We start from the raw sequence: 57,671 nt of genomic DNA on the forward strand, positions 1-57,671 counted from the left end.
GGCGTCGGGTGATGAATTGCCCGCGTTTATGACCTTTTTGTCGTGGACTGAATTGCCGTGGTACTGGGTCGGCACCGAGCATTTTTGGTGGGCCATGTGCCTGGTGGTACTGGCGCCCGGTTTGCTGGCGCTGGTGTTTGGGTTTTTCGCCTTTCGCTCACGGATCAAGGGCGTGTATTTCTCGATCATGACCCAAGCCCTGACCTTCGCCGGGATGCTGCTGTTTTTCCGCAACGAGACCGGCTTTGGTGGCAACAACGGCTTCACTAACTTTCGCAGCATTCTGGGCTTTGGCATCACCGAACCCGGCACTCGCGCCGCGCTGTTTTTCGCCACGGTGCTGTTGTTGGCGGGTAGCCTGTTTGTGGGCTGGCGCCTGGCGCGCAGCAAGTTTGGTCGGGTGCTCACCGCGGTGCGCGATGCTGAAAACCGCCTGATGTTTTGCGGCTACGACCCGCGCGGTTTCAAGCTGTTTGTGTGGGTGTTGAGCGCTGTGCTGTGCGGTTTGGCCGGAGCCTTGTATGTGCCGCAAGTGGGCATTATCAACCCCGGCGAAATGTCCCCCACCAATTCCATCGAAGCGGCGGTATGGGTCGCACTGGGCGGGCGCGGTACGCTGATCGGCCCGTTGCTGGGCGCAGGCGTGGTCAACGGCATGAAGAGCTGGTTCACCGTGGCCTTCCCTGAATACTGGCTGTTCTTTCTGGGCGCACTGTTTATCGTCGTGACCCTGTACCTGCCCAAAGGCATCATCGGCTTGCTGAAAAAGAGGGGCGAATAATGCGCATCACGCCAACGGCAGCATTTATGCTCGAACCCGCATTTGACCCCAACAAAGACGCCGGCAGCAGCCGCGACGCCATCGGCCTCGGCCAAGCGGCAGGCCGAAGGTTGAATACGCGCCACGGCACGATCCTGACCCTGGAAGGCATCAGCGTCAGCTTTGAGGGGTTCAAGGCGCTCAATAACCTCAACCTGTACATCGGCGTCGGCGAACTGCGCTGCATCATCGGGCCCAATGGTGCGGGCAAGACCACGATGATGGACGTCATCACCGGCAAGACGCGCCCCACCGAAGGCCAGGCCTGGTTCGGCGAAACCCTGGATTTACGGCACATGAGCGAAGTGCAGATCGCCCAGTCGGGCATCGGTCGCAAATTTCAGAAACCCACCGTGTTTGAAGCCCTGAGCGTGTTTGAAAACCTTGAGCTGGCGCAAAAAACCGACAAGTCGGTATGGGCCAGCCTGCGCGCCACCCTCACGGGCGAACAAGCCGACCGCATCGGAGAGGTGCTCAACACCATTCGCCTGACGAGTGCGGCGCATCGTCCGGCAGGGTTGCTGTCTCACGGGCAAAAGCAGTTTTTGGAAATCGGCATGTTGCTGGTGCAAGACCCGCAGCTGTTGCTGCTGGACGAACCAGTGGCGGGCATGACTGACGCCGAAACCGAGTTCACCGCCGAGCTGTTCAAACGTCTGGCGGGCAAGCACTCGCTGATGGTGGTGGAGCACGACATGGGGTTTGTCGGTTCGATTGCCGATCACGTCACCGTCCTGCATCAGGGCAGCGTGCTGGCCGAAGGGTCGCTGGCACAGGTGCAAGCGGATGAACGGGTGATTGAGGTGTATCTGGGACGTTGAACAACGGGTCGGCGTCGTTTATCAGGAATCCAAACATGCTTAAAGTCCAAAAGCTGCATCAGTTCTACGGCGGCAGCCACATCCTGCGCGGCGTGTCGTTTGAGGTAAAAGTCGGCGAAGTCACTTGCCTGCTGGGCCGCAACGGCGTGGGCAAAACGACGTTGCTCAAGTGCTTGATGGGCTTATTGCCGATCAAAGAAGGCGGCGTGAGTTGGGAAGGTCATGCCATCTCCACCCTCAAACCCCACCAGCGGGTGCACGCAGGCATTGCGTACGTGCCACAGGGCCGGGAGATTTTCGGCCGCCTCAGCGTGGAAGAAAATCTGCTGATGGGCCTGTCGCGCTTCCCCGGCAGCGAGGCCAAAGAAGTACCCGCATTCATCTACGAGCTATTCCCGGTGCTGCTGCAAATGAAGCATCGGCGCGGCGGCGATCTGTCGGGCGGGCAACAGCAACAACTGGCCATCGGTCGCGCGCTGGCCAGTCGCCCGCGCCTGCTGATCCTCGACGAACCCACCGAAGGCATCCAGCCCTCGGTGATCAAGGAAATCGGCGCCGTGATCAAAATGCTCGCGGCACGCGGGGACATGGCCATATTGCTGGTAGAGCAGTTCTACGACTTTGCCGAGGAACTCGCGGATCAGTACCTGGTGATGTCACGGGGTGAAATCATTGCGCAAGGTCGCGGTGAAAATATGCAAACAGAAGGTGTGCGCGGGCTCGTGACGATTTAATCTGTAACTCTTTGTTACCAGAATGGCCTCTTATGAATTTACCTGCCAATACCGCCTTGTTCACCCCTAGCTGGCAGGCCGAGCTGGAGCTGGGTTATGGGCGTTTTGGCGACAGCACGCGCCCGACCCTGCGCCGTCATCTCGGGCCTTTGCGCGTACAAAAGCACCTGTACGCCGAAGGCCCCCAAGTGTGCCAGCACATCATCGTGCACCCCCCCGGCGGGATTGCCGGCGGCGATCAACTCGACATTCGCGCCAGCGTCGGGCCCGATGCCTGGGCCCAACTCACCAGCCCCGGCGCCGCCAAGTGGTACCGCGCCGCAGGCCCGGCGTATCAAAGCGTTGAGCTTAAGGTGGCCGCAGGCGCGACGCTGGAGTGGCTGCCGCAAGAAACCATCGTATTTAGCGCAGCGCAGGCCGAACTCACTACGCACATCGCGCTTGAGGGGGATGCCCGTTTGTTTTATTGGGACATGGTGGCGTTGGGACGACTGGCCAGTGGTGAGCGTTTCGAGCACGGGTCTTTTCAATCGCAACTGGATATTCGCCGCGACGGCCAGTTGCTCTGGCATGAGCGCCAGCGCATTGTGGGCGGCGACGGATTGCTGGCCTCGCCCATTGGGCTGGATGGCCACCCGGTGTTTGCAACGTTGCTGGTGACGGGAGAAATCAGTGCTGAGCTGCTGCAAACCTGCCGCAGCCTGGCCAACCCGGTGCGGGGTGATCTGACGCAATTACCGGGTTTACTGGTGGCCAGGTGCCTGGCGGGGGAAGCGTTGCAGGCCCGGGGCTGGCTGATTGATTTATGGCGACTGCTGCGCCCGGCATTGTTGGGGCGCGAGGCGTTGGCGCCGAGAATCTGGAGCACCTGAAGAGCCCCTCGCCCCAACCCTTTGAGCTGAACGCAGGTGAGCACACGTCACGCGACACACAAAACAGCCCTCTCTTGCTCCGGGAGAGGGTCAGGGCAAAAGGCCCGATTACTTTTTAACTGCCGAACACGGACCCCTCATGGACCTGACTCCACGCGAAAAAGACAAAATGCTGATCTTCACCGCTGGCCTGCTGGCGGAGCGCCGATTGGCGCGCGGGGTGAAACTCAATTACCCGGAAACCATTGCCTATATCTCAGCCGCCCTGCTCGAAGGCGCCCGCGATGGCAACACCGTGGCCCACCTGATGCATTACGGCACCACCTTGCTCACGCGCGAGCAGGTCATGGAGGGCATCCCGGAAATGATCCCCGACATTCAGGTCGAAGCCACCTTCCCGGACGGCACCAAGCTGGTCACGGTCCACCAACCCATCGCCTGAGGCGCAGCCATGGCTTACGTTATTCGTGATGCAGTCCCGGCCGACCTGCCGGCGATTCTCGATATTTACAACGATGCAGTGCTCAATACCCTCGCCATCTGGAACGAGAACACCGTCGACTTGAGCAACCGCCAGCAATGGTTCGACGCTCGCCAAACCCAGGCTTACCCCATTCTGGTGATCGTGGATCACGCCAACGTGCCATTGGGCTATGCCTCATTTGGTGACTGGCGCCCCTTTGAGGGCTTTCGTCATACCGTCGAGCATTCGGTGTACGTGCACCCCGATCAGCGCGGCAAACGCCTTGGCCCGCAGTTGCTGGCAGCGCTGATTGAACGCGCCAAAGCGTGTGACAAACACGTCATGGTCGCCGCGATTGAAAGTGCCAATGCCGCCTCGATCCATGTGCATAAGCAACTCGGGTTCGTCACCAGCGGGCGCATGCCGCAAGTGGGCATCAAGTTCGGGCGCTGGCTGGACCTGACCTTCATGCAATTGATGCTCAACCCCGGCGCCCTGGCGCCACAGGAGCGCGACCAATGAGCGCTGAACAGGTGCTGCGCGTCACGCCGCAAACGTTCGCTCGCTACCGTGAAGGCTTGATTGCGCTGCTGGTGGACGCCGTTCATCACGGCGCGTCCGTCGGGTTTATGGCCAACCTGGACCCGGCCCAGGCCAGCCAGTATTTCAACGAGGTGCATACCCAACTGGAGCAAGGCAGTGTGCTGCTGTGGGTGTTGGTCGAAGACCAGCGCGTGCTCGCCAGCGTGCAATTGGCCTTATGCCAGAAAGCCAACGGCCTCAACCGGGCCGAAGTGCAAAAGCTGCTGGTGCTCAACGAAGCGCGGCGCCGGGGCTTGGGCCAAGTGCTGATCCACGCGTTGGAACAAGGCGCACGCCAGCAACACCGTGGCCTGTTGCATCTGGACACCGAAGCTGGCTCGCCCGCCGAAAACTTCTACAGCGCGCTGGGGTATACCCGCGTCGGTGAACTGCCCAACTATTGCCGCAGCCCCGACGGTCACTACAGCCCCACCGCCATCTACTTTAAAACCTTGAGTGAACCGCAATGATTCCAGGCGAATACCGCATCGAGTCCGGCGATATCGAGCTGAATGTGGGCAGGCGTACCCACACCCTGAGTGTGTCCAACCGCGGTGACCGACCGATTCAGGTCGGTTCGCACTATCACTTTTTCGAAACCAACGATGCGCTGATGTTTGATCGCGGTGACAGCCGTGGCATGCGCCTCAATATCCCGGCTGGCACCGCCGTACGCTTCGAGCCGGGGCAAACCCGTGAAGTGGAACTGGTCGAACTGGCAGGTTTGCGCCGCGTGTTCGGCTTTGCCGGGCGAGTCATGGGCGATCTGGATTGACATAAGCCACACAAATGCCGCCTTGCGGTTGCTTCGCGACCGGACGCAGTCTTCAGCAGCTGCTACAGGTCACTATTAGGAACGACACACCATGAAAATTTCCCGTCAGGCCTACGCCGATATGTTCGGCCCCACCGTTGGCGACAAAGTTCGCCTGGCCGATACCGAGCTGTGGATCGAGGTCGAGCAGGACTTCACCACTTACGGCGAAGAAGTGAAGTTTGGCGGCGGCAAAGTGATTCGTGACGGCATGGGCCAAAGCCAGTTGCTCGCGGCCGAGGTGGTCGACACTTTGATCACCAACGCGCTGATCGTCGACCACTGGGGCATTGTCAAAGCCGACGTGGGCCTGAAAAACGGGCGCATTCACGCCATCGGCAAAGCCGGCAACCCGGATATCCAGCCCAACGTCAGCATCGCCATCGGCGCCAGCACGGAAGTGATTGCGGGCGAAGGCATGATCCTCACCGCCGGTGGTATCGACACCCATATTCACTTCATCTGCCCGCAACAGATCGACGAAGCACTCAACAGTGGCGTCACCACCATGATCGGCGGCGGCACCGGCCCGGCGACCGGCAGCAACGCCACCACCTGCACCTCTGGCCCGTGGCACATGGCGCGCATGCTGCAAGCGGCAGACGCATTCCCGATGAACATGGGCTTCACCGGCAAGGGTAATGCCAGCCTGCCACAACCCTTGATCGAGCAAGTCGAAGCGGGCGCCATCGGCCTTAAATTGCACGAAGACTGGGGCACCACACCGGCCTCCATCGACAACTGCCTGACGGTGGCCGACCGGTACGACGTGCAAGTGGCGATTCACAGCGACACGCTGAACGAGTCGGGGTTTGTCGAAACCACCCTCGCCGCCTTCAAGGGCCGCACCATTCACACCTATCACACCGAAGGCGCGGGCGGCGGGCATGCGCCTGACATCATCAAAGCCTGCGGCCTGACCAACGTACTGCCCAGCTCGACCAACCCGACCCGCCCGTTTACGCGCAACACCATCGACGAACACCTGGACATGCTGATGGTGTGTCACCACCTGGACCCCAGCATCGCCGAAGACGTGGCCTTCGCTGAAAGCCGCATCCGCCGTGAAACCATCGCCGCCGAAGACATCCTGCACGACCTTGGCGCGTTTTCGATGATCAGCTCCGACAGCCAGGCCATGGGCCGTGTGGGCGAGGTCATTACCCGCACCTGGCAGACCGCCGACAAAATGAAGAAACAACGTGGCCCGCTACCGGAAGACGGCGTGGGCAACGACAACTTTCGGGCCAAACGCTACATCGCCAAATACACCATCAACCCGGCCATCACCCACGGCATCAGCCACGAAGTCGGCTCAATCGAGGTGGGTAAATGGGCCGATCTGGTGCTGTGGCGCCCGGCGTTTTTCGGGGTTAAACCGACATTGATTCTCAAAGGTGGCGCCATCGCATCGAGCCTGATGGGCGACGCCAACGGCTCCATCCCGACCCCGCAGCCGGTTCACTACCGGCCAATGTTCGCCAGCTACGGCGGTTCTCGGCATGCCACCAGCCTGACCTTCATCAGCCAGGCGGCCGCTGAGGCCGGAGTGCCCGAAACCTTGGGCCTGAAGAAGCATATCGGCGTGGTCAAAGGCTGCCGTGATGTGCAAAAAACCGACCTGATTCATAACGGCTATTTGCCCAACATTGAAGTCGACCCGCAAACCTATCAGGTCAAGGCGGACGGTGTATTGCTGTGGTGTGAACCGGCAGACGTGCTGCCAATGGCCCAGCGCTACTTTCTGTTTTGAGGCCAGGCGCAGGTCAGGTTGCGATCTGACCTGCGGTTCACTGGCTCAGATCAAGAGTCACCCCGGCCGGTGATGGGTTCGTCCTCATCCGGCGTCGACACTTCACGTCCCATCGCTTCATCCGTCAGTGCCTCCATCAACCTGCGCCGCTCAACCCCAAAGGCGAGGACTTGCGCATCGTAGACGTCATCGGGCATGACGTACCCCTCAGGGACAGAGCCGGGCAACATGCCCAGGGTGCGAGCCTTTTGCACAATGGTTTCGCGCAGCGCGGCCTTCTGTTCAGCCGACAGGTCGGTACCCGAAACCCACGCTTGCTGCGCGACCTGCAAGTCGGTCAAGGCATCGACTTTGAGCGCCAATGCGTCAAATCTGGAGCGATAGGCACCCTCAATAAAGTTGATCCACATCGGCTGCTCCAGCAATTGATTACGCAACCCCTCTCCTTGCTCCAGCGCCCTCACCCAATCATGTGCGCTGTCCGTCATGGCCTCGGTCACGTCCTCCTCCGGGAACATCAGTTCAGGTGACTGCCACGGCAACCCCAGCCGGTCCGCCAACAGCGTGGTGTAGGTCAGGTACACCTCCACTTCATCAATATCGCGCATCGCGACACCCTGTTCATCGTAGTGAAGGATACGGTCCCCCAACGCGTTGTATTGCGGATGGCGGCGCCCTTGTGCCTCCAGCTCAGTCACGCGTGCACGGGCAACACGCCCTAGTTGATCCAGACGGCACTTGCCTCTGGCCAGGTCTAACACTTCAAGCCTGACCAGCCATTCCATGGGTGCCTTGTAGGCTTCATGCAATAACACCTCGACACCCAGCGCATTGAACAACTGAGCCCCTGCATCCACGCAGGTAAAAGGCGCCTTGGCCATCAAAAACAGTTTGTCGCGCAGTTCATCGCTTTCGTCCATCGCCTCCAGCATGCGCCAGACTTTGCTGCTCATGTCCGCCTGGAACGCAGGCGTGCGATAGCGCATGTTGCTTGCTTGATCACTGAGGATTTCGAAGAACGGCTCCGCGTTACCGGCATATTCGATACGGTTCCACAACGCCTGTTTAGGCGCCACGTCATCGACCGACAAGACGCTGATCCAGTGATGGCTGGCCAACTCCTCGCGCGGGGGGCGCGCACGCTGGGAAGAGATGCCCACCGATTCGCTGTAGAGGTTGTATCTGGCCAACACCTCTTGCGTTAAAGCGTGACGTGTCACGACCGTGCGGGCCAGGGTGCCCGCCATGCTGGAGCCTGGCTCAACGTGGGGGATGTGCGCCAGGGGATTGTTTTCGAGATAGAGCCTGAACGTGCGAGGTCGCGGATGCGCCAGCAACCCGGTTGGCCAGCGATCAAGACCGCAACCGTTGAGGGAGACGCCGACCAAATCCGGCATGCGGCTGATGTCCAGCGACACACCAATGGGGCTTGCATCCAGAGACAAGGCCCGCATTTGGGTCATTCGGCCGATCTGTTGAACATCGCCGGGCGTGAGGACAATTTTATTGGACGCCAAATCCAGCTGTTCAAGCTGGCGCATTTGCGCAAGAGAGGGGGGGAAGCGGGTCAGTTGGTTGCTGTCCAGGTCAAGCGCACGCAATTGAGTGAACTGAGACACAAACCCGTCAATGGCATCGCTCGCGCCAATGCCTGACAAGGACAACTTGCTGACATGGGTAAAATCGGCCGTTAACGGCGGTAGGGTTTCCAGTACTGCGCCTAATGCATCGACATCGAGGATCAGAGCCTGGCCCATGTGCCGCCCGGCATCATTAAAATGGCGCGAACCTGTTCGCTGCCATGCACAAATCAAACGGTCCTGGACCCATAATCTGGCCTTGAGGGTCGGGCGCTGTGTGGCCAGCGGCGAATCAACCTCCACCGGTTGGCCATCGATGGGCAACATCAACCAGTCTTCAAGATCGGTTACAAGCTGCACAAACTCATCTTCCAGAGCGGCTATGTGCGTGCGCACATTGACACCATGCAACTCTAGGAACCCGGTCAATTCGGCTTGCGTAAAGCTGGGGTAGAGCTGAAAAAGGCGCGTCCTGTAGGTATCGGCAAGGCTTGACTGCGCCGTGATTGGCCCCCGACCACTCAACGGATAACCGACCCGGCCGCCTGGCAGGCGTTCGGGCGGCAGGAAAAAGGGTTGGCTTTCACCGCGCATTTTCAGTAATACGCGCAAGTGCTCGCGGGGCAAAGCGTGTTGCTGGATGCGGCCTTTTAACGCCCCACCTTGCCAGACACCCGGCAAACCTATGGCCCGGCGATGAGCGTCGGGCAATGCATGCTGAAGGCTGTTGTACAGGTTATCGACACCGTGCAGCTCATTGCCCAGACCATCGAAAGCCTGATATTTACCGTCCGACACGCGGACCAGTACTTTGCGCTCTGCGACATCGCTGGCCCCGCAACTTGCCCTCACCTCCCCCGAAAACCTGTTGCTGCGTATCTCCAGGCGCACATCGTTGCGCCAGCCCGGTAACTCCAATAGCGTGTTCAACACCAACATTTCAGTGTCTCTGCTGACCAGACCTTCCAGGTACAAGCCCAAGTAAGCAGAGGACAGCCGCGAGTCACGCTGTATTCGCCTGGCAGCGCCCATCAGCCTGGACGGGACCTTGCCTGAGTTTAACGCTGCCAGTTCCAGAGCATTGGCATCGGCCACTAACCTGCGGGCAATTGAGGTCGGTAGCGTGGGGAATATCCGTTGCAATAACTCAATAGAAGGCCGCGCAGGATCGGTGCTCAACAGAGGGTCTTCATACAGGCTGATGAACAAACGCTGCGTATTGAACTCCATTTGCTGGCTCAAGCGGTGCCTGAATGACTCAAGGCGCTCTGAACGCTCAAGCGTGGTGCGCTCGCCCAGCAAACGTTCAAGTTGCGAGGTACTCAGAGCATCCACTACACGCTCGGGCAACTGGCCATTCATCAGGTCCGCACGGCTTATGCGAATCACATCCGCACCGCTGGCGTTCGCATTGCCATAACGGACCACAGCACTCTGCGAAGCCAGCGAGTCATACAGTTCAATGGCTTTACTGGCAGGCCACCCTGGCAATTCAACGGTAAAAGCGGTGGCATAACTGCACAGCTCGTTGGAAATACGCCCGGCCCGGACTTCGCTCATCGCACTCATGGCCTTGGAGTAAGCCCTGAACTGGCGCAGGCTTTCTATTAACAGCAAGGGGGTGGGTTCGTTCTCGGTATAAAGACGTCGCAACTCATCTTCGCGTACGTCACAGACCTTGAGGATGTGCTCAAAATCATTGTCGCTAAACCCCTGCGCCAGGGGCCCGAGACGGCGCTTGAGCTGACTGCGCTCCCACATCACAGGTTGCTCGCCTTCATGCACCCAGACGCCGTGCCCGTTGTGTCGGAATGTGGGTTGATAAGCCTGCGGGCGACGTGGGTGGACTGCGCGGTAGTGCTCAGTCAGAGGGTCTTTACTCAGCACATAGTGCTTGCCTTCATGGGGTAAAACCTGCTGATTATTGAGCCGGTGCAGACCAGCGTCGTTGGGGTTGGAGTGAGGCGGTACGTCAATCGTGTGTGCATAGGGCGTTATATCCCCGCTCCACAAGCGTTGCCTGGCACCTGGCAAGGTAATCACTTTGAGTTTTTCAATCACCGGCGTGACGACTGCATGCATCGCCGCGCCGCCCACGGCCAGGGTCGCCAGGTTCTCCACGACATCACTGATGTGCCCCCACGCGGCATCGGTATCGCCTGCCGACCATTCTTCAATGCCTTCAATGGTTTCGTAGAGCAACTGCGCGACCATCACCACCATCATGACTTCGCCTAATGCAGGCACAGCCATTGCCACCAGGTTTACCGCAAACAGGCCAATGTTCAGGTAATGCGCCCAGCGCGCAGAACGATTATTCGCGTCCGCATCGGCGGTCGGCACGGCCAGGTTGCGGGCATTGCCAAACATGCGCCCGCGCATGTCTTCAAACATCACCCCCCACACGTCGACCTCATCCCTTAGCTGATGCCCGCTCATGGCGCAGAGCACCAGATGAATCTGCGGGTGTTCGGCCTGCTCACGATGTGTGTGCACATCTGGAATGGGTTCCACGCGAATAAGCGCAAACGGCACAGGGGCCAAGGCGTGAAACCAGAACTGGGTCTTTTCGGAACGAAACCACTCGCCACCCCACGGTTGAGCGGGAGCTTCTTTGACCAACTCGGTCAGCCGTTTGTAGTAATAAGGGCGCTCTTTCTGGTCGATATAACGGCTTAAGAACTGCTGATAGGGGGTCAGTGTTGTCAGCCTGGCTTGATCAGGACTGGCCGTGAGTTTGCGCACCCACTCGTCACGCAAGCTGGCATAACTCGCATATTGCTTGAGCGGGTGTTGGGGGTCGCCGGGTATCCAGGCAATCAGCTTCTCAGTGCGCCTATCCTCATAACTGAGCGAAAAAATCACGCAGCCTTTAAGTTCAAGGCCCATCACACAAGGGGTGCGACACCAAAGCTGTCGACCATCCGCCAGTTTGATCCCGCGTTCGCCATTCAGCACTCGCTGAATCAAGGCATGCGAGGCGCTGTCTATATCGCCCTTATGCCACGCAACCTGCGCATCGACTTTAAGCACCGCGTGCTGATGCGTGAGGTAGCGAGAGCGTAAAAGATCAAGCGATACCTTGTTGACCGGGTTCAGGGTGTTGCTGAGCAAGGTTTGATACTGCCCGCCAATATCCAGCCTTCGACACAACTGCGTAAACGCCTCAAGGGTCAGGTCGGTGGCATACGATTTAAAGCGGCCCTGCTCATCGGGCGATGTAATAAAGCCCGAACCTCCCGCAAAATAACGCTCTTGGGTCTCGGGTTCTTCAAAGTTATGCAGCGCGGCTTGAAGCAATGACAGGGTGCGCGTACTAAACCCGCCGGTGGCGACGCCAAAGGCATCAAACGAAGGCGTGTAGAGGCGCACATATACCTGATCGACGGGCACGCTGTAGCCTGCGTTTGTCAGTGCTTGCGTCAACAACGGCCGGGCAAAGTCGTTCAACGCAGGAATAACACCCAGCGCTTTCTCCAGTGTGTTCAGCGACTGACCACGAGCGTCGATCATCACTTTGAGTGCGTCTTTTTCTTTGAGCGTTAACCTGCCAAACCACTCAGGTACTTGGGCCTGGGTTTGCCTTAAGGCTGAGCGCCGTTCAGTGGTCGTTTCAACCAGCCACGGTGGAACCACGTGTTTAAAAAGCCGGTAATGGCGCCTGTGCTCCACAGGAACAGGCGACGCTGACAGGGGTTTATCAAGGGGTTGGGCCATGTCAAAAACCTCATAAATGATGAGGCCCGAGCTTATCGGCGGGGGTCTTTAGACGCGGGGTAACTATCTATAGAGGCGTCCAGCGGCAGTATTGAAAAAGATCGACAAGCGCTAAGATGCGACCTCTTTTTTCCTGTGCTTCATAGCAAGGTCGCGGTTATGCGTTTATCTGAGTTCATCGTGCAAGAGGTTGACCGTATCGTCGATGAATGGGAGAGGTTTGCCGCTACCATCACTCCCGCCGCCAACACGATGGACAGCATCGCGCTGCGCGATCACGCCAAAGTCATTTTGCTGGCCGCCTCACGGGACATGAACACCGCTCAGACAGCCAGCGAGCAGCAGGCAAAAGCTGAAGGTGAGGGCGCTGAAAAAACCCCAAGCCTGGACCAGGCTGCCGCCAGTCACGGAGAGCTGCGCCATACCGTGGGCTTTGATCTGGTGCAGATGACCTCGGAATTTCGTCATTTACGGGCCACGGTCATCCGCTTGTGGGTAGGCAGCCTGCATGTCCCCGAGCAAGCGCATTTCACCGACATGATCCGCTTCAACGAAGCCATTGACGAAGCGCTGGCCGAATCCACCGCGGCGTATGCCGAACAGGTTAACCGTTCGCGGGATATCTTCCTCGCCATCCTGGGCCACGATTTGCGTGCGCCCTTGCAAGCGGTAAGCATGTCCACCGAAATGCTGGTGCGCAAAGCCAGGCTCGATGCCGATGCCCTGAACTATGTGAGCGCGATTAAAAATGGCACTCGCCATATGGGCTCGATGGTCAGCGATTTGTTGGCATTTGTGCGCAGTCGCCTGGGCAGCCAGTTGCCTATCGAACGTGTCACGCTGGATTTGGGCGAAGCCTGCCGCGCCGCCCTGGCCGAAGCGTGTGCCGGGCAACCCGACTGCGAGCCGGTGCTGACCGTTGACGGCCCAGTGCAAGGCGAATGGGACCGTGGGTTGATCAACCAACTGCTGCAAAACCTGATTGGCAATGCGCTGCAACATGGCAGCCACAGCCGCGTGGTGACCGTAACCTTGACCGGCGGCGCCGAACAAGTGCTGCTCTCGGTGCACAACCGGGGTACGCCGATTGACGAAGGTTCGCTGGCTACCCTGTTCGACCCGTTGGTTCGCAGCCCGAGCGAAGACGTCAGCCTGCCGGGCACCTCCACCAGCCTGGGGTTGGGCCTGTTTATCGTCAAAGAAGCGGTCAACGCCCACGACGGCACCATTGAGGTCACCTCGACCGAAGCCGAAGGCACCACGTTTACCGTGACATTGCCGAAAAAAGCTTAACCCGTGCAGGCGCTGGCGCAGACTGCGAGCTGTTGATATTGAGTCACAGATCGCAGCCTGCGGCCGCTCCTACCGGTCGGTCATGCGTTGGTGTTGCCCACAAACCGTCCCAACTGCTGCTTCAATCGACGGTTTTCAGCGCGCAGTTGCTGCACTTCTTCCACCAGCTGCAGCGCCAGAGCAACGCCCTCCCACTCCAGTTCAAGCTCCTGATGCAGCTTGGCTGCACGCTTTGCGATGACCAGTTCATAGTCTTCAAAACGCCACGCATCGGGTGCGCGGCCCTGAGGTTCGATAATTCCGTGTTCGACGATCTCTATCACGTAAGCGGCCGGGATATTGGCCTCTTCGCAGAACCTTTCCATGTCCAGCTGAACGATCAGGGTGCTGCTCATGATCAATTACTCCATTGGGCTCTCGGATCAAAGGCGGCTTTATCAGCCAACGCTTGCCACAGGGCTTTGGTCGCCTCGTCGGTGTGTTTAGGCATGACCACTTTCAATTGGGCATACAAATCGCCGCGCTGACCTTTCTTATCTGCCAGGCCGTGGCCTTTGATGCGCAAACGCTGGCCGCTCTGACTGTCCGCACGAATGGTCAGGTTGAGGGTGCCGGTCAGGGTGGGCACAGCGACCTTGGTCCCCAGTGCCGCTTCCCACGGAGCCAACGGCACCGTGATCACCAGATCGTGACCTTCAACGTCAAACTTCGGATGCGGTGCAAAACGAATGATCAGGTACAGATCACCGTTGGCCCCGCCACCTGCGCCCGGGCCGCCCTGCCCTTTCAGACGGATGCGCTCACCGTCGGTTACGCCGGCCGGGATTTTCACGTTCAGGGTCTTGCTGACGCCACCGATCTGGAAACTGATCGGTTTGGACTCGCCCGACAGGGTTTCTTCAAGGAAAATCGGCAATTCCATTTCTACATCCTGCCCACGACGGCCCGCACTGCGGCCCGATTGCCCACCAAAGCCATTACCGCGCGAACCGAAGATCGAGCTGAAAAAGTCTGAAAAATCGCCTGTATCCTCGAAGCCACCGCTTGAGCGACCCTGCCAGCCAGGGGGTCCCTGAAATGGCTGCCCGTGCTGACCGTACTTACGCATTTCGTCGTACTCAGCACGTTTGTCGGCACTTTTGAGTGCTTCATACGCTTCATTGACGTCCTTGAACTTGTCCTCGGCGTCCTTTTCCTTGCTCACATCCGGGTGATATTTGCGCGCCAGCTTGCGATAGGCGGTCTTGATCGCCTTATCGTCAGCCGTGGGCTCGACACCCAGGATCTTGTAATAGTCTTTGAAGTCCATGTAAGGATCACCATCCGTTATCAAAAGCGCGCCGCTCGGGTTACCCGGCCTGTCGATTGACCGATCTCAACCTTGTGACTGAACAGCGCTGCAAAAGTTTATCGGCAGCCTGCGGGCTTCACGCAATCGCCTGCCAACTACCAAGCCAATGTCTGGAAGTTTGGGGGTGAAGGATAGTCTTTCAAGGGGATTAAAACCTGCGAATTAACGAATAGTCGCGCTTCGATTCTGTGAGCGACTGACATACACTGCGCGGCCGTTTTTTAACCGGAACACGACAGACATGAAAAGCGCCTCTCCAGCACGTGCCTGCGGCATCGACTTCGGCACGTCCAACTCCACCGTCGGCTGGCTGCGCCCAGGCGTGGACACCCTCATTGCGCTGGAGGACGACAAGATCACCCTGCCCTCAGTGGTGTTCTTCAATATAGAAGAACGCCGCCCGGTGTATGGCCGTCTGGCGCTGCATGAATACCTGGAAGGTTACGAAGGCCGCCTGATGCGCTCGCTCAAGAGCTTGCTGGGCTCCAAGCTGATCAAGCACGACACCAGCGTGTTGGGCACTGCCATGCCATTCAAGGACTTGCTGGGGCTGTTCATCGCGCAGCTGAAAAAGCGCGCCGAGGCCACCGCAGGTCGTGAATTCGAAGAAGTGGTACTGGGCCGCCCGGTGTTTTTCGTCGATGACGACCCGCTGGCCGACCAGGAAGCCGAGAACACCCTGACCGACGTGGCACGCGCCATCGGTTTTAAAGAAGTCTCCTTCCAGTACGAACCCATCGCCGCTGCCTTCGACTACGAGTCGACCATCGAGCGCGAAGAACTGGTACTGATTGTCGACATCGGCGGCGGTACGTCCGACTTCTCGCTGGTGCGCCTGTCGCCCGAGCGTCGCGGCATGGACAACCGCCAGGACGACATTCTGGCCACCGGCGGCGTGCACGTAGGCGGTACTGACTTCGATAAACAGCTGAGCCTGCAAGGCGTGATGCCGCTGTTTGGCTACGGCAGCCGGATGAAAAGCGGCGCCTACATGCCCACCAGCCACCACATGAACCTGGCGACCTGGCACACCATCAACTCGGTGTACGCGCAGAAATCACAATTGGCGCTGGGCAGCATGCGCTACGACATCGAAGACACCGGTGGTATCGACCGTCTGTTCAAATTGATCGAACAGCGCGCCGGTCACTGGCTGGCGATGGAAATCGAAGAAACCAAAATCCAGCTGACCCACAACGAAAGCCGTCATTTGCCGCTGGACCGGGTAGAACCCGGGCTGGCCGTTGATTTGAGCCGCGTCATGTTTGAAGCGGCGATCGACAACCAGCTTGAGCGCATCCGCAACAGCGTGACGCAATTGTTGGGCAGTGCAGGCGTGGCTGTCGAGCAAGTGGATACGGTGTTCTTCACCGGGGGTTCGAGCGGCATTCCGGCGTTGCGCCAGAGTGTTTCGGCCATGCTGCCCAATGCACGCCATGTAGAAGGCAACATCTTCGGCAGCATCGGTAGCGGTTTGGCAATTGAAGCCAAGAAGCGCTACGGCTAAAAGCCCCTCACCCCAGCCCTCTTTCAACGGGAGAGGGCTGGCGGCTAAACCAACCCCACCTGCTTCAACTCACTCTTCAAATACGCGTAGTAAATCGGCCCAGCCACCACACCCGGCAGGCCGAACGCCGCTTCAAACACCAGCATCGCCAACAACAGTTCCCACGACTTGGCGCTGATCTGCCCGCCCACAATCTTGGCGTTCAAAAAGTATTCCAGCTTGTGGATAACAATCAGGTAGGCCAACGCCCCCACGGCCACCCAAATCGACAGCGACAAACCCACGATGGTGATCAGCGTGTTGGAAATCAAGTTGCCAATCACGGGTAACAAACCCAGCAGAAAGGTCAGCACGATCAGGGTTTTGGTCAGTGGCAAGTGCACACCGAACAACGGCAGCACCACTGCCAGGAAGATCCCGGTAAACGCGGTGTTGAGCAGTGCAATCTTGATTTGCGCAAAAACGATGTTGCGAAACGCCTGCACCAACAGGTGCAAACGCTCAAACAGGGCCGCAGACAACGGCTTGCGCCGGCTCACATCAGGAATGCGCTGCAAGGCGATGATCGCGCCCAGCACCATGCCGATCAACAAGGTCACGAACATGTGCGCCGCATCCTTGCCCACCAGTTGCAAGTCACTGAGGTGCTTGTTCATCCACGCGCCAATGGCCACACGGAACTCGGCAGCACTGGCGGGTAAATAACTGTCTACAAACGGCGGCAGCTGCCCGCGCGCTTTGTCGACCACGGCCATGAACTTGTTCAGCGAGGCGCCGGGATTTTCGGCTTCATGCAGTAGAAAGCTGATGGCACCGGCAAATATCAGCGCCAGTACGCTGACCACCAACGTGCCCAGCAACATCACGGCCAGCCATCGCGCACGACGCCCGGCGATCAGGCGTTGCAGTTGCGGTGTGAGCATGTTGACCAACTCGTACACCAACAGACCCGCCAGCAAACTGGGTAACAGACGCAAAGGAAAAACCAGCAGCAAGCCGCCCGCAATAATGATGTAGCTGGCCAGCAGAATGTGACGCTGAGAAAACGATGGCATACAGCCTCAAAACAAGCAGCGCGAAAGGATGGGCAGTCTGCCAGCCTTCGACGGGGATCACTACAACTTGTGACTGGCGCAGGCGTGTGCACGCCTCATATCGGGTCGATAGGCAAGCGGCGAAGGGTTAGAGGCGCGTCTGAATGAACGCGCTACTGCGCAACTCTTCGCAGTCTGCGGCAGCGACTACGCCGGTTCAGTGCATTATTTGCTCTTCAAGCACGTGCTCATGAAGGCTTTGCGGGCGTCGCCTTTAAGCGCTTGGGTGCCAGCGGTGGCGTTGCAGGTTTTCATTTTTTCCTGCTGCGTGGCAGCACCGGCCGGTTTGGCTTTGAGGCAGGCGCTCATGAATGCTTTACGCTCATCGCCCTTGAGGGTTTTGGCGCTGGCATCTGCGTTACAACGGGTCATTTTGTTTTGTTGGGCCGTGGCCGCAAACCCCTGGGAGCACAGCAACACACCCAGCAGCAGCAAAGGAACACGCAGCATTTTCATGGAGTTTTCTCCTTACGCCGTGCCGGATGGCCACGGACTTCATCGCAGTGTAGACAAACTCTGTTACAGCTTCCTCTGTGCGATCAAACATGCCGCGCCTGACGCCGGTACTGCTCAGGCGTGCAACCGGCCTGGCGTTGGAACATTGCAATAAACGCCGACGCGGTGCTGTAGCCCATGTCAAAGCCAATGTCCTGCACGCTGCGTGGCGATTCCAGCGCCTCGATGGCCGCCAAAAACCGCAGGCGCTGGCGCCACTCACCAAAACTCATGCCCAACTCGCGCACAAACAGCCGCGCCAATGTGCGTTCACTCACATGCACCTGTGCGGCCCATTGCCCCAACGGGCGGTTGTCGCCGGGCTGATGTTGCAGCGCGGCCAGCACCACGCCCAAACCCGGGTGATTGGCGTAGGGCAAATAACATTGATGCACCGACGCCTGGCTCAGTTGATCGACCAATACGTGGGCCAGCCGTTTGTCAGCCTCACCCTGGGGAATGTTGACGTCACGACGTGCGAAATCGCTGAGGATGGCTTTGAGAATATCGCTGATCGCCAGCGTGACCGGCTGGCTCGGCAAATGCTGACAATGCGCCACGTCCAGATACACCGAACGGTAAACAATCGCCTGCGCGTTATAGGAGCTGTGCTCCGTGTGGGGTGGAATCCACAACGCGTACTGCGGCGGCGACATAAAACGCTGCCCTGCCACCTCGTACCGCATCACCCCGTGGGCCACATAGTCCAGCGAACCCCACGCATGGCAATGCGCCTGCGCATGGCTGTCAGCGTCAATTTCGGCGTAACGAAAGTAGACCGGGGCCGGTAAAGCGTCGAACTCGGGGACGCTGATCAGATTCTTGCGCATGCTGTCTGGATTCAATAAGAGGTTGGCCGGATCGAAGTATAGGCCTGTGAACAGACAAGCGGATAATCGCCGCTCATTAACCCTGTGGTTGTTCCTGATGCAATACGCGTATCCCCTGCTGGCCATTTTTATCTGGGCCGGCAACACCGTTATCAACAAACTCGCGGTCGGCGCGATCTTCCCCTCAGAGATCGGCTTTTACCGCTGGCTGCTCGCGGGTCTGTTGTTCACCCCGTTTATGCTCAAACCGATAGTGGCCAACTGGCCGGTGATCCGCCCCAACCTGGGCAAGATTTTCGTCCTGGGGGTGCTCGGCATGGCGGTCTATCAAAGCCTGGCCTACTACGCGGCCGCCCGCACGTCGGCCACCAACATGGGCATCATCTTGTCGCTGATGCCCTTGATGGTGCTGGCCATGTCCATCATCAGCCTCGGCCAGCGCCTGACAGCGGGTGCATTGGTCGGCGCGGTGCTGTCATTTATCGGCGTGCTGGTGGTGGTGTCCGGTGGCAGCCTCGGCGCATTGCTAGATCACGGCTTGAACCTGGGCGACGCGATGATGCTGGTCGCCACGCTGGCCTACGCGATCTACAGCACCTTGTTGAAAAAGTGGCAGCTGCGTTTACCGCCGTTGCAGATGCTGTACCTGCAAGTGTTGGTGGCAATTGTGGTGCTACTGCCGCTGTACCTGATCTCGCCCAAGGTTGGCCCGACCGTGCACAACTTTGGGTTGGTGCTGTACGCGTGCGTATTGGCCTCCATGATTGCGCCGCTGGCCTGGATGAAAGCCGTCGTGTTGCTCGGCCCGAGCCGCACCACGCTGTTCTTCAACTTGCTGCCACTGATTACCGCACTGATTGCCGCCGTGGTGCTCAAAGAGCAACTGCACAGCTTCCATCTGATCGGGGGGGCGCTGACCCTGGGCGGCGTGATTCTGTCGGAACGCTGGACTACACCGGTGCGCAACATCCGATAAAACTTTCTCGGCCAGCTGAACTCACACCTTATGAACCGACTTCGCCAGCAGAGCGAGGCGGCAACCGGATTATTGAGGAGATTGAAATGACCGAGATGCAATTGTCCGACAAGCAAACCCTTCGCGATCGCGCTCGCAAGAACGTCGAAGAAGGTGCCGTAACCGAAGGCTACAGCGCAGATCGTGAAGAAATCCTGCGTTTGCTCAACGAGTCGCTGGCCACAGAATGGGTGTGCGTGCTGCGTTACAAGCGCCACTACTTCATGGCCACGGGCCTGAAAGCCAGCGTGGCCGCGGATGAGTTTCTGGAGCATGCCAATCAGGAAATGCAACACGCCGACAAACTGGCCGAGCGCATCGTCCAGCTAGGTGGCGAGCCGGAGTTCAACCCGGACCTGCTGTCCAAGAACTCCCACGCTCAATACGTGGCCGGTAAAAACTTGAAAGAGATGGTCTACGAAGACCTGGTGGCCGAGCGGATTGCGGTCGACAGCTACCGCGAAATCATCCAGTACATCGGCGACAAAGACCCGACTACCCGCCGGATCTTTGAAGAGATTCTCGCCCAAGAGGAAGAACACGCCGACGACATGGCGGATATTCTCAAAGACCTGTAAGCCTTCGCAGATATTGAAAAGCCCGCCCTCAGGTCATGAGGGCGGGCTTTTTTATGCCGGTTGAACAGCGCCCTCACCGTTCAGCAGAGCGCTGATCGGCGGTGCGACGCGGACTGGCTCTGCTCTTGGCCCCCTCTCCCACCGGGAGAGGGTCAGGGTGAGGCAAAGCCCTTATTTCACCGTCTTCGGCACTTTACCCTGCTGCATTTGTTGCAACAGCGGTGCGCATTGGTTCGGCTCATCGCCGCTCGGTGCCACCAGCGCCAGCAGCCCGGCCGCTGGTCCCGCAATCACCCCCAGCGCCACCATCCCCGCGCCCCGCAGCAGTAACGGCACTGCCTGCACACCCGCCGACGGGTTGCCAAAGGTGCCACGCACGTACAAGGGCGAACGCAGCGAGAACAAACGCAGACCCTTGGACTCCGGGGTGATTTTCAAATCGAGCTGTTCGGTCGCGAAGTTGGCCGTGCCATCGATGTAAATGATCGCGTTCTCGGTATCGAACACGAACAGCTGCGACGTGGCCAAACCGTCTTTGATGGCAAAATCGGCCGCCGCGCAGTTGATCTTCACGTCTTCGTCACCAAAGATCTTGCCCACGACATAGTTGCCCACATTCAACCCGGCAATTTCCATCAGGCTACGGCTGATTGCGCCATCGTTGACGATCATTTTCAAACCGCCATTGGCGGTGCCCAGCAACTTGGCGACCGAGTTGCCACGGCCCGACAGTTCAGCATCGCCGTTAAGCTCACCAAAACTGGTTTTCATCGGTTCAAACGTTGGGAACAGTTGCTTGAGTTTGAAGTTGCGCGCGGTCAACTTGGCGCGGCCTTCGAGCGGCGTATCACGGCCATTGAGACGGATTTGCGCGTCCAGCTTGCCGCCCGCCACACCGAAGCGCAGCGGTTCAAGGCTCAACACACCGTTGTTGAGCACCAGGTGCGTGTAGAGGTCGGTGAACGGCAACTCGGCGCTTTGCACAATGCGCTTGCCGGTGAACTCAACATCGGCGTCCATGTCGCGCCAGCGCTCAGTGCGGAACTCTTCAACAGGCAACACCTTGCCCGCAGGTTGTTTACTCGCGCCGCCACGGGCCTTTTGCTCAGTATTGCTGTCAGCCCCGATCAGCGGCCCCAGGTCGGCCATCAACAGCTGGTTGGACACCAACTTGCCCGACAGCTTGGGACGCGGCTGGCTGGCGGCGTATTTCAAATCACCGTGAATATCGCTGCTGCCGATCTTGCCGTTGAAGTTTTCATAGATGAACACCGCACCCCCCGGCTCATGCAACTTGGCAATCAAATGGCCATCGGTCGAGTACGGCGGCGAGTCCGGCAAGGTCACGCCGGTTAATGGATACAGGTTGCTCAAACTGCTGCCCGCCAGTTTCAAACGCAGGTCCAGGGCACCCAGATTCAGTGGGTCGGTCAGGGTGCCTGCCAAGGCAACGTTGGTATCGGCAATGCTGACTTGGGCTTGCAGCGGGAACGGCTTGTTCGCATCTTGCAGCGCCAGCAGGCCACCGATCTTGCCGGTGCCATTGAGTTTCTGACCGTGATACTGACCTTTAACCTTCAAGGCGAAGGCATAGTCCTGCGGGGTAGCGCCTTTTTCCTGAGTCTTTTTCGCTTCTTTCTCACCAACGATTTCACTGAACGGAATCGGCTTGCCCAACGGATCAATCAACACATCCAGTTGGGTCTTCAACGTTTGGTCATTAAGCGTGACGTGGCCTTTGTCGAACTTGATGGCGCCGATATCCACCGTCCAGTTGGACGGTTCTGCGTTCGGGTCTTTAGGGTCGAAGGTGAACGTCCAGTTGGCGCGACCGTCAGCCAAACGCACCAGATCGGCACTGGGTTCGGTCAACTCGATACGCGGGATGACCACGGTTTGGGTCAACAGAGGCAGCGGCGACAAGCGCGCCTGGACCCTTTTAAGGCTGACCATTTGCGGCGTTTTGGCCCACTGCGGATTACCCAGGGTCAGGTCTTGCGCAATAACGTGCGGCCACGGCACCCATGCGCGCCAGCCACCTTCATCGGGTTCACGTTGCCACTGCACCGCCAGGTCGCCATTGATGGCAAAAGGGCGATGGAGCATCTCGGACACCTGGGTGTTGATCGTGGGCTTGAGACGGTTCCAGTCGAAGGTGGCGATCAACACCACCAGCACGGCCAGCAACAAGACAAAAATCCCGCCTGCCCAGGCAAGCGTTTTACGGGTGCGCGTCATGACACGGCTCCTTATTACGTCTGAACGTCCAGATTGCGACGCGTATAAAAGTACGACCGACAAACACGGCCCAAGGTTTAACTGGCGTACCGCTTTGTCCTAAAAAAGCCCCGAGTCGTGTTTTACCTGCTCCTAAACCTGCGGGCTAGAGGGCTTTGGTTGAACAATCAATTTTGTCGATTATCACCATTGGCCTTATGAACTTGGTTATCGAAAATCCAAGCGTAGCATTGCCTGCGTACCCCACTTATTGCCCTGCTACGGAGCACCTGCATCATGAAACGCCCAGTCCTGTTTGGTTTGTCCCTCTCACTGCTTGCCTTTAACGCCTTTGCTCTGCCCGCCGCTGAGCAGCCTGCACCGCAAATTCAGCCCGCACCCAGCACCTTGAACCAGCCGCTTGACCCTGTCGCCGAAGACGGTGCGCAACGCACGCTGGATCAACAAAACCGCGTGGCCGAAGATGGCTATGACCGCACCCAGAAACAACAGCAAAATCGCCTTGCCGAAGGCGGCGCTGAGCGTTTGGCTGAAAGGAATCAACGTGCCAGCTAAGCGGTCTCGTTATGTCTGACCCGCACATTGATCGCTACACCGTTCGACGTCATCAAAGCTGATTTGCTAGAGTGCGCCGCTGCCCTAGTCAGGAAGACCAGCCCCGATGCTCCCCCGCGCTGAACAGAAGCAACAAACCCGCCTTGCGCTGATGGACGCCGCCCGCCACTTGATGGAATCGGGTCGCGGCTTTGGCAGCCTGAGCCTGCGAGAAGTCGCAAAAACCGCGGGCATCGTGCCCACCGGGTTTTATCGCCATTTCAGCGACATGGACCAATTGGGCTTGGCATTGGTCAGTGAAGTCGGTCAGACCTTTCGTGAAACCATCCGTTTGGTGCGCCATAACGAGTTGTTCATGGGCGGTGTAATCAATGCCTCGGTGCGCATTTTTCTCGATGTGGTGCAGGCCAACCGCTCGCAGTTTCTATTTTTGGCGCGTGAGCAATATGGCGGCTCGCAGCCCGTACGGCAGGCAATTGCGGCCCTGCGCGAAGACATCACCTCGGACTTGGCAGCCGACCTGGGTTCCAAACCCAAGTTACAACACCTCAACGCGGCAGCGCTGACGGTCATCGCCGACCTGGTGGTTAAAAGTGTGTTTGCCGCCCTGCCTGACGTCATCGACCCGCCCGCCGAACCCTTGCCCGAATACCTGCAACCCCAAGCCAAAATCAGCCAGCAGCTGCGGTTCATCTTTATCGGCCTCAAGCGCTGGCAGGGTTTAGGCAGCACGGAATAAACCCTGACGCACCTTAATGGCGCGCAACCGCCTTCATTGCGCCCCCCTTTGGATCAAGTTTCATCTTCCTGCCCTCTTTTTGAGCTTACGATTCCACGAAAAGTGCAGCCCACTGCAAGGTTGGCAAGCCCCTTGCTCTGAGCACGTATATCGTCAATCGCAGGAAGCCTTCCGATGCTGGTCATTCACCGAAGAGTCGACGCCCACCCCGTGTGGAGCGCCGAGTTGCACCTCAACTTCGAAGCCCGAAGCAAAAGTCGCCTGCGCTGTTTCAGCAGTGAAGGCGAAGATGTCGGTTTGTTCCTTGAGCGCGGTCAGCCGCCACTGCATGACGGCGAATGCCTCCAGGCTCAGGACGGACGCATCGTGCGCGTCTGTGCTCGCCCTGAGCAGTTACTGCACGTGACCTGCAGCAATACCTTTGAGCTGACCCGCGCCGCCTATCACTTGGGCAACCGCCATGTGGCGTTGCAAGTGGGTGACGGCTGGCTGCGCCTGCTCGATGACTACGTGCTCAAGGCGATGCTTGAACAGTTGGGCGCCCACACCGACGCCATTGAAGCGCCGTTTCACCCCGAACACGGCGCCTACGGCGGCGGGCATCATCATTCACGGGCGGGCGAAGAAGACTTCAACTACGCGCCCAAAATCCACCAGTTTGGCGTGCGTTTGTGAGTCCGGCCTGGGCGCTATTGCGTCTGGCCAGCCCACAGCTGCCAATCGGCGGCTACAGCTATTCACAAGGGTTGGAAATGGCGGTTGAACAAGGCCGTGTGCACGACCCGGTCAGCGCTGCACGCTGGATTAACGATCAGCTACTGCTCAATCTGGCACGCTTCGAAGCGCCGTTATTGCTTGCCCATTGCCTGGCCGCCGCGCAAGAAGACTGGGGCACCCTGCAACATTTTTGCGACCAACACCGCGCCAGTCGCGAGACCCGCGAGCTGCATCAGGAAAGCCGGCAGATGGGGTATTCCTTGCAGCAACTGCTCACCGGCTTACCTGAACTGGACGAGCCAGCGCGCCACTTCCTTGTACAACAGCGCGAGCCGCATCTGGCACTGGGCTGGGCCTTGGCTGCCCGCGCGTGGGGCATTAGCCCGCAAGATGCACTGGCCGCCTGGCTCTGGAGCTGGCTGGAAAATCAGTTGGCGGTGCTGATGAAAACCCTGCCGTTGGGCCAACAAGCCGCACAACGCATGACCAGCGAGTTGTCCCCCAGCTTGCAGCTGGCGCAACTGCACGCCAGCAACCTCGATTTATCCCACATGGGCAGTGCCGCTTTTGGCCTGTCATTAGCGAGCATGGCCCACGAGCGCCAGTACAGCCGCCTGTTTCGTTCCTAGGAGATTTGAATGAACGCACAACCCCTGCGTGTCGGCATCGGTGGCCCGGTAGGCTCCGGTAAAACCGCACTCACCCTCGCGCTGTGCCTGGCGTTGCGCGAACGCTATAACCTGGCCGTGGTCACCAACGACATTTACACCCGCGAAGACGCTGACTTTTTGGTGCGCAACGAGGCGTTGGCCCCGGAGCGCATTATCGGCGTAGAAACCGGCGGCTGCCCGCACACCGCGATCCGCGAAGATGCGTCGATCAACCTTGAAGCAGTGGACCAATTGAACCGCCGCTTCCCGGGGCTGGACGTGATTTTGGTGGAATCGGGTGGGGATAACTTATCGGCGACTTTCAGCCCTGAATTGTCTGACCTGACGATCTACGTGATCGACGTATCAGCGGGCGACAAGTTACCGCGCAAAGGCGGGCCGGGGATTTGCAAATCAGACTTGCTGGTGATCAACAAGATCGACCTGGCACCGCTGGTGGGCGCCTCCCTGGAACTGATGGACAGCGACACGCGCCGCATGCGCGGCGACAAGCCGTTTGTGTTCAGCAACCAGAAAACCGGGCATGGCCTGGACACGATTGTTGCGTTCATCGAACGCCAAGGGCTGCTCACGCAATAGCCCGAACGTAGCCGTTGGCGCAGGCGACGTCCGATTGCGAAGCAAGCGTAAACCGGCTGACAGCGGTATGCCGGATGCTGCGCGTTGCCAGGTTTAGCGAGCGCTCCGCGCCCGGACGTAGCTTCGCGCTACTCCTCAACGGCTACAAAGTGAACCCACGCGCTTTATGCAATCCATTTGCGATCGCCGGTGAAGCTGATGGTCAGCCAGCGTGCACTGTCCGCCTTGCCCAGCAATTGGGAGATTTCTTCGCGCAGGGCATCGAGGGTTTTCACGCTGGTCAGCGGGTAACCCGCTGGCAACACAATGTGGATCTCGATAAACCGCGCCCGTCCATGTTTCTGCACATAGGTTTTATAGCCTTCAAAACCATGGCGCGCTGAAGCGATTTCCAGTGCATCACGCACTTTGTCGTCCAATGCGTCCGGGGCAATGCCCAGCACATCGCGCAACGCCGGTTTGAGGATCTTGAATGCAGGCGCCAGCATGCTCAGGGCCAGCACAATCAAAATCGCCGGGTCTACGTAAGCCGCCCACTGTGCATAACCTTGATGTTTTAAGGCCAATGCCGTGACAAAACTTATCAACAGCCCCACCGACAACATCGCGTCTACCAGCCAACTGATGTTGTCGAACTGGATCAGTGTCGATTTCAATTTGCGGTTTTTGCGCCGCACCCAGAAGTAATAGCCGAATTCGATCACGGTAAACACCGCCGCATAGACGATGACCAACCCCAATTCGATATCGCGTCCGCCATTGATGATGCCGAAAACACCGTTCAAAAAGGCGTAGATCGCAATCAATAACAGGAAGCTACCTTCAATCAACAACACCATTGGCTCAAGGTGCCAGAAGCCGAACTGGAAGCGCTGGTTACTTTCTTTGGCAATAAGTTGCGCTGTAATCAGCATCAACACTTTGATAAAGGTCGCGATCAACGAGAAGAATCCATCAAACAGGATGGATTGGGAACCTGACATAAAACCCGTCACGATGCCGGCAATGGCCACCGCGAACATCAGAACAGTCGATTGTTTGAGCAGTTTCTGCTCACCACGGTTACTCACAAAAACTCCTTTCAGCCCTATTGAGTGCGACCCCTCTCAGGGGTCGCGGACGGGCTGCCAGGCGCGAGTTTACTCCTTGGCGTGCCTGTGGATGGCAAAACCGCTCCAGGACTGCGTAACGGGCATCAGCTCAAGGCGATTAATGTTGATGTGCGCCGGGGTGTTGAGCACCCAGAAAATGGTCTCGGCGATGTCCTGCGGCTGAATCGGCTCAGCCCCTTGGTAGGTGGCGTCGTAACGCGCCTGGTCACCACCGAAACGCACCATCGAGAATTCGCTCTCGCACAACCCCGGCTCAATGTTGCTGACGCGCACACCGGTGCCTTGCAAGTCGCAACGCAGGTTCAGGGAAAATTGCTTCACAAACGCTTTGGTGCCGCCATACACATGGCTGCCGGGGTAAGGGTAGTTACCGGCAATGGAACCCAAGTTGACGATCCCGGCTCCACGACCGTAGGCAATAAGACGCGGCAACAGCAGATTAGTGGTGTAGAGCAGGCCCTTGATATTGGTATCGACCATGGTTTCCCAATCGTCGAGTTTGCATTGCGGGGCCGGGTCGGTCCCTACGGCCAGACCTGCGTTGTTGATAAGCCCACGCAGCTTGCTGAATGCAGGCGGCAAATTGGCAATCGCCTGCTCCATCGCCGCACGATCACGTACGTCCACCACCAGGCCATGTACTTCAGTGTGTTTGGACAACTCTTCGCACAGTGCCTCCAGGCGTTCTTTACGGCGGCCGGTCAGCACCAGTTTCCAGCCTGCTTGTGCAAACTTGCGGGCACACGCCTCACCAAATCCAGAAGTCGCGCCGGTAATAAACAGGGTGGAAGTCATCGTGTTCTCCTTGGCTGGCGGGCAGTGTCCGCCGTTGAAATGGGACGCCGAGCAGAATGCCCCGACTGCGGTTGAGCGGCAACCCGAATAGCGTTCACCGCGTTCAGCTGTACAAAAAACAACCAGCGGCGTCAAAGCCGTGCTGCATAAGGGATAGCGCCATATGCACTCACCTTATCCACAGGCCCGTCCACAGTCTTTGGGGGCAAGTCGAAAAACGCAAAGCCACGGCATACAAGGCTTTCAGCCAACTTTTAAGCGTTTTTTACTTGACCGGAACACAAGCCGCATGCAGCCGCCCCAAAAAGGTGCGGCGCCAGGCAACCAAGGGGATAGCCAGAGGCCAGTCTTTACGGCACTCAGGGCATTCTTTCCAGAGTTTAACCACAGACTTATCCACAGGCTGACGGAGCATTTTCAGCGCCTTATCTTTATCAACAAAGCTGTTGACAAATCGACCGCGCGGGCAACCAAAAGAAGCTGATCAAAAAACAATCACACCTCTACACGCCTTATAAACAAAGGGCTACAGCCAACTACTCCCACGTTACCCACAGCCACCTCCACAGCAAACGGGGACAAGTCAAAATGATGACAAAACAGGGGTTTACAGCGTCTTTATGTCGCGCTTTCGCAGCCCCGCAATTTTGTTTTCCACAATTTGAGGGGGTCTCAATTTTGTTGTTGATGCACGCCTGTTCACGAAAGCACTCGGTACGGCTCTGACAGGCAAACCTCGACAAACCCATCGCGAGTACGCTCGCGCCTACAAGGCGATGGGATATTCGAGACGCCCGTTAACGCTTAATGCCCGCCCAGATACGCGTTGCGCACCTCTTCATTGCTGAGCAATTCTTTACCGGTGCCGGTCAGGCGGATTTCGCCATTGACCATCACGTAGGCCCGGTCAGACAGGCGCAGCGCATGGTTGGCGTTCTGCTCGACCAAAAAAATGGTCATGCCGGTTTTCGCCAGTTCACGCAAGGTGGCAAAAATCTGTTTCACCACAATCGGTGCCAACCCCAAGCTCGGCTCGTCCAGTAGCAGCAGCTTGGGTCGGCTCATCAGCGCCCGGGCGATGGCGAGCATCTGCTGCTCGCCACCCGACATGGTCATGGCCCGCTGGTTTCGCCGCTCCTTGAGGCGCGGGAACAGTTCGAACATGCGTTGCATGTCTTCGCCCGCGTGCTTGTCGCCAATGGGAATGGTGCCCATCAGCAGGTTTTCCTCAACGCTCATGTCCGGGAACACCCGCCGCCCCTCCGGCGATTGGGCAATGCCATTGGAGGCAATGTAATGCGATGACTTTTGGGTAATGTCGACACCCTGGTAAATAATCTGGCCACCACTGGCACGAGGCTGACCAAAAATCGACATCAGCAAAGTGGACTTTCCCGCGCCATTGGAGCCGATAAGGCTCACGGTTTCGCCCTCATCAATGTGCATCGAAACCTTTTTCAGCGCCTGAATCGGCCCGTAATGGACATCCAGCGCTTTGAGTTCGAGGATCGGGTGGCTCATATCAGTTCCTCTTCGTCAGCACCGAGGTAAGCCGCGATCACTTTCGGGTCATTGCGAATGGCCTGCGGGCCACCCTCGGCGATCACGTTGCCGTGGTCGAGCACCACAATGTGATCGGAAATGCTCATGACCATGCCCATGTCGTGCTCAATCAGCACCACCGTCAGGTCGTGCTCGTCGCGTAACAGGCGAATCATGCCGCTCAGCGCTTCGGTTTCTTGTGGGTTGAGCCCGGCGGCCGGTTCGTCGAGGCAGATGATTTGCGGGCGCGTACACATGGCCCGGGCAATCTCCAGGCGCCGCTGCTGCCCGTAAGACAGCTCCCCGGCCAAACGGTTGGCGCAGTCCACCAGGTCCACTACTTCGAGCCAGTAAAACGCATGGTCGAGGGCATCGCTTTCGGCCTTGCGATAGCCCTGGGTGTTCAGGATGCCCGCCAGCATGTTGCGGTTGACCCACATGTGCTGAGCCACTAAGAGGTTTTCCAGCACGGACATTTCCTTGAACAGACGAATGTTCTGAAACGTACGCGCCAGACCTGCGCGATTCACCAAATGAGTGCCGCCGAACATTTTGTAATACAAACGGCTGGCGAAGGCTTTGGGCGAAATGAAGTCGGTCACGCGAAACGGTTCGCCCAACAGCTGGATCACGTTGGTGCGGGTGCCACGGGCACTGAGTTCGATTTTGCCGCCACTGGCTTTGTAAAAACCGGTCAGGCAGTTGAAAACCGTGGTTTTGCCTGCCCCGTTAGGCCCGATCAGGGCGAAGATCGAATTGCGTCTGACCTTGAGGCTGACATCGCTCAGGGCCTTGATGCCGCCGAAATGCATCATCAGTTTGTCCACCGAGAGCACGATGTCTTTGTCCATAGAAGGCTCGTTCATGGCGCGACTCCCTTGCGTGGTGTAACCCCCACCCGGCTGATACGGATCAGGCCGCGTGGCCGCCAAATCATCATCAACACCATCAGCACGCCAAACAGCAGCACGCGGTATTCAGCAAAGCTGCGCAGCAGTTCCGGCGCCACGGTCAACACGAACGCGGCAATCACCACGCCCACGGTCGAGCCCATGCCGCCGAGCACCACAATCGCCAAAATCAGCGCCGACTCAAAAAAGGTGAACGAGGAAGGGTTCACAAACCCCTGGTAACTGGCGAAAAACACACCGGCCAGCCCAGCGGTAGAGGCACCCAACGTGAAGGCCGAGAGTTTGACCAGCACATGGTTAAGGCCCATCGCACGGCAGGCGATTTCGTCCTCACGCAGGGCTTCCCACGCGCGACCGATTGGCATGCGGGTCAAGCGATGCTTGATGTACAGCACCAGCAGCACCACCAGAAACAGCACGATATAGATGAACAGGAATTTGATATTGGGGTTGTAGTCCAGACCGAAGAACTCGTGGAAAGGCACCCCGCCATCTTTGGCCCGGCGCCCGAACTCCAGACCGAAAAACGTCGGCGACGGGACGGGCATGCCGTTTGGCCCACCGGTAAACGACAGCCAGTTGTTGAGCACCAGCCGGATGATTTCACCAAACCCCAGCGTCACGATGGCCAGGTAATCGCCGTGCATGCGCAGCACCGGAAACCCCAGAATGCACCCCGCCATCGCTGCCGCAATCGCCGCCAGTGGCAGCACCGTCCAGAACCCCAGCCCCAGGTATTGATAGCCGAGCGCCAGCCCATAAGCCCCGATGGCATAGAACGCCACATAGCCGAGGTCGAGCAGGCCCGCCAGCCCCACCACGATATTCAGGCCCAGGCCGAGCAGCACGTAGATCAGGCCCAGAATCACCACGGTCAGCAGGTATTTGTTGGCAAAGAAAGGAAACACGATGGCGATCACGATCAGCAGCGGCACGATCCAGCGCAGTCGCGTTTTGTAATCCGGGGGCAACACGTGCACGCCAGATCCCGTGGACTCAAAGCCTTGAAGCACTTTGAGGCCCTTGGGCGTTTGCAAAAAAAGGCTCAGGGCAAAGCGCCCTGCCATCACTATCGCCACCAGCCAGCCCACCCGCGCCGGTTGCAAGTTGAAACTGTAACCGTCGAGCACCACGCCCACGATGGGCCCGAACACAATCAAGGAGATCAACCCGGCAAGGATCGAGTCGACAAGGCTTTTTTTGATATCAATCGGTTTATTAATGGCCGCAGACATACTCACACCTTCGCCACGAGAGGACGACCCAACAGGCCTTGAGGACGGAAGATCAGGATCAGCACCAGCAGCGAGAAACTGAACACGTCTTTGTAGTCCGAGTTAACCAGCCCTGCGAACAGCGACTCGGAAATCCCCAGAATGATGCCCCCGAGCATGGCGCCGGGCAGCGATCCAATCCCGCCAAGCACCGCCGCCGTGAACGCCTTGATGCCAATGATGAAGCCTGCATAAAAGTCAAAAGTGCCGTAGTTCATGGTGATCAGCACACCGGCCAGGGCGGCCATTGCGGCGCCGATCACGAACACGTAAGAAATCACCCGATCCGTGTTGATGCCCAGAATGGAGGCCATTTTGCGGTCTTGTTGGGTGGCGCGGCACATGCGGCCCAGTTTGGTGTACTTGATGATGTAAGTGAGCAGGCCCATGCCGATGAAGGCCGCGACCAGAATGAAGACTTTGGTGTACGTGAGTTGCACGAAGCCTGAGCCGATATCGACTCGCCACGCACCGCTGAGCAACGTAGGCACGCCTTGTTGGCGCGAACCCTGAGCGATTTGTACGTAGTTTTGCAGGATCAGGGAAATACCGATGGCACTGATCAGCGGTGCCAGTCGCGTGGAGTTTCGCAGGGGCTTGTAGGCCACGCGCTCGATCACCCAGCCATACACGCCAGTGACCACCACGGTGAAAATCAACGTGCCGAGCATCAGGAGCGGAAAGGACTCAATACCGAAATAGGCCAACAGAGCCAGACTGATTGCCGCCAGGTAAGCAGAAATCATGTACACCTCGCCATGGGCGAAGTTGATCATGCCGATGATGCCGTAGACCATTGTGTAGCCGATGGCGATCAGGCCGTAGACAGACCCGAGGGTCAGGCCGTTCAGCAGTTGCTGTAGGAATATACCGTCCATAACGCAATCTCACGCACTGGAGCCATCACGCAGACACACGCCTCCCACGCCGTCCGCGGACAGCTTGTTTGGCAGGGTTTGCGTGGCTCCTGGAAAAGAAGACAGGTGAGGCAGATGTCACCCGCCTGAACGGTCGCCCAAGCGCCGTTCAGGGGTGGGGGTCATCTCACTTCTGTTTTTCCAGCTGGTGATACTTGCCGTCTTTGTCCCACTGATACACCACGTAGTCAGAGACTTTGAGGTCGCCTTTGCTGTCCCAGGCTTTTTCGCCCATCACGGTTTTCACCGGGTTGGCTTTGAGCCATTTGGCAGCGTCTTCGCCTTTATTGGATTTAGCGCCGTTGAACGCTTGAGCCAAGGCTTGAATCGAGGCGTAGGCATACAAGGTGTAGCCTTCAGGCTCGGTGCCAGCTTTGCGGAACTGGTCCACCACCGCTTTGCTGTCAGGCAGCAGGCGTGGGTCAGCACCAAAGGTCATGTACACACCTTCAACGTATTGCGGGCCACCTGCGGTGGTGACCAGCTCATCAGTGACCACGCCATCATCGGACATGAACTTCACGTCTTTAAGACCCTGCTCACGCAATTGGCGCACCAGAGGGCCGGCTTCCGGGTGCAGCCCGCCGAAATACACAACATCGGCGCCGGTTGAACGGATCTTGGTCACCACGGCACTGAAATCTTTTTCGCCACGGGTCAGGCCTTCGTACAGCACCGGCTCGACGCCACGTTTGATCAGTTGGGCTTTGGTGGCATCGGCCAGGCCTTGACCGTAGGTGTCCTTGTCATGCAGCACCACCACTTTTTTGCCTTTGAGCACGTCGACAATGTAGTCCGCCGCCACGATGCCTTGCTGATCGTCGCGCCCGCACATACGGAACATGGCGCTCAGGCCGCGCTCGGTGACTGCCGGGTTGGTGGAACCCGGCGTGATTGCGATCACACCCGCATCGGCATACACCTCAGAAGCCGGAATCGTGGACGAAGAACAGAAGTGCCCCACAACTGCCGCAACCTTGTCCTGATCGACCAAACGGTTGGCCACCGCTACCGCCTGTTTAGGTTCACAAGCATCGTCGCCTTTGACCAACATGATTTTTTCGCCGTTGATGCCCCCTGCGGCGTTGATCGTATCGGCTGCCGCCTGCGCGCCCTTCATGTACTGCTCACCAAATGCCGCATTGGCGCCGGTCATCGGACCCGCTACACCAATTTTTAAATCAGCCTGAACAAACGTAGAAACACCCAGCGCAGTCGCCACTGCGAGGGCCAGAAAACCTTTCTTATAGAACGTCTGCGACATGAGGTGATGCTCCTGAGGTTTTTAGTAGGCACTTCGACTTCACGTAAAGCGCTGAGCAAGGCGCGTGCCATTGGTTTTTTATTCTTATAAAAGCCGTTGTCTTATTGTTTTATCGACTGTTTCGGGCCCATTTTTATTGGGCGTGCAACCGTCTAAACCGAGGAAGGTGAAACTGTTGATGGTTGCCGGGTGCTACCTGCGCACCCGTGTAGCGCAACCGGATCGCCCTGGGGTGCGCAGGCAACCTGTAACCACCTGCGTCACCTAACTGCACACTCCCGGTGCGTGATTGCTACAGCCCGCACCATGTGAGGCTAGACGCTACGCAGATAAACGCCGGGCTATATGACGATTCTCAAACACTGCCCCGCGTGGTACAGCGAAAAGCCGGCCTCATATAAACAACTGCGCAAACCGGTGCCCGAGAGCGGTTGCATGGCAGAAAAAGGGATCGGCAGGGCCTTGGCGTCGCCATGGCACAGATAATCGGCAAACGCCTTGCCCACCACGCTGCCAGTGGTCACGCCCCGGCCGTTGTAACCGGTGACCGCGACTAAACCGGGGGCAGGCTCAAATAAACGCATCAAGTGGTCTGGGGTAAACGCAATGCAACCGGTCCAGGTGCATTCCCACTCCACGCCTTTCAAGTACGGGAAGTAGTGCTTTTGCACCCGGTCGGCCCAGGCTTTGAGGAACCACGCCGGTTTTTGGTTGCCATTGCCCAGGCTGCCGAGCAGCAAGCGGCCCTCGGCATCCCTGCGGATGCTGCTCAGTACCTGTCGCGTGTCCCAGGAGCCTTGACCGCCGGGCAAGATGCGTTGCGCGGCCTCGTCCGTCAGGGGTTTGGACGCCACCTGGTAGTAATAACCGGGGAAAAAATGCCGCCGCAAGTCAGTCCATTCGCCTTCGGTATAGGCATTGGAGGCCAGCACCACCTGCTCAGCACTGACCGCACCAAGGGCCGTGCGCACTGACCAGCGCTGCCCCTGGCGCTCTAGCCCGGTAACGGGCGAGTGATCGAACAGGCGCGCGCCCAAATCACTGGCGGCCTTGGCCAAGCCGGATGTGTAAGCCATAGGATTGAGCGTACCGGCACGTCGATCCAGCAAGGCTGCCGCAATTTTTGCAGTGCCGGTGGCCGCTTCGCAGGCGGCGCCGGTCAGAAGTTCCACGGGCGCACCGCGACGTTTCCATTGTTGCTCACGGCTGCGCAGGTCCGCTTCACCCTTGGCGTTATGCGCCATGTGCAACGTGCCTTCGCGGCGCAGTTGGCAATCAATGTTGTAGGTATCAATCAGGCTGAACACCAAGGCAGGCGCAGCGCCAAGCATACGGTTGAGCTGGCTGCCCACGGTGTTGCCAAATCCGGCTTCGATGTCATCGGGGGCAATCCACATCCCCGCGTTCACCAGCCCCACATTTCGCCCCGAGCCGCCGTGACCGGTGCGATGGGCTTCGAGCACGCAGACGCTTTTGCCTTGTTCGAGTAAATGGATCGCACTGGATAAACCGGTAATGCCGGCTCCAATCACACACACATCAACGTTTAATTCGCCCTTGAACGCGGGCGATTGGGGGCGTTGTGGCGTGAGGGTTTCCCACAGACATTGTTCTTGTAGTGGCATTGCCAAGCTCCAAAATGAAACCTAACCCAAGGGCAAACATCACATCAGTCAAAGGTAATGCCCTGTGCCAACGGCAACTCCAGTGAGTAGTTGACGGTATTGGTCTGGCGCCGCATGTAGCCACGCCACGCATCCGAACCCGACTCACGCCCGCCGCCCGTTTCTTTTTCGCCACCAAACGCGCCGCCAATTTCCGCACCACTGGGCCCGATATTGACGTTGGCAATCCCGCAATCACTGCCCGTCGCCGACATAAACTGCTCAGCCTCACGCACGTCGGTGGTAAAGATGCACGACGACAAACCCTGCGGCACGGCGTTATTGAGGCGCAGCGCCTCAGCGAATTCGCTGTAACCGACTACGTACAAAATGGGCGCAAAGGTCTCGTTGCACATCACCTCGCTCTGCTCGGGCATTTCAACAATCGCCGGGCTGACGTAGTACGCGTGGGGATAATGGCTGACCAATTGACGCTCACCACCAAACACCCGCCCGCCTTCGCTCAGGGCCTGCTCCAGCGCATCCTGCATGTTTTCAAAGCTGTGTTTGTCAATCAGCGGCCCGACCAAATTGCCCTCCAGCGGGTGGCCGATACGGACGTTGGAATAGGCGGCTTTGAGCCGGGTAACGATCTCGTCTTTCACCGATTCATGGGCTATCAAACGGCGCAGACTGGTGCAGCGTTGACCTGCCGTGCCCACCGCGCTGAACAGAATGGCGCGTACCGCCATGTCCAGATCCGCACTCGGCCCCAGGATCATGGCGTTGTTACCGCCCAATTCAAGAATGCTGCGGGCAAAGCGCGCGGCAATTTTAGGTGCCACTTCACGGCCCATGCGCGTGCTGCCAGTGGCGCTGATCAGGGCCACACGCGGGTCATCGACCAAGGCTTCGCCAGCGTCGCGGCCACCGATAATCACTTGGCTGAGGTAGTTGGGCGCATCGCTGAAGGTGCTGAGCACGCGATCAAACAACGCCTGGCAGGCCAGCGCAGTGAGTGGGGTTTTCTCGGAGGGTTTCCAGATCACTGCGTTACCGCACACCAGCGCCAGCGTGGTGTTCCATGCCCACACCGCGACCGGAAAGTTGAACGCGCTGATGACCCCGACCACGCCCAGCGGATGCCAGGTTTCACGCATGTGATGGCCGGGGCGCTCGGAGGCGATGGTCAGGCCATACAACTGGCGGGACAGCCCGACCGCGAAGTCGCAGATGTCGATCATTTCCTGCACTTCACCCAAACCTTCCTGAGTGATTTTGCCCGCCTCCCACGACACCAACTCGCCCAGGTCTGCTTTGTATTGACGCAGTAAATCGCCAAATTGGCGCACCAACTCTCCACGACGGGGGGCCGGCACCTTGCGCCACGCTTCAAAAGCATGTTCGGCACGGGTCACGTGCTGCTCGACTTCGGCCCCACCTTCCCAGTGCACGGCGGCAATCTGGCTGCCATCAATGGGCGTGTGTACGGGCTGCTTGCCCTGTTGATACAACGCAGGGCTTACCCCTAAACGATCCAGCAATGCGCCAACCATGTGAACACTCCCTCAACGTGAAGACATTTGCCGCAGTCAGCGGCACAGGTCTTTAGTTGTAGCTGGCACTTTGCGCGCCAACAAACGACCTTTAAGCGAGATATCATTCCGAAAATTCATGCTGCGCTGGTAACGTTGGCTTACAACAAAAATACGAGGCTGCTCATGCTCAATAAACGCTACCTGCCGTCGATCACTGCCTTGCAGTGTTTTGAAGCCGTGACTCGCCATTTGAGTTTTACCCGCGCGGCGCAGGAGTTGAACTTGACCCAAAGTGCGGTCAGTAAACAGGTCGCACAGCTCGAAGAATTGCTCCAGCATTTGCTGTTTCGTCGGGTACGGCGTCGTCTGCAACTGACGCCTGCCGGTGATTTGTATTTGGTAGAAGTCCGAAAAATCCTGACCCAAGTCGAAATGTCGACCCACACACTGCGCTCCTACGGCGGCGAAACTGAAGTGTTGCGCGTCTCCACCCCCTCAACCTTCGGCGCACGCTGGCTTGTGCCACGGCTTAAAGGTTGGCGGCTACGGCACCCGCAGATTCATCTGGATGTGTGCAACGAACAGCAGGCAGACGATTTGTTGCAAGGGCACAGCGATCTGGCGTTTTACTTCGGCCAAGGCTCACGCCCCGGCAGTGAGTGCCTGAAAGTGTTGGAAGAAGAGTTGGTGGCCGTGTGTGCGCCCTCAAGCTTGCCCGGCACTGCGTTCACCGATCCCACGCAATTGACCGATTTGGTACTGCTGCAAAACGCTTCACGCCCACAAGCGTGGCATGAATGGTTTGAACATCAGGGCTACCGCACGGACCACAGCTACCACGGCCCGCGCTTTGACACCTTTTATATGTGCATTCGTGCAGCTCAGGTCGGCTGCGGGGTGGCCTTGCTGCCACGGTTTTTGGTCGAAGAGGAATTAGCAGATGGCAAATTGGTAATCGCCTGGCCGTACGCCATGCCCAGTCACGATGCGTATTACCTGGCCTACCCCGAGCATTCCGCGAGCGTGCCCAAAGTGCAGGCGTTCGTCAGCTGGATGATGGAGCAAAGGGCCACCCCGCCGTCTGCGACTGTCGAGGACGAGTCGCTGTAAACGTAAAAACCGCTGGCACAACCGCCCACGGATATGCGCCACTAGCGTCATTCATTGAAAGAGCTGAAAGCCGTGGCAATCAGGCACGGCCAGCATGGAGATTCGCGTTATGAGCGAGAGTGTGTTTGCCGATCGCATCGTGCAGAACCTGCTCGACACCGACTTCTACAAATTGACCATGATGCAGGCGGTGCTGCACAACTACCCCAACGTGGAAGTTGAATGGGAGTTTCGCTGCCGTAACAGCGAAGACTTACGCCCCTACTTGAGCGAAATCCGTCATCAGATCGAGCGTTTGGCTGACTTGAGCATGAGCCAGGACCAACTCGGTTTTCTGGAACGGATTACGTTTATGAAGCCTGACTTCATACGCTTCCTGGGCCTGTTTCGCTTTAACTTGCGCTATGTCCACACCGGAATCGAAAACGGCGAGCTGTTTATCCGCCTGCGTGGCCCGTGGCTGCATGTGATTCTGTTTGAGGTGCCATTACTGGCGATCGTCAGCGAAGTGCGCAACCGCTCACGCTATGCCGATACGGTTCTGTCGCAAGCCCGTGAGCAGCTCTATCGCAAGTTTGACTGGCTGCAAGCCAATGCCAGCGCCGATGAACTGGCCGGTTTACAAGTGGCCGACTTCGGTACACGTCGCCGGTTTTCGTACCGCGTGCAGGAAGAAGTGGTCAGCGTGCTCAAGCATGACTTCCCCGGTCGTTTTGTGGGCACCAGCAACGTTAACTTGTCCCGCGAACTGGACATGAAGCCCCTGGGCACAATGGCCCACGAATGGATCATGGCCCATCAGCAACTGGGGCCACGGCTGATCGACAGTCAAAGTGCGGCGCTCGATTGCTGGGTGCGTGAATACCGGGGCCTGCTGGGGATTGCACTGACGGACTGCATCACCACCGATGCCTTCCTCAAGGATTTCGATCTTTACTTTGCCAAGCTGTTTGACGGCTTGCGCCATGACTCGGGTGACCCCGTGGTGTGGGCCGAAAAATGCATCGCGCATTACCACGCGCTGGGCATAGACCCAATGAGCAAGACGCTGGTGTTTTCCGACAGCCTGACCCTGCCCCGCTCACTGGAAATATTCCGCACGTTGCGCGGCAGGATCAACGTCAGTTTCGGTATCGGCACCAACCTGACCTGCGACATTCCGGGGGTTGAGCCGATGAGCATCGTCCTTAAAATGACCGGCTGCAACGGCTCACCAGTGGCGAAAATTTCGGATGAGCCGGGCAAGACCCACTGTTCTGACCCCAACTTCGCCGCCTATCTGCGCCATGTTTTCCAAGTTCCTGAACATTCTCCCAAGGAGTGAACCATGCAGGCCGTACAGCGCCAAATTGCACAAGACCTCAAGGTCCAGCCGCCGTTTAAAGACACTGCTGCCCTTGAAGCTGAAGTCGCACGTCGCACTACCTTTATTCAGTGCTGCCTGCACAACGCCAGGCTCAAGACGCTGGTACTGGGCATCAGCGGCGGTGTCGACTCACTGACCGCAGGCCTGATGGCACAACGTGCGGTCAAGCAACTGCGCGAGCAGACCGGCGATCCGGCCTATCGCTTTATTGCGGTGCGCCTGCCCTATGGCGTGCAGCACGACGAAATCGACGCGACCGCAGCGGTGGACTTCATCAACCCCGATGAACGCCAAACGGTAAACATTGGGCCTGCGGTCAAAGCGCTGGCAGCTGAAGTGGCCTCGTTTGAAGGCAAGCCACCGGCCACTGTGGACTTCGTGCTGGGCAATACCAAAGCGCGGATGCGCATGGTGGCGCAATACACCATCGCCGGTGCAACGGGCGGGCTGGTGATCGGCACTGACCATGCGGCAGAAGCGGTGATGGGGTTTTTCACCAAGTTTGGTGACGGCTCGTGTGATTTGGCGCCGCTGAGCGGGCTGGTGAAACATCAGGTGCGGGCGATTGCACGGCATTTTGGTGCGCCCGAGTCGCTGGTGGAGAAAGTCCCGACGGCCGACCTCGAAGACCTGGAACCGGGCAAGCCCGACGAAGCGTCCCACGGCGTCACCTATGCCGAGATTGATGCCTTTTTGCAGGGCGAACCGGTAAGCGAAGAGGCGTTCAACATCATTTGCAGCACGTACGAAAAAACCCATCACAAGCGTGAGATGCCGTTCGCGCCTTGAGACCGCGATCAACCTTTGCCCTCCCCCCCCCAAACTCTGCGAAAAGGAGCGGGGGTGAGGGGCTTTGGACCTTGCGCACGCCAGCCAGAAAAAACGGAATGACCCCAGCGTTTTTTTTCGCTTGTGGCCTACCCCGTCTACAGCTTTGATAGACGCCTGTTTCGTCGCCAGAGCCCTGCCCGCCATGTCTTCTTTCGATGGTCTTTTTTCGCTTGTCGAATCCACGCTCGACTCGTCTGCCGCCCACTGGCTGCGCGAGCATGTCGAGGTGCCTGAAGCCCTGCTGCGCTTCAGCTGGCATGAACAGGCGTTGCACCGCGTCTGGCTCGCCGAAGCGCTGAACCTGTGTCTTCTGCACACGCTGGTCAATGCCGTGCCCGATGGCTATCGCTATGTGGAAGAACAGGCGCGAGGTGGACGCAAGGTGGTGTTCGATCATGGGGCGCTGCGTACCGTGGACTGGCCGCACAATGGTGAACTGCCCCGTGGCCGTCAGGCATTTGCACGCTTGCTGGAGCCGTTGGGCTTTACCGATGTGCGAACGTACCCGCTGACCAAACTGAACATGACTGGCTGGGGCTACCGGCAAATGGACTTGCCCGAAGACATCGCACAGTTTTTTGTGTCGGAGTTACACCCGGGGCGGTTCAGTGAAACCTTCCAAAGCGCCGTGACCCGCGTCGTCAGCAGCAGTCGAGATCCATTGGGCGCTGAACACGTCAGCATCCTTAAGCGCCTGCAACTGACCCGCCATTGCAGCCTGCCTGAGGCTCAAGCCCTGTTGCCGGGGTTGTACCGCGCCTTCGACCGCCAGCATGGCGCCGTGCTGGAAACTGACTATCGCTGCCTGCTGGATGAAAGTGCTGAGATGGCGTGGATTGCGACTGAAGGCAACCGCTTCAACCATCTGACTGATCGGGTAGCGGATTTGGAAACCACCGTCGCACAACAGCGCGCTTTGCAGCGGCCCATGAAAGACAGCATCGAAGTCTCGGCCACAGGTCGAGTCATGCAAACCGCCTATCGCGCGTGCGCGGTGACCCGTGGTCTGGTCGATGCCAGCGGCCACTACTGCGAGCATCAAGTGCCCGGGTCATTTGTTGAGTTCATCCAACGCAAGGTGGATCCAGACACCGGGCGCCTGGACCTGAATTTCGACAGCAGCAACGCTCAGGGGATTTTCAAGATGACCGCCTCAAAAACCTGAGCCTGAACGTAAACAGCCCTGACGGCATGAAGCGCGTCAGGGCTGTATTTGAAAGCGTCTGCGTTCTTATTTCAGAACCACAGCACCTTTCATCATCGAGTTGTGGCCCGGGAAGGTGCAGAAGAATTCGTACTCTTCACCCGCTTTGAGCTTGGAAACGTCGAAGGTCACAGAATCTTTCTCGCCGGCACCGATGATTTTGGTGTGAGCGATGATGCGCGTGTCGCCATCTTTCAGGTAGTTTTTGTCCAGACCGGCGGCCATGCCGTCATTGGTGACGCCCTGCATGTCTGCTTTAGTGCTCAGGACCCAGTTATGACCCATGACATTTTTTGGCAGGCTGCCGGAGTGAGTCAGGTTTACCGTGAAGGTTTTGCAGGACTTGTCGATGGTGATTTCTTTGGTGTTGTACGACATTTGATCAGTCGAATCGACTGTCACGCTGCATTCAGCCGCCAGCAAATGGCCGCTGGCCAGGGTCAAAAGGGATACCGCAACAACTTTGGCAAACATGGTGTATCTCCAAGGCAGGGTATAAAAATTCCACAATTTGTATACAGGTTGCCCGAAAATCGTCTCAATTCCAATGACCTGGGTCATGACCAAGCACGTTAATCGGGTGTAATAGCCTGCTAGACGAACTGCGGGCTTATAACCTTAGGCCATGTTTTTGATTTTTGGAGAATAAGTACCCTGCTTAACAAGCCGTTTCCTACAGATTTTTTACGAACTGTCGGAACTGATTTATCACGCGATAAACAACCTTGCAAAAACCCAGCTAACGGCTAAGCACTAATACAGGGCAGAATACCCTTCGCTCACCACACCTTCGAGCACAAGAGGATCGCCCATGGCCAAACCAAACTACAACTTCGCAAAGCGTCAAAGAGACTTGGCTAAAGAGCAGAAGAAAGAAGAAAAGCTTCAGCGCAAGAAGGCTGCCGCTGAAGGTGGCACCGTAGACCTGGAACAGGACGTCGAGACACCCGCCACAGAAGGCGAAGTTGCCGCGCAAGAGACTGGCGCTGTAGAAGAAGACAAAGCACCCAACGCGTAACACCCTCGGCCCGGTTATCCACAACCCGGCCCACAGGATCTGTGATCAGGATCAGCAGCTCAGCTGTTGATCCTCGCAGTTAACCTGACCGCCTCGTAACGCCCTCAGACGCTTTGATACTCATTACCTGACGAAGCCTCAGCATAAAGCCTACAAACCCGTGGCAGGCTTCTCAGCGCGCAGAAAGCACAACGCCAGCTCGATGGCTGGCGTTGTGGCGCACTCGAACCCGTAGTTGCCGGCGCAGGCTGCGATAAAGTCCAAAGGCGCGACCCCTTCAGGCTCGATCGCCGCCTGTGGCAGCGACTACACGCTTGTTTAGCGAGGCACGACGGGCTTGCGGGCCGGACGTTGGCTTTTGCCACCCTTGGCCGCTTCATGACGCTCTTTGGCCGCCTGCTTGTTACGCGCAAAGGCCGCTGCTTTGGCTTGCTCGCGCTTGTCCCACGGGTTGCCGCCATCACTGGCGCGCGGCGGCAGGCCGGTGTGCTGAGTGAGGATCTTGGTCGTCTTTTCCCCGGCGACTTTGTGGCTGCCAGCAGGGGTCGAGTTTTTACGACGGGCACTTTGGTAGCTATCCGTTGCAGGTTGATGCAACGGGATCAACTGGTCTTTGCCCGAACCGATCAAATCGGCGCGGCCCATACGCGTCAGCGCTTCGCGCAGCATCGGCCAGCCTTTGGGATCGTGGTAGCGCAAGAACGCTTTATGCAAACGGCGCTGTTCTTCGCTCTTGACGATGGTGACCGAGTCGCTCTTGTACGTGACCTTGCGCAGCGGGTTCTTGCCCGAGTGGTACATCGCCGTGGCCGTGGCCATTGGCGAGGGGTAGAACGCTTGCACCTGGTCAGCCCGGAAACCGTTGCCCTTGAGCCACAGCGCCAGGTTCATCATGTCTTCGTCTTTGGTGCCGGGGTGAGCGGCGATGAAGTACGGGATCAGGTACTGCTCTTTGCCCGCTTCCTTGGTGTACTTCTCGAACATGCGCTTGAACTTGTCATAGCTGCCAATGCCCGGCTTCATCATTTGGTTGAGCGGACCTTCCTCGGTGTGTTCCGGGGCGATCTTGAGGTAACCACCAACGTGGTGCGTCACCAGCTCTTTGACGTATTCCGGCGACTCGACCGCGAGGTCGTAACGCAGGCCGGAAGCGATCAGGATCTTCTTCACACCCGGCAACGCACGGGCGCTGCGATACAGCTGAATCAGCGACGAGTGGTCGGTGTTCAGGTTCGGGCAAATGCCGGGGAACACGCAGGATGGCTTGCGGCACGCGGATTCGATTTCCGGCGTTTTGCAGGCGATGCGGTACATGTTCGCGGTCGGGCCGCCGAGGTCGGAAATGACGCCGGTGAAACCTGGCACCTTGTCGCGGATCTCTTCAATCTCGCGAATGATCGACTCTTCAGAACGGTTCTGAATGATGCGGCCTTCGTGCTCAGTAATGGAGCAGAAGGTGCAGCCGCCGAAGCAGCCACGCATGATATTCACCGAGAAGCGGATCATGTCGTAGGCAGGGATTTTTTCCTTGCCGTACGCAGGGTGCGGGACACGTGCGTACGGCATGCCGAACACGTAGTCCATTTCTTCGGTGGTCATCGGGATCGGCGGCGGGTTGAACCACACGTCGACTTCGCCATGCTTCTGCACCAGCGCACGGGCGTTGCCCGGGTTGGTTTCGAGGTGAAGCACGCGGTTGGCGTGGGCATACAGAACAGAGTCGCCACGCACTTTTTCAACCGACGGCAGACGGATGACCGTCTTGTCGCGGGTCATGCGCGGGCTGGCCAGAATTTGTACAACCTGTGCTTCGTTCGGGTCTTCAACCGGGCCTTTTTCTTGCTCGATGGCGCAGGCTTGAGTGTCCTGGGTGTTCACGTACGGGTTGATGATCTTGTCGATCTTGCCCGGACGGTCGATACGCGTGGAGTCGACTTCATACCAGTCTTTTGGCGTATCACGACGAATGAACGCAGTACCGCGCACATCGGTGATGTCTTCGATTTTGTGGCCGTAGGACAAGCGCTGAGCCACTTCGACAATTGCGCGCTCGGCGTTGCCGTACAACAAGATGTCGGCGCAGGCGTCGATCAGGATCGAGTTACGCACACGGTCTTGCCAGTAGTCGTAATGTGCGATGCGACGCAGAGAGGCCTCAATGCCACCCAATACAATCGGCACATTCTTGTAGGCTTCTTTACAACGCTGGCTGTAAACCAGGCTGGCGCGATCCGGACGTTTGCCTGCCATGCCACCGGGGGTGTAGGCGTCATCGGAACGGATCTTTTTATCAGCCGTGTAGCGGTTGATCATCGAGTCCATGTTGCCGGCGGCGACGCCGAAAAACAGGTTCGGCTCACCCAGCTTCATGAAGTCGTCTTTGGACTGCCAGTTCGGCTGCGCAATGATGCCCACACGAAAGCCCTGAGATTCCAGCAAGCGGCCAATGATGGCCATGCCGAACGAAGGGTGGTCGACGTACGCATCACCGGTGACGATGATGATGTCGCATGAATCCCAGCCAAGCTGATCCATCTCCTCCCTGCTCATCGGCAGGAATGGCGCTGGCCCGAAACATTCGGCCCAGTACTTCGGATAGTCAAATAGAGGCTTGGCTGCTTGCATGTCGATGACCGGTGTTGAGTGCATAAAGAGGGGCGCGACATTTACTGAGAAATTCGCGGGCGCGGAATATAGCACAAAAAATGATCAATTCCGACTAAAGCGCTTGGCTTTATCGACGAGGTGCATGCCGACCTTATACAAGGCAGAAGTCAAAACCTTAAAGGCAGGTGATCCAGAAATGAAATGGAGTGGCGCGGCCACGGAAGTGCGTGCCAGGCGGCGGCCTCCCACTCAGGCGCCAAGGGTGTAAACGGCAACCCGCGCGACGCTGTGTTGAAAAGCGCCTGGACACCCCAGTCCCATCGCTGCACGCCGGTGACCGAATACATGATCAGTGCGACATCGGCATGGGTGATTTTCACCTGCTGCTGCGACCTAAAACCCGGCGTGTTGTGCATTTTGCGCAAGGTTAACAAGCACAGACCCAGGGTCCACAGAATGAATCGACGTATCCCCTTCTGCTCTACCGGAATCAGCAGGGCGTATTGGAGGGCCAGATGCAAATGCGCGTGAGCCGTGCCGATCAGCACTGACAGCGCGCAGGCATGATTGGGGGCTGCATGCCCCGGATCGAGCGCGTGTAAATGCACGCCATACGCCCTGAAAAGTTCACGAGGCAGCCAGCAAATGCCGCGCTCACGGTCCTCCCATTGATCCTTGAGGATATTGGTCAACTGCAGGGCCGCACCGAACGAAATCGACAGGCGATGCAGCGTGGCTCTGCGCGCTCCTAGAGATGGGACGGCCTCGATAAAAAACTCGGTCAACATTTCGCCCACAACCCCCGAGACGCAATAGCACAGGCGATCAAGGTCATGGAACGTTGCCAACCCCTGAAGCCCCAAACCTTGCCGAAACTCGGACATGCCACGCGTCATGACCGCCAGGCAATTGAGCAGGGCCGCACGCTGCACAGGCGTCAGCAGGCTGTGAACCTGCATCACCCACGGCAAGTGCTGCATTAACTCGCGCTCGGCGTCTTGGGTTTGCCCCGTCAGCAATGCGCACACTTGATCGCTGAAGCGCCGGGCATCCGCTCGCCCAGCCACAACCTCAAGAAATGCGTCCTCATAAACCCGAATTTGCTGCGCAGTCAGCGCAGGCTCATCTTCTATGGTGTCGGCCAGACGAAGCAGTAAATAGGCATGCGTGACCACCGTTGCCAGCTCGGCGGGCAACTGCGGGATAGTCAACGCAAAGGTGCGTGAAACCCGCGACAGGATCCGGGCCTGATAACCCAGCGGGTCGGGATGAGGCGTGGCGACATCTTGTGGGTCACGCAGGTCTCTTGGGACGTCACGCACTGGCTTGATCCCCTGTCGCTCGTTACGCGGGATGGGTTAAGCATGCACAAGCAAACGCCGCTCGACCGGGCACCTTCGCGACGGCGAGCATCGATGGGCAATATTTGCGCACCAAGCAGCACGACAAAACTGTCAATTGTGACAGTGCCGATGAGCGGTTGAGGTCAAGACGAGGGAGGACGCAGGAAGAGGTGATGAGCAGCGCGGGCAGCAGGCTTTACCCACATGCCCAACGCCTGCGCCACTACCGATTAGTCATCGTCGAAGTTGTAACTGCCCGGCGCAAGGTTTTCGAAGCGCGTGTACTTGCCGATAAACGCCAGCCGCGTGGTGCCAATCGGCCCGTTACGCTGCTTGCCGATGATGATTTCGGCAATGCCTTTATGCTCGGTCTCGGGGTGGTACACCTCGTCGCGGTACACGAACATGATGACGTCGGCATCCTGCTCGATGGCGCCGGATTCACGCAAGTCGGAGTTGATCGGGCGCTTGTTGGGGCGCTGCTCCAGGGAGCGGTTGAGCTGTGACAACGCCACAACCGGGCAGTTGAATTCTTTGGCCAACGCCTTGAGCGATCGCGAAATCTCGGAAATTTCATTGGTTCGGTTATCACCGCCCGAACCCGGAATCTGCATCAATTGCAGGTAGTCGATCATGATCAGGCCGATGTCGCCATGTTCACGCACCAGGCGGCGGGTACGCGCACGCATTTCCGAGGGACTGATGCCCGCCGTGTCATCAATAAACAGCTTGCGGTCGTTGAGCAGATTGACCGCCGAGGTCAGGCGCGGCCAATCATCGTCCTCAAGCCGACCCGCACGGACCTTGGTCTGGTCAATACGCCCCAGGGACGACAGCATACGCATGATCAGCGACTCACCTGGCATCTCAAGCGAGTAAACCAGTACCGCTTTTTCGCTGCGCAATACGGCGTTTTCGACCAGGTTCATCGCAAAAGTGGTTTTACCCATCGACGGACGGCCCGCCACGATGATCAAGTCCGACGGCTGCAAGCCACTGGTCATGCCATCAAGATCGGTGTAACCGGTGGACAAGCCGGTAATGGCGTTGTCGGTGTTGAACAAGGTGTCGATACGGTCGATGGCCTTGGTCAACAGATCGTTGACACTGACCGGGCCGCCGGTTTTTGGCCGGGCCTCGGCAATGGCAAAGATCTGGCGCTCGGCCTCATCGAGGATTTCTTCGGCGCTGCGGCCTTCAGGGTTGAAAGCGCTGTCGGCGATCTCGGTACTGATGCCGATCAACTGCCGCAAGGTCGCCCGCTGGCGGACGATCTGCGCGTAGGCCTTGATGTTGGCGACCGATGGCGTGTTTTTTGCCAGCTCGCCCAGGTAACCCAGCCCACCGATTTGCGAGGTCTGACCTTCCTTGTCCAATTGCTCGGCAAGGGTCACGACGTCAATCGGCGAGTTCTGGTCCGCCAGTTTGGCGATGGCCCGGAAGATCAGGCGGTGGTCATGTCGATAAAAGTCACCGTCCGACACCTGATCCAGCACGCGTTCCCAGGCGTTGTTGTCCAGCATCAAACCACCGAGCACGGCCTGTTCGGCCTCGATGGAATGCGGTGGCACCTTCAAGGATGCGGTTTGCAGGTCGTATTGCTCAGGAGCGGAGATATCGTTCATGGCCACGTGTAATTTGGGGGGTGAAAATCAACGTCTGTAGAAAGACAAAGGGCACGACCTGTAAACAGGATCGTGCCCGATGTTAACCGTCTGACACACAAGGTGCCAGTCAGTTAAGACTGCTTAAGCAGCTACCACAACAACGCGTACGGTTGCTTCAACTTCGGCGTGCAGGTGCACAGCCACGTCGAATTCGCCAACGTTGCGGATAGTGCCGTTCGGCAGACGAACTTCGCTTTTTGCAACTTCAACGCCAGAGGCGGTCAGTGCATCAGCGATGTCGTGAGTGCCGATCGAACCGAACAGCTTGCCTTCGTCACCGGCAGTGGCAGTGATAGTCACTTCCAGCTCAGCCAGTTGGGCAGCGCGTGTTTCAGCCGAAGCTTTCTTGTCTGCTGCTGCTTGTTCCAGCTCAGCACGACGCTCTTCAAACGCAGCCAGGTTGGCAGCGGTTGCAGCGGTAGCTTTGCCGTATGGCAGCAGGTAGTTACGACCGTAACCGGCCTTAACATTTACTTTGTCGCCCAGGTTGCCCAGGTTCGCGACTTTTTCCAGAAGGATCAGTTGCATGTGAAAATCCTCTTAACTTTTAACCTTCACCGTTCGCAGAGTCTTTATCGACGTCTTTCGGCGCCAAACGTCCGCGAAAATCAATCAGGCTGTCGACAATGGCCAAAACCACGAGCAACGGATAGATCAGCTGCATGAACAGCAACAGCGTGACGTACAACCCCACCAGCCAAAACTTGCCCAGTCGCTTTTGCGCCACCAGCCCATGAATCAGGGCCAGCCCGGCGAAGAACAACGCTACGCTGCACAACGGCGTAAGCATGGCCATTTGCGGACCGAAGTTCGGTCCGACAAGCATGCACGCCAGCAACAGTAACGCTGGACCCAGCGGTAGGCGGATGCTGCGAAATTCGCTGGCAAAACCGCCTGGGTTATACAACAACGCTTGCCAATAACGCCCAAGCATCAGGCTCAGCACGCTGACGACCTGCATCAAAGCTGCAATCAAACCGGTCAGGACGGGTGCAATCAGTGCTCCAAGGCGCGCTCGCTCTACGTCAGATAACGTGTCGTAGAGACCATTGAGGACCTGCGGCAGAAGTTTTTCCAACTCCTGCGCCATCGCACCAATGGGTTCGCGGAAAACCGTGCCCAGGATAACGCCATACACACCACCCAATGCCACGCTGACCAGCAGCACGCGATGCCAGGGCTGACCGGCGCGCAAAAACAACGCCAGCCCCAGAGTTCCCAACAACACCATCAAGGTGCGAGGTTCTCCGATAAACCACCAGACCAAGGCCGGCAGTAACGCCCATGAGAGGATGCTCAAGGCATCTCTCGGACCGCGCCGCAGGAGCACAAGGCTTCCTGCAGCAGCACTCAACCAGAACAAAAACGGCAATGCCGCACATCCGGCCACGACTAACGTGGCCTGCACACGGCCTCGCATGATGAACTCAGCTAAGGCGCGCATGCTTTCAATCCTTTACTACGTGTCGACTGCCCGGTCTCAGCGGCCGTGGCTGTCGGTGTAGGCCAGCAGGGCCAGGAAGCGGGCGCGCTTGATAGCGGTGGCCAGCTGACGCTGATAACGAGCTTTAGTACCGGTGATGCGGCTTGGAACAATTTTGCCGGTCTCGGATACGTAAGCTTTCAGAGTGTTGAGATCTTTGTAATCGATCTCTTTCACTTCTTCTGCTGTGAAGCGGCAGAATTTACGACGACGGAAGAAACGTGCCATGTAATTGGCTCCTCAAAAGGTCCGTGGATTACTCGTCAGCGTTATCGCTGGCGTCGCTGTTATCGCTGTCATCGCCATCGGCGCTGTCAGAATGCTCAGGACGGTCACGACGCTCACGGCGCTCACTGCGGTTCTCTTCAGCCTTGAGCATCTCGGACTGGCCAGTTACGGCTTCGTCGCGACGGATGACCAGGTTACGGATCACAGCATCGTTGTAACGGAAGTTGTCTTCCAGCTCAGCCAAAGCCTTGCCAGTGCACTCAACGTTCAGCATCACGTAGTGAGCCTTGTGAACATTGTTGATTGCGTAGGCCAGTTGACGACGGCCCCAATCTTCCAGACGGTGGATTTTGCCGCCGTCTTCTTCGATCAGCTTGGTGTAACGCTCTACCATGCCGCCGACTTGTTCGCTTTGATCCGGGTGGACCAAAAAGATGATTTCGTAATGACGCATGAATGCTCCTTACGGGTTGTAGCCTGCCGCTAACTAAAAAGCGGTCAGACAAGGAGTGAATGACACTTGTGTGTCTTGCCTAGAGAGGCACATATGCGCCCGCCATGACGGCAAGGGGCGCAATTGTAGAGAAGGCACAAGAGAGGCGCAAGGCAATTGGTGATTATTTGAACAATCTTGCCGTACGGTGACCTGTAGCCGCTGCCGCAGGCTGCGATCGAGCGCGAAGCACTCGGCTTGTCGACTCAAGCTTGAAGGCCTGCGGCCTTATCGCAGCCTTCGGCAGCGGCTACAAATTATTTCTTCTTGGCAGGGGACTTGGCTTTGACGCTGCGCTGACGCAGGGCTTCGAACAGACAAACACCCGTCGCTACCGAAACGTTCAGGCTGCTGACACTGCCAGCCATCGGCAGGCGCACCAGGTAGTCGCAATGCTCGCGGGTCAGGCGACGCATGCCTTTGCCTTCTGCACCCATGATCAGAATGGTCGGGCCGGTCATGTCTTGCTCATACAGCTCTTGCTCGGCCTCGCCAGCTGTACCAACGATCCACAGCCCGCGCTGCTGAAGCTTTTTCAGTGTGGCCGCGAGGTTAGTGACAGCCACCAACGGGATAACTTCAGCCGCGCCGCATGCCACTTTTCGCACAGTCGGGGTCAATGTTGCGGACTTGTCTTTCGGCACGATGACCGCCAGCGCACCGGCAGCATCTGCCGTACGCAAGCAAGCACCCAGGTTGTGCGGGTCGGTCACGCCGTCCAGCACCAAAATCAGCGGTGCGCCTTCGGTACGGTCGAGCAATTCATTGAGCATCGCCTCGCCCCACACCTGGCTGGGGCTTACATCCGCCACAACACCTTGGTGCACGCCTTCAACCCAAACGTCCATTTCACGACGTTCGGCGTTGCCCACCGGCACCCGGCTTTCATCGGCCAGCGTAATCAGGGTCTGTACGCGAGGATCGCTACGACCCTCGGCCAGCCACACCTGCTTGACGCGCTTGGGGTGATGACGAAGCAACGCTTCTACAGCGTGAATGCCGTAGATTTTTTCCAACTGACTCATGACTTAGCCTTAGGTTTGCGCGACCCGCCGCTTTTGGCGGCAGGCGCTGCGCCCGATTTTGGCGGGCCTTTACGATGTTTGCTCGGTTTGGAAGGCTTGCCCGCGTCTTTAGCGGGTGCTGCCCTCCCCGACTTTCCCGGCGCCGATGTCCGACCGCCGCTTTTCGATTCGGCCAGCAACGCCTGTTTCAATTCACGACTCTTGCGCAGCTCGGCATTTTTGGCCGCTGCATCGCCAGGGCGATAGGCATCATCGGTATTTTTGCTGGTTTTGGCGGGTGCCCGACGAGGCGCCTTTGCCGATTCAGCAGGCTTGTCTGTGTCGTAGCCACTCGGTTTGCCAGCAGGCTTGCCGGTTTTGGCAGCAGGCTTTTCAGTGCCACGGTTTTTACGACCGATTGGCGCACTGAGGGTTTTCTCAGCCATTTCGAAGTCGATTTTGCGCTCGTCAAGATCAACGCGCATCACCCGCACTTCGACGGTATCGCCCAAGCGGAAGCTGCGACCGGTGCGCTCGCCCGCCAAGCGGTGATGCACAGGGTCGAAGTGGTAGTAATCGCCCGGCAAGGCCGTGACATGCACCAGACCTTCGACGTAGATGTCGGTCAATTCCACAAACAGACCAAAACCTGTCACGGCAGTGACCACACCCGGGAACGACTCGCCGACGCGGTCTTTCATGAACTCGCACTTAAGCCAGTTGGTCACGTCACGCGTGGCTTCGTCGGCACGGCGCTCACTCATCGAGCACTGTTCGCCAAGCTGCTCAAGTGCCGCTTCGTCGTACGGATAGATGCGCGCTTTCGGAATGGTCATCGCGCCAGCACGACGTACGTGCGGGGTGTCCATTTTGGAATGGATCACACTGCGGATCGCACGGTGCGTGAGCAAGTCCGGGTAGCGACGGATCGGCGAAGTGAAGTGGGTATAGGCTTCGTAATTCAGGCCGAAGTGGCCCTGGTTGTCCGCGCTATAGACCGCCTGACTCAACGAACGCAGCATCACGGTCTGGATCAGGTGGAAGTCCGGACGATCCTTGATGCTGGCCAACAACGCTTGATAATCCTTCGGCGAAGGACCGTCCTTGCCTTTGTGCAGGGTCAAGCCCAGCTCACCCAGGAAGGCACGCAGTTTTTCCAGACGCTCTGGCGGAGGGCCATCATGCACGCGGTACAGCGCAGGGATTTCGTGCTTTTTGAGGAATTCAGCCGTGGCCACGTTGGCCGCCAGCATGCACTCTTCGATCAGCTTGTGGGCATCGTTACGCGTGGTTGGGCGAATCTCAGCGATTTTGCGATCTGCCCCGAAGATGATGCGGGTTTCCTGCGTTTCAAAATCGATCGCACCACGGGTATGGCGAGCCGCCAGCAACACCTTGTACAACGAATAAAGCTGCTTGAGGTGCGGCACAACATCACCGTACTCCGCGCGCAATTGTTTGGCTTCGTTGGTTTTGGCGTGCTCAAGCATCGTGCTGACCTTGTTGTAGGTCAGACGTGCCTGCGAATGGATCACCGCTTCGTAGAACTGGTAGTCGGTCATTTCGCCGGTTTTGGAGATGGTCATCTCGCACACCATCGCCAAACGGTCGACTTTCGGGTTCAGGGAACACAGGCCGTTGGACAGCTCTTCCGGCAACATCGGAATCACGCGCTCAGGGAAGTACACCGAGTTGCCACGTACCTGCGCTTCAGTATCCAGCGCCGAACCGATTTTCACGTAGCTGGAAACGTCGGCAATGGCCACGTACAGCTTCCAGCCACCCGAGAACAGGCGAAGCTTGCCCGGCTTGGCTTCACAGAACACCGCGTCATCGAAGTCGCGTGCATCTTCGCCGTCAATGGTGACGAACGGCAGATGACGCAGGTCGATGCGCTTCTCTTTGTCTTTGTCTTCAACTTCAGGCTTGAGACGACGCGCTTCTTTAACCACAGCTTCTGGCCAAACGTGCGGAATGTCGTACGTGCGCAGGGCAATGTCGATTTCCATGCCCGGAGCCATGTAATTGCCTACCACCTCAAGCACATCACCTTGCGGCTGGAAGCGCGGCGTCGGCCAGTGAGTAATCTTCACTTCAACGAACTGGCCAATCTTGGCACCCGCATTGCGGCCGGGTGTCACCAACACTTCTTGCTGGATTTTCGGGTTATCGGCAACAACAAAACCAATGCCGCCTTCTTCGAAGTAACGGCCGACGATGGTTTCGTGAGCGCGTGATACCACTTCGACAATCACGCCTTCACGGCGACCACGGCGGTCCAGCCCCGAAACACGGGCCAGCGCACGGTCACCATCAAACACCAGGCGCATCTGCGACGGGCTCATGAACAGGTCGTCACTGCCGTCATCCGGGATCAGAAAGCCGAAGCCGTCACGGTGACCACTGATGCGGCCGAGAATCAGGTCGAGCTTATCCACCGGTGCATAAGTGCCACGGCGGGTGTAAATCAATTGTGCATCGCGCTCCATCGCTCGCAAGCGACGGCGCAGGGCTTCGATCTGGTCTTCCGTGGTAAGACCAAACTCTTCTACCAACTGCTCGCGAGCAGCTGGCGAGCCACGCTCGGCCAGATGCTGAAGGATCAGCTCGCGGCTAGGGATAGGGTTTTCGTATTTTTCCGCTTCACGTGCGGCCTCGGGATCGAGGGTCTGCCAATCGGCCATTAGATAGTTTTCACCTTGTCTATATGCGGGTTAGTTTGGCATACGCGTATTGAAACGGGAAATTTCGGACTCACTCAGAGCCTTAATAGTCCTTTCTGACGCGCTTTGCCGCTGTTGTCCCACCGTTCGCGAAATATTTTGGATATTTTTATTCACAACGCTTTACAGGTCAAAGGGTCATCCGTATAGTGCGCGCCATCGACAACGGCAACGTTGAAGATGCTGCCCAGATGGTGAAATTGGTAGACACGCCAGCTTCAGGTGCTGGTGATCGCAAGGTCGTGGAAGTTCGAGTCTTCTTCTGGGCACCAATTTAGAGATGCAGATTAGTACAATCTTCAGCCTCACACAAAAACCCGCGAAAGCGGGTTTTTGCATTCTAAGCCCCTGATTTAATAAAACTAAAACAGGGGGTTTACAGATTTAAAAGCGCTCCGTATAGTGCGCCACATCAACAGCGGCAACGTTGCTGATACTGCCCAGATGGTGAAATTGGTAGACACGCCAGCTTCAGGTGCTGGTGACCGCAAGGTCGTGGAAGTTCGAGTCTTCTTCTGGGCACCAATTCAGGTTTACAGCTTCACGCTGTAAACCACTCAAAAAGCCCGCGAAAGCGGGCTTTTTAGTTTCTGTCATTCAGCCTCCCGCCTTTTATCAGACCTTCTATCAGCCCTTCGATACTGTGTTTGATAATCCATCTCAATCGCACTAATATCCGGCCATCTTCAGATCGCTCCTGCGTACTCCTGGAAACCCGTGCCCGACACCAACGAACGGCTTCAACTCTACCTCACGCATCGACATGCCCTGGTGGACTACGCCGCCCCTATCGTGGGCTGCCGCGCCAAGGCCGAAGACGTGGTGCAAGACGCCTGGCTGCGATTCAACCAAGGGGCAGACAACGCCAACCCTTTGACCCAACCCGTTGGCTACCTCTATCGAATCGTGCGCAACCTGGCCTTTGACCTCAATCGCCGCACCAGCCTTGAAAATCGCCACACCACGCGTGAAGACGCGCTGGATGAGCACATTTCCAACACCCCGTCACCCGAGCAGCAAGCGCTGCATGTGGACGAGCTGCGCAAATTGCAACATGCTCTGTCCCGCTTGCCCGAGCGCACACGCCAAGCGTTCATCCTGCATCGCTTACAGGGCCTGACATTTCAGCAAATTGGCGCCCAACTGGGGATTTCTGTCAGCCTGGCCCACCAATTGGTACGCGACGCCCTGACCTACTGCGCGGAACAACTGAGCGATGACTGACTTTTTCGACCTGCCACCATGCTTCGTGCCCACTCACGGTTTTGATACGGGCAGCATGTTCCGTGGCGCCTGATAACCCGAACCCAATCTGGGAAACCGCGCTCGACTGGCTGCTGCTGATCCAGCAACACCCTGACGACCCCGACCTGACTCAGCGCCTGAACGACTGGCGCGCCAGCGCTCCCCAACATGACGCGGCCTACCGCAAAGCGCTAAAAGTCTGGCGCCTGAGCGGTGAAGCGCTGAGCTTGGCGCAGGAGCCAACCCCCGCACCCGCCGCTCCCCCCGCGCCGAGGCTTGCGCCTGCACCCCTTCGATCTAGCCGCCGTAAGCGCTCACTCATCGGCGCGGCCGTCGCCGCCTGCGCCGTGTTCATGCTGCTACCGGACTGGCCAGCTTTGCGCGCCGACTGGCATAGCCCAATGGCCGAACACCGCGACATTATTTTGAGCGACGGCAGCCGCGTGCAACTCGACAGCAACAGCCTGATCGATGTGCAATTTGACCCGCAGCAACGGGAGGTCACGCTGTTACGCGGCCAGGCATTTTTCTCGGTGAAGCCCGATGCCACACGCGCGTTTTACGTGAAGGCGGGGTCTGTGCGTGTGCGCGTCACAGGGACTGAATTCGCCGTGAGCCTGAATGACAGCAACGTTGACGTCAGCGTCCAAAGCGGCACCGTCGTGGTCAAAACCCCGGATTCGTCTGCTCGCCCTGAGCACGTGCTGCATCACGGCGACCAATTAAGCTACCGCGCCACCCATCAAACCACCCGCCTGGCTCAATTGCCCGACGAACAAATTGCGCCGTGGCGCCGCTGGCAATTGGTAGCGATTGATCAATCGGTGGACGACGTCGTGTCGCACTTACGGCGTTATCAGCCAGGACTGATTGTGCTGACGGACAAAGCGCTCGGCCAACGGCGCATTACCGCCGTGTTAAACCTGCGCGACCCCAAGCGTGCGTTGCAGGCCGCCATCGCCCCGCTGGGTGGGCGCGTGCAAGACAGCGTGCCCTATACGCTGATCGTTTCGGCAAAACCTTAGCCCAGTAGACGCTGGCGAAGGTTGCGACAAAGGCTTACAGCGCAAGCCTTCGCAGCTTTCGCCAGCTCCCACAGGCTTCGTACTGACCCCGGTTTGCATGCGCGGATAATTATTTTCGTTTATTTCTGGAAATCCTTTGGCGCCGAGAGTCTTTACCTACGAACGTCACTGATAAAGATTCGCATTAGTGACTATGACGTTTCATTTCGTAGGTCATCTCATGCCTTCTTCGCGTTTGTGCTGCGCCCGCTTTGCTCGTCATCTGTCGTTACTGCTGACTTTCTGGCTCGTGTTACCTGCGCTGGCCAACGCCGCCCAACCCCATTTTGAAATTGCGGCGCAACCATTGGCCTCCGCGCTGGTTGCGTTTTCTCAGCAATCGGGCTGGCAAGTCAGTGCAGAAAGCACCTTGCTCACCGATCGGAGCAGCCCGGCCGTTACGGGCGATATGAGCCCCGAGAAAGCCCTGGCCCGGTTGCTCGATGGCAGCAACCTGCAATGGGAGGTCACCTCTGCCGACAGCGTGTCGATCCTGCCGCCTACCGACAGCAATGTGCTGCTGATCAAAAGCACGCCCATCACTGCCTTGGACTCGACGTTTCAGGGCGAGCAAACCATTGACCGGGCAATGATCGACAGCCTGCCTGCCGGCAACGGTGACATCACCAGCTTGCTGCGCACCAACCCCAATGTGCAATTCGATAACAACCAGTTAAACAGCAAATCCCCCGGTGAAATCGCCCCGGCCAACATCAGCATCAACGGCGCCCAACCCTGGCAGAACCTGTTCATTGTCGACGGCATGAACATGAACAACGACCTCGACCCCGGCAACACCAACGATGACATGGACGAAATACCGGGCCGCAGCCAGGGCCTGGCGCTCGACACTGACCTGCTCAGTGAGATCAAGGTCTATGACAGCAACGTGCCCGTGGAATACGGTGGTTTCAATGGCGGCGTGGTGCAGGCCAACACCCGCGACCCCAGCATGGACCTGCACGGCAAACTGTCGGTACAAATGACGCGTTCGCAGTGGACCCGCTATCACCTGAACGAAGATGACCCCGACCTCGAAAATTATGAGGCTGGCTTCGGTAACAGCTCGCAGCCCGATTTTAAAAAGGTCATCACCCGCGCCACGCTAGAAGGGCATTTAACCGAGAACTTCGGTTTGTTGGGCAGCTTCTCGCGCAAGGATTCGACCATTCCGACCCGCGTCTTCTCAGTCGCCAACCAGACCGACACCGCCAATGCTGCCCAGGTGCAGACCCGGCGCATCGACAACTACTTCCTCAAAGCCGCCTGGCAAATTAACGAAGACTGGAAACTCGATGTCAGCGTGACCCATGCACCGGAAACCGCAGAGACGTTTGGCCCCAACGCCATTCTCTCCGGGCGGGAGATGACCGCCGGGGGCGACAGTGTCAGCGCACGCATGGTGTGGAATGCGCCCCTGGCCAGGGTTGAGCAAAACATCAGCTGGAGCCAAATGAACACCTCTCGCACATCAGACAGCGATTACATGGTGTTCTGGCGCGCATCGACC

The 57,671-nt window shown here is 58.0% G+C and carries 52 protein-coding genes and 2 tRNA genes (2 of these 54 only partly in view); 28 read left to right on the forward strand and 26 right to left on the reverse strand.

Features of this window, described 5'->3' with window-relative positions; all coding sequences use genetic code 11:
- The 9 genes from urtC to ureC form a co-directional block, all read left to right on the forward strand.
- On the forward strand, positions 1-781 hold the 3' portion of the coding sequence (gene urtC / locus ACP7A4_RS16185) for an urea ABC transporter permease subunit UrtC (RefSeq protein WP_203303026.1). The gene continues 296 nt to the left of window position 1, outside the view; only the last 781 of its 1,077 coding nucleotides appear in the window; its start codon lies beyond the left edge, outside the window; its stop codon occupies positions 779-781.
- Positions 781-1,641, forward strand: a complete 861-nt coding sequence (gene urtD / locus ACP7A4_RS16190; protein WP_426247782.1) for an urea ABC transporter ATP-binding protein UrtD — start codon at positions 781-783, stop codon at positions 1,639-1,641. The genes urtC and urtD overlap by 1 nt, the downstream gene beginning before the upstream one ends.
- Before the next feature lie 35 nt (positions 1,642-1,676).
- Complete coding sequence (gene urtE / locus ACP7A4_RS16195; RefSeq protein WP_048364393.1) at positions 1,677-2,375, forward strand: urea ABC transporter ATP-binding subunit UrtE; 699 nt, start codon at positions 1,677-1,679, stop codon at positions 2,373-2,375.
- 32 nt (positions 2,376-2,407) lie between these two features.
- Positions 2,408-3,247, forward strand: coding sequence for an urease accessory protein UreD (locus ACP7A4_RS16200; RefSeq protein ID WP_426247783.1), 840 nt, complete (start codon positions 2,408-2,410; stop codon positions 3,245-3,247).
- 139 nt (positions 3,248-3,386) lie between these two features.
- Positions 3,387-3,689, forward strand: a complete 303-nt coding sequence (gene ureA, locus ACP7A4_RS16205; protein ID WP_059763435.1) for an urease subunit gamma — start codon at positions 3,387-3,389, stop codon at positions 3,687-3,689.
- Positions 3,690-3,698: 9 nt separating this feature from the next.
- Positions 3,699-4,232 (forward strand): GNAT family N-acetyltransferase, encoded by a 534-nt coding sequence (locus ACP7A4_RS16210; RefSeq protein WP_059763436.1) that lies wholly within the window; start codon positions 3,699-3,701, stop codon positions 4,230-4,232.
- Positions 4,229-4,762 (forward strand): GNAT family N-acetyltransferase, encoded by a 534-nt coding sequence (locus tag ACP7A4_RS16215; RefSeq protein WP_059763437.1) that lies wholly within the window; start codon positions 4,229-4,231, stop codon positions 4,760-4,762. Before ACP7A4_RS16210 ends, ACP7A4_RS16215 begins: the two co-directional genes overlap by 4 nt.
- Positions 4,759-5,067 (forward strand): urease subunit beta, encoded by a 309-nt coding sequence (locus ACP7A4_RS16220; RefSeq protein ID WP_059763438.1) that lies wholly within the window; start codon positions 4,759-4,761, stop codon positions 5,065-5,067. The genes ACP7A4_RS16215 and ACP7A4_RS16220 overlap by 4 nt, the downstream gene beginning before the upstream one ends.
- Positions 5,068-5,158: 91 nt before the next feature.
- Positions 5,159-6,859, forward strand: a complete 1,701-nt coding sequence (gene ureC / locus ACP7A4_RS16225; protein WP_426247784.1) for an urease subunit alpha — start codon at positions 5,159-5,161, stop codon at positions 6,857-6,859.
- 50 nt (positions 6,860-6,909) lie between these two features.
- Here the strand turns inward: ureC and ACP7A4_RS16230 are convergent, their stop codons facing one another.
- A complete protein-coding gene (locus tag ACP7A4_RS16230) occupies positions 6,910-12,156 on the reverse strand; it encodes a dermonecrotic toxin domain-containing protein (protein WP_426247785.1) in 5,247 nt (1,748 codons plus the stop codon).
- A 159-nt stretch (positions 12,157-12,315) separates the two neighbouring features.
- Between ACP7A4_RS16230 and ACP7A4_RS16235 the strand changes: the two genes are divergently transcribed.
- On the forward strand, positions 12,316-13,449 hold the full coding sequence (locus ACP7A4_RS16235) for a sensor histidine kinase (protein WP_059763441.1): 1,134 nt from the start codon (positions 12,316-12,318) through the stop codon (positions 13,447-13,449).
- Positions 13,450-13,529: 80 nt separating this feature from the next.
- On the opposite strand, the gene ACP7A4_RS16240 is transcribed toward ACP7A4_RS16235, so the two are convergent.
- Together ACP7A4_RS16240 and cbpA are read right to left on the reverse strand one after the other, a co-directional pair.
- The gene (locus tag ACP7A4_RS16240) at positions 13,530-13,844 is read right to left on the reverse strand and encodes a chaperone modulator CbpM (protein ID WP_059763442.1); all 315 of its coding nucleotides are present in this window, start codon (positions 13,842-13,844) and stop codon (positions 13,530-13,532) included.
- 2 nt (positions 13,845-13,846) lie between these two features.
- Entirely contained in the window at positions 13,847-14,758 is a 912-nt protein-coding gene (gene cbpA / locus ACP7A4_RS16245) for a curved DNA-binding protein (RefSeq protein WP_059763443.1), read from the reverse strand.
- 283 nt (positions 14,759-15,041) lie between these two features.
- Between cbpA and ACP7A4_RS16250 the strand changes: the two genes are divergently transcribed.
- Positions 15,042-16,307: an Hsp70 family protein gene (locus tag ACP7A4_RS16250; RefSeq protein ID WP_048364404.1), complete on the forward strand. Its 1,266-nt coding sequence runs from the start codon at positions 15,042-15,044 to the stop codon at positions 16,305-16,307.
- Positions 16,308-16,351: 44 nt separating this feature from the next.
- Here the strand turns inward: ACP7A4_RS16250 and ACP7A4_RS16255 are convergent, their stop codons facing one another.
- From ACP7A4_RS16255 to ACP7A4_RS16265, 3 genes are all read right to left on the reverse strand, one after another.
- Positions 16,352-17,362, reverse strand: coding sequence for an AI-2E family transporter (locus ACP7A4_RS16255; RefSeq protein ID WP_059763444.1), 1,011 nt, complete (start codon positions 17,360-17,362; stop codon positions 16,352-16,354).
- A 204-nt stretch (positions 17,363-17,566) separates the two neighbouring features.
- Positions 17,567-17,857, reverse strand: coding sequence for a PsiF family protein (locus ACP7A4_RS16260; RefSeq protein ID WP_048364406.1), 291 nt, complete (start codon positions 17,855-17,857; stop codon positions 17,567-17,569).
- 83 nt (positions 17,858-17,940) lie between these two features.
- Positions 17,941-18,726 carry an AraC family transcriptional regulator gene (locus ACP7A4_RS16265; RefSeq protein ID WP_059763445.1) on the reverse strand — a complete coding sequence of 262 codons (786 nt, stop codon included), beginning with the start codon at positions 18,724-18,726 and terminating at the stop codon, positions 17,941-17,943.
- A 97-nt stretch (positions 18,727-18,823) separates the two neighbouring features.
- On the opposite strand from ACP7A4_RS16265, the gene ACP7A4_RS16270 reads away from it, so the two are divergent.
- Together ACP7A4_RS16270 and ACP7A4_RS16275 are read left to right on the forward strand one after the other, a co-directional pair.
- Positions 18,824-19,702, forward strand: a complete 879-nt coding sequence (locus ACP7A4_RS16270; protein WP_059763446.1) for a DMT family transporter — start codon at positions 18,824-18,826, stop codon at positions 19,700-19,702.
- Between the two features lie 86 nt (positions 19,703-19,788).
- Positions 19,789-20,319, forward strand: a complete 531-nt coding sequence (locus tag ACP7A4_RS16275) for a ferritin-like domain-containing protein (RefSeq protein WP_059763447.1) — start codon at positions 19,789-19,791, stop codon at positions 20,317-20,319.
- 171 nt (positions 20,320-20,490) lie between these two features.
- On the opposite strand, the gene ACP7A4_RS16280 is transcribed toward ACP7A4_RS16275, so the two are convergent.
- Entirely contained in the window at positions 20,491-22,557 is a 2,067-nt protein-coding gene (locus tag ACP7A4_RS16280; RefSeq protein ID WP_426247786.1) for an AsmA family protein, read from the reverse strand.
- A 276-nt stretch (positions 22,558-22,833) separates the two neighbouring features.
- On the opposite strand from ACP7A4_RS16280, the gene ACP7A4_RS16285 reads away from it, so the two are divergent.
- The 5 genes from ACP7A4_RS16285 to ureG all read left to right on the forward strand — a co-directional run bounded on the left by ACP7A4_RS16285 (position 22,834) and on the right by ureG (position 25,818).
- Positions 22,834-23,112 carry a hypothetical protein gene (locus ACP7A4_RS16285; RefSeq protein ID WP_059763449.1) on the forward strand — a complete coding sequence of 93 codons (279 nt, stop codon included), beginning with the start codon at positions 22,834-22,836 and terminating at the stop codon, positions 23,110-23,112.
- A gap of 106 nt (positions 23,113-23,218) precedes the next feature.
- Positions 23,219-23,851, forward strand: a complete 633-nt coding sequence (locus ACP7A4_RS16290; RefSeq protein WP_048364412.1) for a TetR family transcriptional regulator — start codon at positions 23,219-23,221, stop codon at positions 23,849-23,851.
- A gap of 174 nt (positions 23,852-24,025) precedes the next feature.
- Positions 24,026-24,526, forward strand: coding sequence for an urease accessory protein UreE (ureE, locus tag ACP7A4_RS16295; protein WP_426247787.1), 501 nt, complete (start codon positions 24,026-24,028; stop codon positions 24,524-24,526).
- Positions 24,523-25,197, forward strand: coding sequence for an urease accessory protein UreF (locus tag ACP7A4_RS16300; protein WP_426247788.1), 675 nt, complete (start codon positions 24,523-24,525; stop codon positions 25,195-25,197). The genes ureE and ACP7A4_RS16300 overlap by 4 nt, the downstream gene beginning before the upstream one ends.
- A gap of 9 nt (positions 25,198-25,206) precedes the next feature.
- On the forward strand, positions 25,207-25,818 hold the full coding sequence (gene ureG, locus ACP7A4_RS16305) for an urease accessory protein UreG (protein WP_059763453.1): 612 nt from the start codon (positions 25,207-25,209) through the stop codon (positions 25,816-25,818).
- Positions 25,819-25,982: 164 nt separating this feature from the next.
- On the opposite strand, the gene ACP7A4_RS16310 is transcribed toward ureG, so the two are convergent.
- The 9 genes from ACP7A4_RS16310 to ACP7A4_RS16350 form a co-directional block, all read right to left on the reverse strand.
- Positions 25,983-26,888 (reverse strand): cation diffusion facilitator family transporter, encoded by a 906-nt coding sequence (locus ACP7A4_RS16310; protein WP_059763454.1) that lies wholly within the window; start codon positions 26,886-26,888, stop codon positions 25,983-25,985.
- A gap of 69 nt (positions 26,889-26,957) precedes the next feature.
- Entirely contained in the window at positions 26,958-27,725 is a 768-nt protein-coding gene (locus tag ACP7A4_RS16315; protein WP_059763455.1) for an SDR family oxidoreductase, read from the reverse strand.
- 804 nt (positions 27,726-28,529) lie between these two features.
- Positions 28,530-29,246: an ABC transporter ATP-binding protein gene (locus tag ACP7A4_RS16320; protein WP_203303036.1), complete on the reverse strand. Its 717-nt coding sequence runs from the start codon at positions 29,244-29,246 to the stop codon at positions 28,530-28,532.
- A complete protein-coding gene (locus ACP7A4_RS16325; RefSeq protein ID WP_048364419.1) occupies positions 29,243-30,118 on the reverse strand; it encodes an ABC transporter ATP-binding protein in 876 nt (291 codons plus the stop codon). The genes ACP7A4_RS16320 and ACP7A4_RS16325 overlap by 4 nt, the downstream gene beginning before the upstream one ends.
- 11 nt (positions 30,119-30,129) lie before the next feature.
- Positions 30,130-31,413: a high-affinity branched-chain amino acid ABC transporter permease LivM gene (gene livM / locus ACP7A4_RS16330; RefSeq protein WP_048364420.1), complete on the reverse strand. Its 1,284-nt coding sequence runs from the start codon at positions 31,411-31,413 to the stop codon at positions 30,130-30,132.
- Between the two features lie 2 nt (positions 31,414-31,415).
- Positions 31,416-32,330 carry an ABC transporter permease subunit gene (locus ACP7A4_RS16335; RefSeq protein WP_203303037.1) on the reverse strand — a complete coding sequence of 305 codons (915 nt, stop codon included), beginning with the start codon at positions 32,328-32,330 and terminating at the stop codon, positions 31,416-31,418.
- 166 nt (positions 32,331-32,496) lie between these two features.
- Positions 32,497-33,633 (reverse strand): branched-chain amino acid ABC transporter substrate-binding protein, encoded by a 1,137-nt coding sequence (locus ACP7A4_RS16340; protein WP_059763459.1) that lies wholly within the window; start codon positions 33,631-33,633, stop codon positions 32,497-32,499.
- 341 nt (positions 33,634-33,974) lie between these two features.
- The gene (locus ACP7A4_RS16345) at positions 33,975-35,258 is read right to left on the reverse strand and encodes an NAD(P)/FAD-dependent oxidoreductase (RefSeq protein WP_426247789.1); all 1,284 of its coding nucleotides are present in this window, start codon (positions 35,256-35,258) and stop codon (positions 33,975-33,977) included.
- Between the two features lie 44 nt (positions 35,259-35,302).
- A complete protein-coding gene (locus ACP7A4_RS16350; protein ID WP_426247790.1) occupies positions 35,303-36,793 on the reverse strand; it encodes an aldehyde dehydrogenase family protein in 1,491 nt (496 codons plus the stop codon).
- Between the two features lie 165 nt (positions 36,794-36,958).
- Between ACP7A4_RS16350 and ACP7A4_RS16355 the strand changes: the two genes are divergently transcribed.
- The 4 genes from ACP7A4_RS16355 to ACP7A4_RS16370 all read left to right on the forward strand — a co-directional run bounded on the left by ACP7A4_RS16355 (position 36,959) and on the right by ACP7A4_RS16370 (position 41,247).
- Positions 36,959-37,885, forward strand: a complete 927-nt coding sequence (locus ACP7A4_RS16355) for a LysR family transcriptional regulator (RefSeq protein ID WP_426247791.1) — start codon at positions 36,959-36,961, stop codon at positions 37,883-37,885.
- A 109-nt stretch (positions 37,886-37,994) separates the two neighbouring features.
- Positions 37,995-39,209, forward strand: a complete 1,215-nt coding sequence (pncB, locus tag ACP7A4_RS16360; protein ID WP_059763466.1) for a nicotinate phosphoribosyltransferase — start codon at positions 37,995-37,997, stop codon at positions 39,207-39,209.
- Between the two features lie 3 nt (positions 39,210-39,212).
- Positions 39,213-40,040 (forward strand): ammonia-dependent NAD(+) synthetase, encoded by an 828-nt coding sequence (nadE, locus tag ACP7A4_RS16365; protein ID WP_426247792.1) that lies wholly within the window; start codon positions 39,213-39,215, stop codon positions 40,038-40,040.
- A gap of 184 nt (positions 40,041-40,224) precedes the next feature.
- Positions 40,225-41,247, forward strand: coding sequence for a DUF1338 domain-containing protein (locus ACP7A4_RS16370; RefSeq protein ID WP_203303041.1), 1,023 nt, complete (start codon positions 40,225-40,227; stop codon positions 41,245-41,247).
- A gap of 66 nt (positions 41,248-41,313) precedes the next feature.
- Here the strand turns inward: ACP7A4_RS16370 and azu are convergent, their stop codons facing one another.
- Positions 41,314-41,760 (reverse strand): azurin, encoded by a 447-nt coding sequence (gene azu / locus ACP7A4_RS16375; protein ID WP_059763472.1) that lies wholly within the window; start codon positions 41,758-41,760, stop codon positions 41,314-41,316.
- Positions 41,761-42,097: 337 nt separating this feature from the next.
- Between azu and ACP7A4_RS16380 the strand changes: the two genes are divergently transcribed.
- A complete protein-coding gene (locus ACP7A4_RS16380; protein ID WP_059763474.1) occupies positions 42,098-42,304 on the forward strand; it encodes a hypothetical protein in 207 nt (68 codons plus the stop codon).
- A gap of 318 nt (positions 42,305-42,622) precedes the next feature.
- Here ACP7A4_RS16380 and ACP7A4_RS16385 read toward each other — a convergent pair whose 3' ends face one another.
- From ACP7A4_RS16385 to rnr, 9 genes are all read right to left on the reverse strand, one after another.
- Positions 42,623-44,929 carry a YgiQ family radical SAM protein gene (locus ACP7A4_RS16385; protein ID WP_059763477.1) on the reverse strand — a complete coding sequence of 769 codons (2,307 nt, stop codon included), beginning with the start codon at positions 44,927-44,929 and terminating at the stop codon, positions 42,623-42,625.
- Positions 44,930-45,078: 149 nt separating this feature from the next.
- Positions 45,079-46,233, reverse strand: a complete 1,155-nt coding sequence (locus tag ACP7A4_RS16390; protein WP_426247793.1) for a phytoene/squalene synthase family protein — start codon at positions 46,231-46,233, stop codon at positions 45,079-45,081.
- A 251-nt stretch (positions 46,234-46,484) separates the two neighbouring features.
- Positions 46,485-47,879: a replicative DNA helicase gene (gene dnaB, locus ACP7A4_RS16395; RefSeq protein WP_203303043.1), complete on the reverse strand. Its 1,395-nt coding sequence runs from the start codon at positions 47,877-47,879 to the stop codon at positions 46,485-46,487.
- 123 nt (positions 47,880-48,002) lie between these two features.
- Complete coding sequence (rplI, locus tag ACP7A4_RS16400; RefSeq protein ID WP_003439047.1) at positions 48,003-48,449, reverse strand: 50S ribosomal protein L9; 447 nt, start codon at positions 48,447-48,449, stop codon at positions 48,003-48,005.
- A gap of 19 nt (positions 48,450-48,468) precedes the next feature.
- Positions 48,469-49,365: a hypothetical protein gene (locus ACP7A4_RS16405; protein WP_048364433.1), complete on the reverse strand. Its 897-nt coding sequence runs from the start codon at positions 49,363-49,365 to the stop codon at positions 48,469-48,471.
- 36 nt (positions 49,366-49,401) lie between these two features.
- Positions 49,402-49,632: a 30S ribosomal protein S18 gene (gene rpsR, locus ACP7A4_RS16410; RefSeq protein ID WP_003171373.1), complete on the reverse strand. Its 231-nt coding sequence runs from the start codon at positions 49,630-49,632 to the stop codon at positions 49,402-49,404.
- Positions 49,633-49,660: 28 nt separating this feature from the next.
- Entirely contained in the window at positions 49,661-50,086 is a 426-nt protein-coding gene (gene rpsF, locus ACP7A4_RS16415) for a 30S ribosomal protein S6 (RefSeq protein WP_003439045.1), read from the reverse strand.
- Positions 50,087-50,382: 296 nt separating this feature from the next.
- Positions 50,383-51,150, reverse strand: a complete 768-nt coding sequence (gene rlmB, locus ACP7A4_RS16420) for a 23S rRNA (guanosine(2251)-2'-O)-methyltransferase RlmB (protein WP_059763479.1) — start codon at positions 51,148-51,150, stop codon at positions 50,383-50,385.
- Positions 51,147-53,813, reverse strand: coding sequence for a ribonuclease R (rnr, locus tag ACP7A4_RS16425; RefSeq protein ID WP_059763482.1), 2,667 nt, complete (start codon positions 53,811-53,813; stop codon positions 51,147-51,149). Before rnr ends, rlmB begins: the two co-directional genes overlap by 4 nt.
- Before the next feature lie 224 nt (positions 53,814-54,037).
- Here rnr and ACP7A4_RS16430 point away from each other — a divergent pair.
- The 5 genes from ACP7A4_RS16430 to ACP7A4_RS16450 form a co-directional block, all read left to right on the forward strand.
- Positions 54,038-54,124 (forward strand) — tRNA-Leu (locus ACP7A4_RS16430).
- A 166-nt stretch (positions 54,125-54,290) separates the two neighbouring features.
- Positions 54,291-54,377: transfer RNA gene (locus ACP7A4_RS16435), tRNA-Leu, on the forward strand.
- A gap of 192 nt (positions 54,378-54,569) precedes the next feature.
- On the forward strand, positions 54,570-55,076 hold the full coding sequence (locus tag ACP7A4_RS16440) for a sigma-70 family RNA polymerase sigma factor (protein WP_059763485.1): 507 nt from the start codon (positions 54,570-54,572) through the stop codon (positions 55,074-55,076).
- A 62-nt stretch (positions 55,077-55,138) separates the two neighbouring features.
- Positions 55,139-56,122 (forward strand): FecR family protein, encoded by a 984-nt coding sequence (locus tag ACP7A4_RS16445; protein WP_426247794.1) that lies wholly within the window; start codon positions 55,139-55,141, stop codon positions 56,120-56,122.
- A 220-nt stretch (positions 56,123-56,342) separates the two neighbouring features.
- Positions 56,343-57,671, forward strand: partial view of a secretin and TonB N-terminal domain-containing protein gene (locus ACP7A4_RS16450; protein ID WP_426247795.1) — the beginning only. The gene runs 1,413 nt beyond the window's last position; only the first 1,329 of its 2,742 coding nucleotides appear in the window; the start codon lies at positions 56,343-56,345; the stop codon falls past the right edge of the window.

This window comes from Pseudomonas sp. TWR3-1-1, from assembly GCF_049896545.1.
Classification (GTDB): domain Bacteria; phylum Pseudomonadota; class Gammaproteobacteria; order Pseudomonadales; family Pseudomonadaceae; genus Aquipseudomonas; species Aquipseudomonas weihenstephanensis.

Coding starts and splice junctions, on each gene's coding strand:
- ACP7A4_RS16350 (WP_426247790.1), bottom strand. CDS start 36,793: ATGGTTGGCGCATTGCTGGATCGTTTAGGGGTAAGCCCTGCGTTGTAT.
- ACP7A4_RS16210 (WP_059763436.1), top strand. CDS start 3,699: ATGGCTTACGTTATTCGTGATGCAGTCCCGGCCGACCTGCCGGCGATT.
- ACP7A4_RS16290 (WP_048364412.1), top strand. CDS start 23,219: ATGCTCCCCCGCGCTGAACAGAAGCAACAAACCCGCCTTGCGCTGATG.
- dnaB (WP_203303043.1), bottom strand. CDS start 47,879: ATGAACGATATCTCCGCTCCTGAGCAATACGACCTGCAAACCGCATCC.
- ACP7A4_RS16265 (WP_059763445.1), bottom strand. CDS start 18,726: ATGCGCAAGAATCTGATCAGCGTCCCCGAGTTCGACGCTTTACCGGCC.
- ureC (WP_426247784.1), top strand. CDS start 5,159: ATGAAAATTTCCCGTCAGGCCTACGCCGATATGTTCGGCCCCACCGTT.
- urtD (WP_426247782.1), top strand. CDS start 781: ATGCGCATCACGCCAACGGCAGCATTTATGCTCGAACCCGCATTTGAC.
- ACP7A4_RS16200 (WP_426247783.1), top strand. CDS start 2,408: ATGAATTTACCTGCCAATACCGCCTTGTTCACCCCTAGCTGGCAGGCC.
- urtE (WP_048364393.1), top strand. CDS start 1,677: ATGCTTAAAGTCCAAAAGCTGCATCAGTTCTACGGCGGCAGCCACATC.
- ACP7A4_RS16285 (WP_059763449.1), top strand. CDS start 22,834: ATGAAACGCCCAGTCCTGTTTGGTTTGTCCCTCTCACTGCTTGCCTTT.
- ACP7A4_RS16335 (WP_203303037.1), bottom strand. CDS start 32,330: ATGGACGGTATATTCCTACAGCAACTGCTGAACGGCCTGACCCTCGGG.
- ACP7A4_RS16215 (WP_059763437.1), top strand. CDS start 4,229: ATGAGCGCTGAACAGGTGCTGCGCGTCACGCCGCAAACGTTCGCTCGC.
- ACP7A4_RS16260 (WP_048364406.1), bottom strand. CDS start 17,857: ATGAAAATGCTGCGTGTTCCTTTGCTGCTGCTGGGTGTGTTGCTGTGC.
- rpsR (WP_003171373.1), bottom strand. CDS start 49,632: ATGGCACGTTTCTTCCGTCGTCGTAAATTCTGCCGCTTCACAGCAGAA.
- ACP7A4_RS16250 (WP_048364404.1), top strand. CDS start 15,042: ATGAAAAGCGCCTCTCCAGCACGTGCCTGCGGCATCGACTTCGGCACG.
- ACP7A4_RS16255 (WP_059763444.1), bottom strand. CDS start 17,362: ATGCCATCGTTTTCTCAGCGTCACATTCTGCTGGCCAGCTACATCATT.
- ACP7A4_RS16220 (WP_059763438.1), top strand. CDS start 4,759: ATGATTCCAGGCGAATACCGCATCGAGTCCGGCGATATCGAGCTGAAT.
- ACP7A4_RS16235 (WP_059763441.1), top strand. CDS start 12,316: ATGCGTTTATCTGAGTTCATCGTGCAAGAGGTTGACCGTATCGTCGAT.
- pncB (WP_059763466.1), top strand. CDS start 37,995: ATGAGCGAGAGTGTGTTTGCCGATCGCATCGTGCAGAACCTGCTCGAC.
- ACP7A4_RS16315 (WP_059763455.1), bottom strand. CDS start 27,725: ATGACTTCCACCCTGTTTATTACCGGCGCGACTTCTGGATTTGGTGAG.
- rnr (WP_059763482.1), bottom strand. CDS start 53,813: ATGGCCGATTGGCAGACCCTCGATCCCGAGGCCGCACGTGAAGCGGAA.
- ACP7A4_RS16370 (WP_203303041.1), top strand. CDS start 40,225: ATGTCTTCTTTCGATGGTCTTTTTTCGCTTGTCGAATCCACGCTCGAC.
- ACP7A4_RS16380 (WP_059763474.1), top strand. CDS start 42,098: ATGGCCAAACCAAACTACAACTTCGCAAAGCGTCAAAGAGACTTGGCT.
- ACP7A4_RS16355 (WP_426247791.1), top strand. CDS start 36,959: ATGCTCAATAAACGCTACCTGCCGTCGATCACTGCCTTGCAGTGTTTT.
- rlmB (WP_059763479.1), bottom strand. CDS start 51,150: ATGAGTCAGTTGGAAAAAATCTACGGCATTCACGCTGTAGAAGCGTTG.
- ACP7A4_RS16275 (WP_059763447.1), top strand. CDS start 19,789: ATGACCGAGATGCAATTGTCCGACAAGCAAACCCTTCGCGATCGCGCT.
- ACP7A4_RS16280 (WP_426247786.1), bottom strand. CDS start 22,557: ATGACGCGCACCCGTAAAACGCTTGCCTGGGCAGGCGGGATTTTTGTC.
- ACP7A4_RS16345 (WP_426247789.1), bottom strand. CDS start 35,258: ATGCCACTACAAGAACAATGTCTGTGGGAAACCCTCACGCCACAACGC.
- ureA (WP_059763435.1), top strand. CDS start 3,387: ATGGACCTGACTCCACGCGAAAAAGACAAAATGCTGATCTTCACCGCT.
- ureG (WP_059763453.1), top strand. CDS start 25,207: ATGAACGCACAACCCCTGCGTGTCGGCATCGGTGGCCCGGTAGGCTCC.
- ACP7A4_RS16230 (WP_426247785.1), bottom strand. CDS start 12,156: ATGGCCCAACCCCTTGATAAACCCCTGTCAGCGTCGCCTGTTCCTGTG.
- ACP7A4_RS16240 (WP_059763442.1), bottom strand. CDS start 13,844: ATGAGCAGCACCCTGATCGTTCAGCTGGACATGGAAAGGTTCTGCGAA.
- ACP7A4_RS16270 (WP_059763446.1), top strand. CDS start 18,824: ATGCAATACGCGTATCCCCTGCTGGCCATTTTTATCTGGGCCGGCAAC.
- ureE (WP_426247787.1), top strand. CDS start 24,026: ATGCTGGTCATTCACCGAAGAGTCGACGCCCACCCCGTGTGGAGCGCC.
- ACP7A4_RS16340 (WP_059763459.1), bottom strand. CDS start 33,633: ATGTCGCAGACGTTCTATAAGAAAGGTTTTCTGGCCCTCGCAGTGGCG.
- ACP7A4_RS16320 (WP_203303036.1), bottom strand. CDS start 29,246: ATGAGCCACCCGATCCTCGAACTCAAAGCGCTGGATGTCCATTACGGG.
- ACP7A4_RS16405 (WP_048364433.1), bottom strand. CDS start 49,365: ATGCGCGCCTTAGCTGAGTTCATCATGCGAGGCCGTGTGCAGGCCACG.
- ACP7A4_RS16325 (WP_048364419.1), bottom strand. CDS start 30,118: ATGGACAAAGACATCGTGCTCTCGGTGGACAAACTGATGATGCATTTC.
- ACP7A4_RS16385 (WP_059763477.1), bottom strand. CDS start 44,929: ATGCAAGCAGCCAAGCCTCTATTTGACTATCCGAAGTACTGGGCCGAA.
- livM (WP_048364420.1), bottom strand. CDS start 31,413: ATGTCTGCGGCCATTAATAAACCGATTGATATCAAAAAAAGCCTTGTC.
- rpsF (WP_003439045.1), bottom strand. CDS start 50,086: ATGCGTCATTACGAAATCATCTTTTTGGTCCACCCGGATCAAAGCGAA.
- nadE (WP_426247792.1), top strand. CDS start 39,213: ATGCAGGCCGTACAGCGCCAAATTGCACAAGACCTCAAGGTCCAGCCG.
- azu (WP_059763472.1), bottom strand. CDS start 41,760: ATGTTTGCCAAAGTTGTTGCGGTATCCCTTTTGACCCTGGCCAGCGGC.
- rplI (WP_003439047.1), bottom strand. CDS start 48,449: ATGCAACTGATCCTTCTGGAAAAAGTCGCGAACCTGGGCAACCTGGGC.
- cbpA (WP_059763443.1), bottom strand. CDS start 14,758: ATGGACTTCAAAGACTATTACAAGATCCTGGGTGTCGAGCCCACGGCT.